This is a genomic window from Psychrobacillus soli (assembly GCF_006861775.1).
In the GTDB taxonomy this organism is placed as follows: Bacteria; Bacillota; Bacilli; order Bacillales_A; family Planococcaceae; genus Psychrobacillus; species Psychrobacillus soli.
The window spans coordinates 1-57,671 of sequence record NZ_VDGG01000014.1; the positions used below are offsets into that span (position 1 = coordinate 1).

The 57,671-nt window shown below is 36.5% G+C and carries 59 protein-coding genes and 2 pseudogenes (1 of these 61 running past the window's edge); 53 read left to right on the forward strand and 8 right to left on the reverse strand.

Annotation, left to right across the window (positions count from 1 at the left end):
* Nucleotides 1-307: 307 nt before the first annotated feature.
* The 6 genes from FG383_RS07890 (at nucleotide 308) to FG383_RS07915 (ending at nucleotide 4,725) form a co-directional block, all read left to right on the forward strand.
* Entirely contained in the window at nucleotides 308-1,102 is a 795-nt protein-coding gene (locus tag FG383_RS07890) for a hypothetical protein (RefSeq protein ID WP_142606657.1), read from the forward strand.
* A 1-nt stretch (nucleotide 1,103) separates the two neighbouring features.
* Nucleotides 1,104-1,475 (forward strand): GntR family transcriptional regulator, encoded by a 372-nt coding sequence (locus FG383_RS07895; RefSeq protein ID WP_142606659.1) that lies wholly within the window; start codon nucleotides 1,104-1,106, stop codon nucleotides 1,473-1,475.
* A complete protein-coding gene (locus FG383_RS07900; protein WP_142606661.1) occupies nucleotides 1,472-2,194 on the forward strand; it encodes an ABC transporter ATP-binding protein in 723 nt (240 codons plus the stop codon). The genes FG383_RS07895 and FG383_RS07900 overlap by 4 nt, the downstream gene beginning before the upstream one ends.
* Nucleotides 2,172-3,095, forward strand: coding sequence for an ABC transporter ATP-binding protein (locus tag FG383_RS07905; RefSeq protein ID WP_142606663.1), 924 nt, complete (start codon nucleotides 2,172-2,174; stop codon nucleotides 3,093-3,095). Before FG383_RS07900 ends, FG383_RS07905 begins: the two co-directional genes overlap by 23 nt.
* Entirely contained in the window at nucleotides 3,064-4,005 is a 942-nt protein-coding gene (locus tag FG383_RS07910; protein WP_246096905.1) for an ABC transporter permease, read from the forward strand. Before FG383_RS07905 ends, FG383_RS07910 begins: the two co-directional genes overlap by 32 nt.
* A 306-nt stretch (nucleotides 4,006-4,311) precedes the next feature.
* The gene (locus tag FG383_RS07915; protein ID WP_142606667.1) at nucleotides 4,312-4,725 is read left to right on the forward strand and encodes a DUF4183 domain-containing protein; all 414 of its coding nucleotides are present in this window, start codon (nucleotides 4,312-4,314) and stop codon (nucleotides 4,723-4,725) included.
* Between the two features lie 339 nt (nucleotides 4,726-5,064).
* On the opposite strand, the gene FG383_RS07920 is transcribed toward FG383_RS07915, so the two are convergent.
* Nucleotides 5,065-5,409 (reverse strand): ATPase, encoded by a 345-nt coding sequence (locus tag FG383_RS07920; RefSeq protein WP_142606669.1) that lies wholly within the window; start codon nucleotides 5,407-5,409, stop codon nucleotides 5,065-5,067.
* A gap of 207 nt (nucleotides 5,410-5,616) precedes the next feature.
* On the opposite strand from FG383_RS07920, the gene FG383_RS07925 reads away from it, so the two are divergent.
* From FG383_RS07925 to FG383_RS07940, 4 genes and pseudogenes are all read left to right on the forward strand, one after another.
* Entirely contained in the window at nucleotides 5,617-6,087 is a 471-nt protein-coding gene (locus tag FG383_RS07925) for a DinB family protein (protein ID WP_142606671.1), read from the forward strand.
* A 114-nt stretch (nucleotides 6,088-6,201) separates the two neighbouring features.
* Nucleotides 6,202-6,660: pseudogene (locus FG383_RS07930) on the forward strand (sigma-70 family RNA polymerase sigma factor); the annotation flags it as partial.
* Nucleotides 6,661-6,709: 49 nt separating this feature from the next.
* Complete coding sequence (locus FG383_RS21620; protein ID WP_425467637.1) at nucleotides 6,710-6,988, forward strand: FtsW/RodA/SpoVE family cell cycle protein; 279 nt, start codon at nucleotides 6,710-6,712, stop codon at nucleotides 6,986-6,988.
* Nucleotides 6,989-7,005: 17 nt separating this feature from the next.
* Entirely contained in the window at nucleotides 7,006-7,359 is a 354-nt protein-coding gene (locus FG383_RS07940; RefSeq protein WP_142606673.1) for a hypothetical protein, read from the forward strand.
* A gap of 67 nt (nucleotides 7,360-7,426) precedes the next feature.
* On the opposite strand, the gene FG383_RS07945 is transcribed toward FG383_RS07940, so the two are convergent.
* Entirely contained in the window at nucleotides 7,427-7,840 is a 414-nt protein-coding gene (locus FG383_RS07945; RefSeq protein WP_142606675.1) for a hypothetical protein, read from the reverse strand.
* 527 nt (nucleotides 7,841-8,367) lie between these two features.
* Entirely contained in the window at nucleotides 8,368-8,679 is a 312-nt protein-coding gene (locus FG383_RS07950) for a hypothetical protein (RefSeq protein WP_142606677.1), read from the reverse strand.
* 538 nt (nucleotides 8,680-9,217) lie between these two features.
* On the opposite strand from FG383_RS07950, the gene FG383_RS07955 reads away from it, so the two are divergent.
* From FG383_RS07955 to nagB, 35 genes are all read left to right on the forward strand, one after another.
* Nucleotides 9,218-9,592, forward strand: a complete 375-nt coding sequence (locus FG383_RS07955; protein ID WP_142606679.1) for a dimethylsulfonioproprionate lyase family protein — start codon at nucleotides 9,218-9,220, stop codon at nucleotides 9,590-9,592.
* 34 nt (nucleotides 9,593-9,626) lie between these two features.
* Nucleotides 9,627-10,826 (forward strand): CaiB/BaiF CoA transferase family protein, encoded by a 1,200-nt coding sequence (locus FG383_RS07960; RefSeq protein WP_142606681.1) that lies wholly within the window; start codon nucleotides 9,627-9,629, stop codon nucleotides 10,824-10,826.
* Between the two features lie 36 nt (nucleotides 10,827-10,862).
* A complete protein-coding gene (locus FG383_RS07965) occupies nucleotides 10,863-11,906 on the forward strand; it encodes a Gfo/Idh/MocA family protein (protein WP_142606683.1) in 1,044 nt (347 codons plus the stop codon).
* A complete protein-coding gene (locus tag FG383_RS07970; RefSeq protein WP_142606684.1) occupies nucleotides 11,891-13,078 on the forward strand; it encodes a dihydrodipicolinate synthase family protein in 1,188 nt (395 codons plus the stop codon). Before FG383_RS07965 ends, FG383_RS07970 begins: the two co-directional genes overlap by 16 nt.
* 218 nt (nucleotides 13,079-13,296) lie before the next feature.
* Nucleotides 13,297-14,451 carry an acyl-CoA dehydrogenase family protein gene (locus FG383_RS07975; protein WP_142606686.1) on the forward strand — a complete coding sequence of 385 codons (1,155 nt, stop codon included), beginning with the start codon at nucleotides 13,297-13,299 and terminating at the stop codon, nucleotides 14,449-14,451.
* Nucleotides 14,452-14,497: 46 nt separating this feature from the next.
* Nucleotides 14,498-15,502, forward strand: coding sequence for a TRAP transporter substrate-binding protein (locus tag FG383_RS07980; protein ID WP_142606688.1), 1,005 nt, complete (start codon nucleotides 14,498-14,500; stop codon nucleotides 15,500-15,502).
* Between the two features lie 62 nt (nucleotides 15,503-15,564).
* Nucleotides 15,565-16,851 carry a TRAP transporter large permease gene (locus tag FG383_RS07985; protein ID WP_142606690.1) on the forward strand — a complete coding sequence of 429 codons (1,287 nt, stop codon included), beginning with the start codon at nucleotides 15,565-15,567 and terminating at the stop codon, nucleotides 16,849-16,851.
* Between the two features lie 21 nt (nucleotides 16,852-16,872).
* Nucleotides 16,873-17,364, forward strand: coding sequence for a TRAP transporter small permease (locus tag FG383_RS07990; protein WP_142606692.1), 492 nt, complete (start codon nucleotides 16,873-16,875; stop codon nucleotides 17,362-17,364).
* Nucleotides 17,365-17,368: 4 nt separating this feature from the next.
* The gene (locus FG383_RS07995; protein ID WP_142606694.1) at nucleotides 17,369-18,415 is read left to right on the forward strand and encodes a zinc-dependent alcohol dehydrogenase; all 1,047 of its coding nucleotides are present in this window, start codon (nucleotides 17,369-17,371) and stop codon (nucleotides 18,413-18,415) included.
* 24 nt (nucleotides 18,416-18,439) lie between these two features.
* A complete protein-coding gene (locus FG383_RS08000; protein WP_185907879.1) occupies nucleotides 18,440-19,222 on the forward strand; it encodes an enoyl-CoA hydratase/isomerase family protein in 783 nt (260 codons plus the stop codon).
* A 140-nt stretch (nucleotides 19,223-19,362) separates the two neighbouring features.
* Entirely contained in the window at nucleotides 19,363-20,388 is a 1,026-nt protein-coding gene (locus FG383_RS08005) for a LacI family DNA-binding transcriptional regulator (protein ID WP_185907880.1), read from the forward strand.
* A gap of 323 nt (nucleotides 20,389-20,711) precedes the next feature.
* Nucleotides 20,712-20,903, forward strand: coding sequence for a Rossmann-fold NAD(P)-binding domain-containing protein (locus FG383_RS08010; protein ID WP_142606700.1), 192 nt, complete (start codon nucleotides 20,712-20,714; stop codon nucleotides 20,901-20,903).
* A 481-nt stretch (nucleotides 20,904-21,384) separates the two neighbouring features.
* The gene (locus FG383_RS08015) at nucleotides 21,385-21,858 is read left to right on the forward strand and encodes a hypothetical protein (RefSeq protein ID WP_142606702.1); all 474 of its coding nucleotides are present in this window, start codon (nucleotides 21,385-21,387) and stop codon (nucleotides 21,856-21,858) included.
* A gap of 167 nt (nucleotides 21,859-22,025) precedes the next feature.
* On the forward strand, nucleotides 22,026-22,400 hold the full coding sequence (locus FG383_RS08020; RefSeq protein ID WP_142606704.1) for a hypothetical protein: 375 nt from the start codon (nucleotides 22,026-22,028) through the stop codon (nucleotides 22,398-22,400).
* A 38-nt stretch (nucleotides 22,401-22,438) separates the two neighbouring features.
* A complete protein-coding gene (locus FG383_RS08025; protein WP_142606706.1) occupies nucleotides 22,439-22,876 on the forward strand; it encodes an SMI1/KNR4 family protein in 438 nt (145 codons plus the stop codon).
* Between the two features lie 99 nt (nucleotides 22,877-22,975).
* Complete coding sequence (locus tag FG383_RS08030) at nucleotides 22,976-23,605, forward strand: class I SAM-dependent methyltransferase (RefSeq protein WP_142606708.1); 630 nt, start codon at nucleotides 22,976-22,978, stop codon at nucleotides 23,603-23,605.
* Nucleotides 23,606-23,751: 146 nt separating this feature from the next.
* Entirely contained in the window at nucleotides 23,752-24,189 is a 438-nt protein-coding gene (locus tag FG383_RS08035; RefSeq protein WP_142606710.1) for an NUDIX hydrolase, read from the forward strand.
* A gap of 4 nt (nucleotides 24,190-24,193) precedes the next feature.
* Nucleotides 24,194-24,391, forward strand: coding sequence for a hypothetical protein (locus FG383_RS08040; RefSeq protein ID WP_142606712.1), 198 nt, complete (start codon nucleotides 24,194-24,196; stop codon nucleotides 24,389-24,391).
* Between the two features lie 132 nt (nucleotides 24,392-24,523).
* Nucleotides 24,524-25,327, forward strand: coding sequence for a hypothetical protein (locus tag FG383_RS08045; RefSeq protein WP_142606714.1), 804 nt, complete (start codon nucleotides 24,524-24,526; stop codon nucleotides 25,325-25,327).
* Complete coding sequence (locus FG383_RS08050; RefSeq protein WP_142606716.1) at nucleotides 25,287-25,826, forward strand: D-glycero-alpha-D-manno-heptose-1,7-bisphosphate 7-phosphatase; 540 nt, start codon at nucleotides 25,287-25,289, stop codon at nucleotides 25,824-25,826. The genes FG383_RS08045 and FG383_RS08050 overlap by 41 nt, the downstream gene beginning before the upstream one ends.
* A gap of 63 nt (nucleotides 25,827-25,889) precedes the next feature.
* Nucleotides 25,890-27,362, forward strand: coding sequence for a protein adenylyltransferase SelO (locus FG383_RS08055; RefSeq protein ID WP_142606718.1), 1,473 nt, complete (start codon nucleotides 25,890-25,892; stop codon nucleotides 27,360-27,362).
* Between the two features lie 353 nt (nucleotides 27,363-27,715).
* Complete coding sequence (locus FG383_RS08060; protein WP_142606720.1) at nucleotides 27,716-28,633, forward strand: dihydrodipicolinate synthase family protein; 918 nt, start codon at nucleotides 27,716-27,718, stop codon at nucleotides 28,631-28,633.
* Between the two features lie 22 nt (nucleotides 28,634-28,655).
* A complete protein-coding gene (locus FG383_RS08065) occupies nucleotides 28,656-30,302 on the forward strand; it encodes an ABC transporter substrate-binding protein (RefSeq protein WP_142606722.1) in 1,647 nt (548 codons plus the stop codon).
* A 77-nt stretch (nucleotides 30,303-30,379) separates the two neighbouring features.
* Nucleotides 30,380-31,333 (forward strand): ABC transporter permease, encoded by a 954-nt coding sequence (locus tag FG383_RS08070; RefSeq protein WP_142606724.1) that lies wholly within the window; start codon nucleotides 30,380-30,382, stop codon nucleotides 31,331-31,333.
* A 15-nt stretch (nucleotides 31,334-31,348) separates the two neighbouring features.
* Nucleotides 31,349-32,230 carry an ABC transporter permease gene (locus FG383_RS08075; protein WP_246096907.1) on the forward strand — a complete coding sequence of 294 codons (882 nt, stop codon included), beginning with the start codon at nucleotides 31,349-31,351 and terminating at the stop codon, nucleotides 32,228-32,230.
* Nucleotides 32,231-32,240: 10 nt separating this feature from the next.
* A complete protein-coding gene (locus FG383_RS08080; RefSeq protein ID WP_142606726.1) occupies nucleotides 32,241-33,257 on the forward strand; it encodes an ABC transporter ATP-binding protein in 1,017 nt (338 codons plus the stop codon).
* Nucleotides 33,254-34,264 carry an ABC transporter ATP-binding protein gene (locus tag FG383_RS08085; protein WP_142606728.1) on the forward strand — a complete coding sequence of 337 codons (1,011 nt, stop codon included), beginning with the start codon at nucleotides 33,254-33,256 and terminating at the stop codon, nucleotides 34,262-34,264. The genes FG383_RS08080 and FG383_RS08085 overlap by 4 nt, the downstream gene beginning before the upstream one ends.
* A 16-nt stretch (nucleotides 34,265-34,280) precedes the next feature.
* Nucleotides 34,281-35,723: a glycoside hydrolase family protein gene (locus FG383_RS08090; protein ID WP_142606730.1), complete on the forward strand. Its 1,443-nt coding sequence runs from the start codon at nucleotides 34,281-34,283 to the stop codon at nucleotides 35,721-35,723.
* 30 nt (nucleotides 35,724-35,753) lie between these two features.
* Complete coding sequence (locus tag FG383_RS08095) at nucleotides 35,754-37,094, forward strand: sialidase family protein (RefSeq protein ID WP_142606732.1); 1,341 nt, start codon at nucleotides 35,754-35,756, stop codon at nucleotides 37,092-37,094.
* Nucleotides 37,095-37,140: 46 nt separating this feature from the next.
* Nucleotides 37,141-38,127: an SGNH/GDSL hydrolase family protein gene (locus FG383_RS08100; protein WP_142606734.1), complete on the forward strand. Its 987-nt coding sequence runs from the start codon at nucleotides 37,141-37,143 to the stop codon at nucleotides 38,125-38,127.
* A gap of 53 nt (nucleotides 38,128-38,180) precedes the next feature.
* The gene (locus tag FG383_RS08105) at nucleotides 38,181-38,870 is read left to right on the forward strand and encodes an N-acetylmannosamine-6-phosphate 2-epimerase (protein ID WP_142606736.1); all 690 of its coding nucleotides are present in this window, start codon (nucleotides 38,181-38,183) and stop codon (nucleotides 38,868-38,870) included.
* Between the two features lie 19 nt (nucleotides 38,871-38,889).
* Nucleotides 38,890-39,780 (forward strand): ROK family protein, encoded by an 891-nt coding sequence (locus FG383_RS08110; RefSeq protein WP_142606738.1) that lies wholly within the window; start codon nucleotides 38,890-38,892, stop codon nucleotides 39,778-39,780.
* Nucleotides 39,781-39,793: 13 nt separating this feature from the next.
* Nucleotides 39,794-40,648 carry a MurR/RpiR family transcriptional regulator gene (locus FG383_RS08115; RefSeq protein WP_142606740.1) on the forward strand — a complete coding sequence of 285 codons (855 nt, stop codon included), beginning with the start codon at nucleotides 39,794-39,796 and terminating at the stop codon, nucleotides 40,646-40,648.
* 169 nt (nucleotides 40,649-40,817) lie between these two features.
* Nucleotides 40,818-41,993 carry an N-acetylglucosamine-6-phosphate deacetylase gene (gene nagA / locus FG383_RS08120; protein ID WP_142606742.1) on the forward strand — a complete coding sequence of 392 codons (1,176 nt, stop codon included), beginning with the start codon at nucleotides 40,818-40,820 and terminating at the stop codon, nucleotides 41,991-41,993.
* Entirely contained in the window at nucleotides 41,984-42,721 is a 738-nt protein-coding gene (gene nagB / locus FG383_RS08125; protein WP_142606744.1) for a glucosamine-6-phosphate deaminase, read from the forward strand. Before nagA ends, nagB begins: the two co-directional genes overlap by 10 nt.
* Nucleotides 42,722-43,219: 498 nt before the next feature.
* On the opposite strand, the gene FG383_RS08130 is transcribed toward nagB, so the two are convergent.
* A complete protein-coding gene (locus FG383_RS08130) occupies nucleotides 43,220-44,590 on the reverse strand; it encodes a glycosyl hydrolase family 18 protein (RefSeq protein ID WP_246096909.1) in 1,371 nt (456 codons plus the stop codon).
* 192 nt (nucleotides 44,591-44,782) lie between these two features.
* Here FG383_RS08130 and FG383_RS08135 point away from each other — a divergent pair, with 192 nt between their 5' ends.
* Nucleotides 44,783-45,274, forward strand: a complete 492-nt coding sequence (locus FG383_RS08135; protein ID WP_142606746.1) for a GNAT family N-acetyltransferase — start codon at nucleotides 44,783-44,785, stop codon at nucleotides 45,272-45,274.
* Nucleotides 45,275-45,325: 51 nt separating this feature from the next.
* On the opposite strand, the gene FG383_RS08140 is transcribed toward FG383_RS08135, so the two are convergent.
* Nucleotides 45,326-46,279, reverse strand: a complete 954-nt coding sequence (locus FG383_RS08140; protein WP_142606748.1) for a bile acid:sodium symporter family protein — start codon at nucleotides 46,277-46,279, stop codon at nucleotides 45,326-45,328.
* Between the two features lie 206 nt (nucleotides 46,280-46,485).
* Between FG383_RS08140 and FG383_RS08145 the strand changes: the two genes are divergently transcribed.
* The 3 genes from FG383_RS08145 (at nucleotide 46,486) to FG383_RS08155 (ending at nucleotide 50,849) form a co-directional block, all read left to right on the forward strand.
* The gene (locus FG383_RS08145) at nucleotides 46,486-46,965 is read left to right on the forward strand and encodes a GNAT family N-acetyltransferase (protein WP_142606750.1); all 480 of its coding nucleotides are present in this window, start codon (nucleotides 46,486-46,488) and stop codon (nucleotides 46,963-46,965) included.
* Between the two features lie 443 nt (nucleotides 46,966-47,408).
* Complete coding sequence (locus FG383_RS08150) at nucleotides 47,409-49,400, forward strand: ABC1 kinase family protein (RefSeq protein ID WP_142606752.1); 1,992 nt, start codon at nucleotides 47,409-47,411, stop codon at nucleotides 49,398-49,400.
* 213 nt (nucleotides 49,401-49,613) lie between these two features.
* Nucleotides 49,614-50,849 carry an ATP-binding protein gene (locus tag FG383_RS08155; protein ID WP_142606754.1) on the forward strand — a complete coding sequence of 412 codons (1,236 nt, stop codon included), beginning with the start codon at nucleotides 49,614-49,616 and terminating at the stop codon, nucleotides 50,847-50,849.
* A gap of 437 nt (nucleotides 50,850-51,286) precedes the next feature.
* On the opposite strand, the gene FG383_RS08160 is transcribed toward FG383_RS08155, so the two are convergent.
* Nucleotides 51,287-51,877 carry a hypothetical protein gene (locus FG383_RS08160; RefSeq protein WP_142606756.1) on the reverse strand — a complete coding sequence of 197 codons (591 nt, stop codon included), beginning with the start codon at nucleotides 51,875-51,877 and terminating at the stop codon, nucleotides 51,287-51,289.
* A gap of 161 nt (nucleotides 51,878-52,038) precedes the next feature.
* Here FG383_RS08160 and FG383_RS08165 point away from each other — a divergent pair, with 161 nt between their 5' ends.
* The 3 genes and pseudogenes from FG383_RS08165 (at nucleotide 52,039) to FG383_RS08175 (ending at nucleotide 54,407) form a co-directional block, all read left to right on the forward strand.
* Nucleotides 52,039-52,332 (forward strand): PadR family transcriptional regulator, encoded by a 294-nt coding sequence (locus tag FG383_RS08165; protein WP_142606958.1) that lies wholly within the window; start codon nucleotides 52,039-52,041, stop codon nucleotides 52,330-52,332.
* Nucleotides 52,329-53,450, forward strand: a complete 1,122-nt coding sequence (locus FG383_RS08170) for a DUF2812 domain-containing protein (protein ID WP_142606758.1) — start codon at nucleotides 52,329-52,331, stop codon at nucleotides 53,448-53,450. The genes FG383_RS08165 and FG383_RS08170 overlap by 4 nt, the downstream gene beginning before the upstream one ends.
* Nucleotides 53,451-53,537: 87 nt before the next feature.
* Nucleotides 53,538-54,407 (forward strand): annotated as a pseudogene (locus tag FG383_RS08175) (tetratricopeptide repeat protein).
* Between the two features lie 282 nt (nucleotides 54,408-54,689).
* Here FG383_RS08175 and FG383_RS08180 read toward each other — a convergent pair.
* Complete coding sequence (locus FG383_RS08180; protein ID WP_142606760.1) at nucleotides 54,690-55,310, reverse strand: hypothetical protein; 621 nt, start codon at nucleotides 55,308-55,310, stop codon at nucleotides 54,690-54,692.
* Between the two features lie 342 nt (nucleotides 55,311-55,652).
* Complete coding sequence (locus tag FG383_RS08185) at nucleotides 55,653-56,345, reverse strand: ZIP family metal transporter (protein WP_142606762.1); 693 nt, start codon at nucleotides 56,343-56,345, stop codon at nucleotides 55,653-55,655.
* 119 nt (nucleotides 56,346-56,464) lie between these two features.
* Between FG383_RS08185 and FG383_RS08190 the strand changes: the two genes are divergently transcribed.
* Nucleotides 56,465-57,671, forward strand: the 5' portion of a protein-coding gene (locus tag FG383_RS08190) for a spore germination protein (protein WP_142606764.1). 158 nt of this gene lie beyond the right edge of the window; the window shows 1,207 of its 1,365 coding nt (coding positions 1-1,207); its start codon is at nucleotides 56,465-56,467; its stop codon lies beyond the right edge, outside the window.

The window sequence follows — 57,671 nt, forward strand, 5'->3', positions numbered from 1 at the left end:
TACTGGATTTACACATTCGAAAAAACTGTATAAAATTTTGTTTTTTACGAGCCGAAGCTGATAAGTAAGCAATTTCCATTGATTTTCGCTGCAGGCGGGGAAGGCTCATCGCTCGCCCCACGGAAAGCGTCCGCCCTGCAGCGAAAATTCCCAGCGGACACTTCATTCAGCTCACTACGACGCAGTATCCCTATTTTGTGCGTCATTCCTTGTATCGTTCTTTTTATAAAATGCTATTAATACTTTACAAAACATTTTGATATAGTGTACTATGTAACTAATACACTAATACTTAAGGGGAGTGCATATGAAACAGTTGAAAGGACTAATAAAAAAAGAATGGGAGCTGATGAGGCTTTGGCTTGTCATTCTATTCATTTTGAATGCGTTAGGCATAGTAGGAATCCCATTATTGTTGCATACATGGATAGACGATGTGCCTATTTTTAAGACCGCTATAATATTAGCTGGGATTTGGCTACTTTTTAGTCATCTAATCGCATCCATTCTTTTCCTTACAAGTTTGCAACTAGATATGAAAAGGCCAGATATTTGGTTGCATACGGAAAGCACTATTTATAAATTAATCGGCACTAAGCTTGCTTCGGCTACCGTCATAACATCATTGTCTTTACTGTGGATCGAGTTATTATTAATTATCTTACAGTCGGTAATTGGCGATCCTGCGTTTATGACATTAGGTCAATTATTGGAATTGAAAGTATATGCTTTTGTTGGCGTCTTTTTCTCGCTTATTCTTAACTTAATTATCGTGTTTTTCTTTTGGGTCATTTATCATTTAATGCGACCATATGTAAAAGGGTTTTCTATTATCATTTCCATTTCCTTGTTTATGGTTAGTTCTGGTATTTGGAGTATGAGCAGCAATATCGAATTGTTCGAAAAGGTACCTCGTTTCGGAGGTATTCATATTCCGATTCCAAGTTTTATTGAGCAGTTGAGGAATTATGATAATATCGAAAATTTAACGTTTTTGGTAGAACCGACGATTTATGTTAGTGAAATTTTCCTCATTACTCTATTTGCTATTATTCTTTTTTGGGGGTCGGCATTATGGTTCGAAAAGAAAGTGAGGATTTAAGATGAGCATCGATTTTTTGCCAGACAAACCAATTTATCAACAATTAATAGATCGAATTACTGGAGAAATTATTCGAGGCAATGTGAAGCCGGGCGAAAAATTGCCTTCAGTTCGTGAATATGCAGTGGAAGTCGGTGTGAATGCAAATACAATGCAGCGTGTATACAAGGAGCTGGAAATGATGGGGATTTCAGAAACGAAACGTGGGCAAGGAACTTTTGTAACGGACAACGAAGCACGTTTACAGCAATTACGCGATGAAGTAAAAGAAGGGCTAGTACAGTCTTTTCTAACGAGTATTGAGGCATTAGGTTTTTCCAAAAAAGAAATGATTGAATATATCCAAACGAGGGAAAGGGGGGAAGAAGGATGATTGTATTAGAAAATGTAGATAAAAATTATGGAAAACATCAAGCATTATCAGGACTCAATTTGACAATTCCACTAGGAAAGATTATTGGGTTAGTTGGGGAAAATGGAAGTGGAAAATCCACACTATTAAAGATAATAGCGGGACTTACAACCCCATCAAGTGGGTCGGTTCAAATCGATGAACTTAAAGCTACGAGAAGAATTGCAAGTAAGATAGCCTATATGCCTGATGCCGATATGTTCTATCCCTTCTTTTCGGTCGAGCGGTTATTCCGTTTTTATGAAACACAGTTTGAAGACTTTAATTATTCGAAAGCTTGTATCGTCGCACAATATTTAAATGTACCGTTAGATGCAAAATTAAAAAATTTGTCTAAAGGGAACAGAGGACGTGCTAAAATGGCGGCAACATTAGGACGAGAGGCATCTTATTATTTGTTAGATGAACCGTTTTCCGGATTTGATCCACTTGTTCGTGAGGACATTATTAAAGGAATGATTCAATTTACTGATCCGGAAACACAAACGGTACTTATGTCCACGCATGAAATTAAGGAAGCAGAACCGTTACTCGACGCCATTATATTATTGAATCATGGAAAAATTTTAGCTTTTGAAGAAGTGGAAACAATTCGTGATCAGTATGGTGTGGATGCAGTCACATGGATGACTAAACTAATTAAGGAAGGTGATTTGAGTGGAAATAAAACCAATCGTTGAATTGAAAAATCTATCGAAAACTATTGGAAAGAAAAAAATTATCGATCAATTAGATCTGTCCCTATATCCTGGTCAAATTACAGGATTTTTAGGACCAAATGGAGCTGGTAAAACGACAACAATCCGTATGATGGCAGGACTGATGAAGCCGACTACGGGAGATGTGATAATTGATGGACTTTCACTACGTTCTAATTTTGAACTAGGTATTAGTAAAATGGGCGCAATCGTTGAAAACCCGGAATTATATAAGTTTATGTCCGGTTACAAAAATTTAGTTCATTTCGCCCGTATGCATCATAATGTGACAAAAAAACGGATCGATGAAGTCATTCGCCAAGTGGGAATGGAAAAACGAATTCATGAAAAAGTATCGACCTATTCACTTGGAATGCGTCAACGTTTAGGTTTAGCTCAGGCGTTGTTAAATAACCCGAAGTTTCTCATTTTAGATGAACCGACGAACGGTTTAGATCCTGCAGGAATTCGAGAATTTCGTACCTATTTACGGAAAATTGCAGAAGAGGATGGCGTTTCTGTTTTAGTATCGAGTCACTTATTATCTGAAATTGAGCTCATGTGTGATCGGATTGCAGTTATCCAAAACGGAAAACTTGTAGCTATTCGAGAAGTAAATGCAATCGAGGAATCTCAATACTACATCGAAGTTCAACCAGTAGATAAAGCTCGTAGCTTACTATCTGACAAAGGCATAATCGTAGAAAACTATCAAGATGGTTTATTAATAAATGTAGAACAGTCCGCAATACCAACGATTGTAGAACAATTAGTGAAGCAAAATATTGCGATTTATGCGGTTTCGCATCATCGCAAAACATTAGAAGAGCAGTTCTTAGAAATGACAGGAGGTGGGCAAGTTGTTGAATCTAATTCGAAATGAATGGATGAAATTATGGCATAAAAAAGCAACATGGGTAATGGTCATCCTACTTATTGCAATGATTATTGGACTTGTTGGGCTCACGAAATGGATGGATCGAAATACCGAAACCCCTCCTTGGGAGCAGTCGATCACGGAAGAACTTACGATGGTTAAACAGCAGCTAACTGCATCGGATTTAAGTAATGAAACGAAAAGTAACTTGGAAGAACAGCAAATGTTACTTCAATACCGACTAGATGAACGAGTAGCGCCTATATCTGGTCAAGGATTTGAAGGATTTATGATGGAATCATATGGTATGTCCTCTATTATTACATTATTAACGGTGATTGTAGCTGCAGGGATTGTTGCTTCAGAGTTTTCACAAGGAACGATTAAAATGTTGTTGGCGCGTCCGGTTCGTAGATGGAAAATTCTTACGTCGAAATTTTTGACGGTCGTTGCATTTGCACTTTTCTTAACAGTGATCTCTTATGTCGTATCACTCATTATGGGGATGATTTTTTATGATGCTTTAGGCGGAAGTTTACTAGAAGTTGTGAATGGTCAAGTGATTGAAGAGTCGTATTGGCTAAAATCGATTTGGTTGAATGTATTAGCACTAGGTGATGTTATTATTACTGCAAGCTTTGCTTTTGCAATTGGTACCGTCTTCCGTTCTAGTTCCTTAGCAATTGGAATCGCTATTTTCCTTATGTTCACCGGCACACAATTTTCGTTTCTCTTACGAAATTATGAAGTCGCTAAATATATATTGTTCTCGCATACATTTACTCAAATAGAAACAGGAGGTTCCTTTATCGAAGGAATATCGACGCCATTTTCAGTTGCTGTATTAGTTGTTTACTTCGCTTTCTTCTTAGCAATCAGTTATTGGACGTTTACAAGACGTGACGTTACAGCATGATTAATGTCCTGTGTAAGAAGCAGATAGGGATTTAAAGCTTCTAGCATTTGGATTCAGTAGTTAAGGGATACTTTTTTTCTGCTGGAAACAGCGATGGAGGAAAAGTATTAGATGAAGGTGCTTAGTATTAAACTATAGATAAGGATAAAGGTTAAGGGAGGCTACTATTTCCCTTAATCTATTTTTTGTTAAGATTCCGCCTCAAATTATTAAAGACATTTAAAGCGTGCATTGGTCAAATGGGGGATTAAGCTAAACAAAAAACTAACGATGAACATATAGTATAGTTAAGGAGGTGTCAATATTATGGAAGACCACAAAAAACACAAAAAAATAATGCGAGTATACGATTGTCATACCAAAAGAAGAAAGTTTGTCTGTAAGAGTAATGAAATGAAGATAATAGATGCCCCTGTGGTTAGTATTATACCGACTGTTAAAAGGTATTTTTATATTCCAGAAGCTACTATGGACTTGACAAGGGGGGCTACGATATCTTCTACTCTCTTTACTAACGATGATGGAAACCAAACAACTGAGTTTATGAGCTTTACCCCAAATGGATACGCCAATTTGCATATCAATGGAGTAATCCAAGAGGGTGGAATATACACTGTAAATACAAATTCTTTAATTATTAACCCAGTTAATTCTAGAATTAGTGCGATGACGCCTATAATAGTTGAGGTGTTGACATTCTCGTCTAAACTTAGTTACTAATACAAAGTGAAATTGTCCTTGTGTAATATACAATTCTGATTCCTCCTATAATTGTATGTTACACAGGGAATCAATACAGATGTCTATCTAGCCAAATAGATAGACACCATATATCAGCTTAATAGTTCACTCCAAAGACTGCTTGATTATCAGATTGACGCTGTCTTTTTAAGTACTTCAAAATAGATTTTTTACAGACACGCTAATTTAGTAGTATCTCATTGAACAAACAAAATATGACATTAAATAAAAAAGTGCTGCCCCATAAGTCGATAACTTAATTGACTATGGGGCAGCACTTTTTAAACAGGTTTTAACTGTTAAGATTTCTTTTTAAAACTATAGAATTTGTACTAATTCTGAGTTCAAAATTCGTTGAGCAGGAATAATTAAACCAGAAGCTGTTCTTCCGTAGACAGAATATAGTCCACCGGTTTGTTTTGGAACAATTTCAACTTCATATTGAAATGCTCCCCCAACTAAATTAAGGGTCACAAAAGTAGAAGCATTGCAATTTGCGGTAAAGTTAGCTGATGAAAGTATTTCTCTTGTCCCGTTAAGTCTATAAACTCGAGCTACTCCGGTAAGCGTACCTCCAGTACGATTTAGTATTTTAACTCGAACGTTCGATGCATTCCCAGGTTGATTTCCCACATTTTCGATCGGTCCAGTTGTTAATGGCATCTAGAATTCACCTCCTTACATAAAAAAATTATAATCTGCAGATTATGTAATTATTGTATTCAGTAGTCTATTTATTCTCTAAACAGAGTAACTAATTTTCCAAAAGTAATATTATGAATGTCCCTGTGTAAAAGCATTTCAAAAGAAGGATTTCTACAAACGTATGTGGAATGTATCTTAGAAGCGAACATTAGAGGAGGATTTTATATGAAACAAACAATTTTACTTCATATGGATACTTTGCGAAGTATAACGTTGAAATCTATCGATAAAATACCAGAAGAGCTTGCGGATGTTGTTCCTGAAGGTTTCAACAATAATATTCGCTGGAATTTCGGACATATTGCTTTTGTACAAGAAAGACTTGTATATAGTGTTCTAGGTGAAAAGATGGGCCTCCCAATAGAGTACGAGGAATTTTTTAGCCCAGGAACTAAACCGGCAGATTGGAACGGAAATCCTCCAACACTTGCAGAGATTTCTTCTGTCTTAACTGAACAAACAGCAAGAATAAAAGCATTTGTCCCAGATCGCTATTCGGAAAGCTTGCCAACCCCATTTACGAATCGTATGGGTATCTCATTTTATACCCTTGGTGAAACCCTATTGTTTAGTTTTTATCATGAGGGAATGCATATGGAAACGATTAAAAGATTATACAAAACTATTTCAAAATAAATATTGCTAATTTAGCTTCTTTAAGTATTTTCCTCTTTAGGTAGCCAGTATATAAAGACCATGAATTTATGGGATTTAACACGGCTACTTGAAGGGGATTTTATTATGTTAGTGGGTCTGGATATTTTAAGGCTTGTCTACTCGTACGTTAATAATAAAGAGGTTGCAGAGGATTTAACCCAAGATATATTTGTGAAATTTTATCAATCCATACATACATTTAAAGGTAAATCTAAGCTGAAAACATGGTAGTGTCGAATTGCTATTAATCATTGCAAAGATTTTCTGAAGAGCTGGTATACCAAACATGTTTTCATTGCAGAAGATACAGAAAGTAGTTCAACACAAAAAGAATTCGTAGAAGAAGTAATTATACAAAAAGAAGCGAATGATCAATTAATTTCTGCGTTAATGACATTGCCTATTAAATACCGTGAAGTGATTTATCTCTATTACTATGAAGAACGACTCATTAAAGAAATCGCGGTACTCACCGAAGTTAGTGAGAACACAGTTAAAACGAGACTCAGACGTGCCAAACAACTTCTAGAAGAGCGGTTGGAGGAGAAGTAATGGAAGAGCGTTTAAAAAACCTGATAAAATCAATGGAAGAATTATAGTAATCGCGTGTAAAGTACATTATCCATATGGTAAGTTTCTACTCATTGGGGCGGTTGCTCTTTATAGCATTCAGCTAGTTACGAATATTGCAATGATGCTAGGTTTTCTCCCAATGATTTTTATGTCACTGCCATTTATTGGTTATTGCTTGATACCTACTATATTTAATGCATTTTTAATCGGTGTCGTGCTAAGTGTATATCGACGTAAGGACCTAGTTGCTAGTGGTTTTATAACAAAGGATAATCTTCTGAAACCTAATCCCTCCCTATACGACTAACTGGTTGGAGGTGTGCAATGAATAAAATGATCGTAAGTCTAATGATAGTTGTATGTTCCATCTATTTAACTGGCTGTATGGGGCCGGAAACGGAAGTGAAGGTATCTAAAAATCCAAATGCAGATATTTTTCAATGGGAAGGTTTAATTTATCAATCTAATATCGACTGGGTGGATGAGATTAAACTCACAAAACATGAGTTGGTTGGAGAAGTAGGGGGAATTTCCGATAATAAAAAACAATTTAGCAATGGAGTGGCGAACAAATTGCCAATAGGAGCGAAGATTTTCTCCGCAAAAGAGCGGCAAGATATATTAATTGTAGAATATGATGAGAACAGTAAAAAATACTTAGCGCTTAGTGAAGGATAAAGGGAGCGACAGTCTCCCTTCCTGCCGTCATTATGTAATAGTGGTAAAAGTAAAATTGATAATTCAATTAGGGACTATTAGTAGAGCTGACCTGTATTGTAAAAGCCTGTTGTTCGATATGATTTTTTATCATCATATCGTTGAAAATCTGAAGTATTTCTTGTTGTTGATGTTCAGTAACTTCCTTTATATTTTCTAGAATGATATTAAGCTTAATATCATTTGAAGAATATATCATGGCCGCAATGGAATAGTCGTATCCCGCTTTCTCCATTTCAATGCCCACTTGCTCAAAGAAACCTCCATCTGTATAAAGATACTCTTGAAAATCATATAAAGCTTGCTCTTCCTCAGCGGAAATTTGTAAAGGATGCTTACTTGTTTCTTTTTCCGATCCAGATTGCTGAGGATACATAAATAAAGCAACGAGCATCAATAGAAAGAAACCAACACTGCCTATAAGGCGATTCCATTTCCTCACACTGCTCCTCCTATAGTGTTTATTCAAGCATATGTTTACATGGTTGAAATAATAACCATAAGTAGTTCTTCAAGGCTTTTCACAAATTACTTACTTTTGAAGGGAAAGTAGTGAGGAAAAATTCCTCTAGTGCTCACTTCCCAATCTTACCTGGAGGAGATTGTCCTATAAAAAATGTGTCACAATCATCGTCGTCTCACTTGAAGTAAACTTGTTATTTTAATATTTGGTTGCTTTCACTAGCTGGTTTGTTGCTCTATGCCATTTTTTAGTTTGATTTATTCCGTAATTACATAATATTGGTATTTGTTGAACTTAGATGCTGATTAGTAGGCACATCCCACTTATTTTCGCTGCAAACGGCGACTCCTTAAGCATCCGATTACTTCCGAAGCGTAGGTTTTCAGCTAAGAGAGCGATCATTTTGTGATGCACCGTGGTAGCGCTGATTTCGTGCTACTTGGATGGCTAATAGGTGTTGTAGACTTTTAAGTAAAATCAACGCTTTCCTGAAAATTGTTTATGCATTAGATATTTTTGAAGAAAACAATTCTTTTCCTAGCATAATCGATTATTACTCCTATAAACATACAACTTACAAAATGTATAAAATAGGCTATCTCGTTATAATGAATGGTAAAACTTCCCGTCTCTTGCAATTGTAAATTTTGATTCACGATACGATCTCCTAATCCATTATGAAATAACATATTCAATAAGGGGTTGATGTTTAATAATAGGTTACCATAATCAATAGCTGCAATATTTAATAGAATCGCTGCTATTGCGAAAGTATCGAAAATAAAGGTGAACATATACTTTTTGACTCTACTTAACATGGGCAACATCTCCTTTTTTATAATAGTATTCATTATCATATTCCATAAAGTTACCTAAACTTCCTTTACTCTGTTTAATTTTCAAATCAAACGTCATTGTAAAACATTGATTATATAAATATATTAGCGTGAACCGATTAGTATTTCTTTGTATTAAAGAAATAATAACGTTTCAACTGATATGTTTTAAAACGAGAACTTGCAGGGACTAAGAGGAGACAATTTGTTGCAAAGTAAATATAATCGATGGTCATTCTTAGTGCTGTTCTTACACTCTTTCTATGGGGTGATGAAATTGTTTGAAATCTGATGCTTAAAAGCGAATGAAAAGCGTTTTTTACTGAAGGTACTTTATAAGTCCATTCACATAGAGGAATGTTTTAGCCTACCACTAAAAAGAAGGATAGACTGTCCCTCCTCTGATAATTATCTAATAAAAAAAAGTGTGTTGACAAATCGTCTGAATATTGTAAAATGTTAATTAGTAAATTGGTTTACTATTTGAAAGCCGATTGAATAGGATAAAGGAGATGTTCAAATGAAAATCATGCAATTAGAAGATGCGGAAAGAACATACTTTCCGACAGGCAGAAATACAAGAGTTTTAATTGGGGCACACAGTCCCGTGCAAGCAGAAAACTTTGTGATGGGGTACGTAGAGTTAGATCCAGGTGGGTCAGTGCCAATGCATGAACATATACAAGAAGAAGTTTATTATATAGTCGAAGGTGCCGGGGCAATTGAAGTAGGAGATGAAACAAGAGAAGTTCGTACAGGTGACGCTATCTATATTCCAACAAATAAACCTCATTGCTTAACGAATACGTCAGAGAAGTCGATGACGATGATGTTCGTATATTCTCCGGGTGGTACAGTGAAACATTGGGCAGAAGAACAACAAAATTTACGATAATAGGAAACCGGTTTATTAAAAAGGAGGAATTCAATTGCTTAAATCAGTGAAAGTACTAAGCTTTACACATTTCTTACAAGGGCCAGCTGCGGTTCAGTTTTTAGGAGACCTCGGAGCTGATGTGATAAAAATCGAACATCCGAGGGGTGCTTATGAAAGGCATTGGTCGGGACTCAATGCATTTTTAAACGAAGAAAGTATTTTCTATCTTCTTGCTGGAAGAAATCAGAGAAGTTTAAGTATCAACCTTCAGACAGAGGAAGGAAAAGAAATAATTTACAAAATGGTTAAAGAGGCCGATGTGTTAGTAGAAAACTTTAGACCGGGTGTTATGGATCGCCTTGGATTCGGTTACGAAGAATTGAAAAAAATAAATCCATCACTAGTTTACTGCTCATGTTCGGGATTTGGCTCCACAGGACCTTATAAAGATCGTCCCGGTCAAGATTTACTTCTTCAGGCGATGAGCGGTTTAGCTAGCTTGAACGGAAAAAAGAAGGATGCACCGGTACTTGTTGGAAGTGCAATTATAGACCAACACGCAGCAACTCTTGCAGCTATGGGCATCCTCGCAGCTTTATACGAGAGAAAAGAAACGGGCAAAGGGAAGAAAGTAGAAAGTAATCTACTAAGTGCTGCGCTAGATTTACAGATTGAACCGTTTAACTATTATCTCAATGGTTTTCCACTTTACGAAAGAAGTGAATCAGGTATTTCATCAAGATTTCATCAAGCCCCTTATGGAGTATTTGAAACATCGGATGATTATCTCTGCTTATCCTTGACGAATACGGCTAAATTAGCTGCTGTATTTGAGAATGATGAATTCTTGCAATGGAGCTATGAAGACCAGTTTGACGAAAGAGAGGCAATTAATACAAAAGTTGCAGAGCATATTAAAAGGAATACAAAACAGTTTTGGTTCGACAAATTTGATGCGCACCAAATCTGGTATTCACCCGTCAATAACTATGAGGACATAGAGAAGGACCCTCAAGTGGAATGGAACAAAAACATTCTGGAATTTGATCATCCAACAGCAGGTAAAGTTCGCTTATTATCTCACCCGGTTAGATATGACGGTCAAGCACCCAAAGTAAGGAAAGTTCCGCCGAAGCTTGGCGAACAAACAGAAGAAGTATTAAAAGAAGCTGGATTTAACGATAAAGAGATTGCTAATCTCATTGATAAAGGCGTTGTTACAAAAAGTCAAGAAGTTGTGAGCAAAAGTTAATATCATTCAAACTACAAGTTGAAATTGGAGGTTTATATGAAAACGTTAGGTGTAGGAGTTATTGGACTTGGTGCAATTGCACAAATTCATTTTGAAGCCATAAAGAAATGTGAACAATTGAAACTTACAGGAATCTATGCACGAAAACAAGATCAGGCACGCAGTGAAGCGGAAAAATGGGGATGCGTTGCATTCCAATCACCCGATGAGTTAATGGCAAATCCCAATGTAGATATCGTTGTATTGCTAACACCACCAGGTATTCATAAAGAACTAATTAACAAAGCAATTCACTATAATAAACATATTTTGCTAGAAAAGCCGATTGGAACATATTTGAAGGATATTGAGGAATACATTCAAGCAGCTTCAGAAAAAAACTTGTCGTTTTCCGTTGTCTCCCAACATAGATTCGACAATGCTTCCCAGCTTGTCAAAGAAAAAATTGAAAGGGGTTACATTGGAGAAATTGTTGGTGCAAACTGTTCAGTGAACTGGTATAGAGACACAGACTATTACCAAGGTTGGAGAACAAAACAGGAATTGGCTGGTGGCGGTGTGCTAGCGATACAGGGGATTCATACAATCGACTTAATGCTTTGGTTTTTAGGTGAAGTTGAGAGTGTGAAAGGCTATGTAACGAATCGATTGCACAAAGATATCGGTGTTGAAGATACTGCAATGGCGACAGTTAAGTTTGCAAATGGCAGTTTGGGTAGCATTAGCGCTTCGACTAGTTCGTACCCAGGCTTCCCTGCAAGATTAGAATTGTTGGGAACAAACGGAAGTATTACGATTGAAGGCGATCGACTCGTTTTCTACCAATCTAACTTGGATGAAAATCCGCCGATTGTTCAAGTGAAAAGTGCTAAAACAACAGATAGCCCATCAGATGTTTCAATTGAACCATTTGTCACTCAGTATGAAGACGTTATCCGATCAATCGAGCAAAGTAAAGAACCGCTTGTTTCAGGCGAAGAGGCATTTAAAGCATACAGATTAGTAGCTGCGATTTATAAATCTTCTGAAACAGGACTAGAAATTAATTTAAAAGAGGTGTCAGCATGTCTTACGAAATAAACTTGCCAAACCAAGAAGGGAAAGTCACTACCTACAAGTTAAATGAGCAAAAGGACTTCCAATTACCAGAAAAGCCCTTTCAAAGCAGAATCGCATATGCCGCAGCCCATGTCGTATTTAATCCGTACTCGGATATAGCAAACAAAGATAGTTCCTCTGTGGATTGGGAAAAAACGATAGAGTTTAGGAAGTATCTTTGGTCACTAGGATATAAAATTGCCGAAGCCATGGATACTGCCCAAAGAGGTATGGGCCTAGACTGGGAACTTTCAAAAGAACTTATTAAAAGATCCTTACAAGAATCAAAAATCACCGGCGGCGGAGTCGCTTGCGGAGCGGGAACTGATCATCTAATCGAAGATAAGGTCTATAGTTTAGATGAAATTATCGAAGCTTATCTTGAGCAGACTACCTATATTGAAAAATATGATGGCGAGATTATTTTAATGGCTAGCCGAGCATTAGCGAAAGCTGCCAAGTCTCCAGAAGATTACATTTATGTGTACAGGAAAGTTTTGGAGCAAGTGGAAAAACCGGTGATACTTCATTGGCTCGGAGACATGTTTGATCCCAAACTTGCAAACTATTGGGGGTATGAAGATCTAGATAGCGCCATGGACACTTGCCTAATGGTAATTCAGAATAATACAAATAAAGTGAATGGCATTAAACTATCACTTTTAGATAAAGACAAAGAAATAAGTATGCGGAACATACTTCCAAGCACTGTGAAAATGTATACAGGAGACGATTTTAACTATCCTGAACTCATACAAGGTGATAAAGACAACTTCAGTCATGCATTGCTAGGAATTTTTGATCCAATTGCTCCAATTGCCGCTTATGCTTTAGCTAAATTAGACGAAAATGATATGGAAGGATACAAAGCAATCCTTGAACCAACCGTTCCTTTAGCCAGACATATCTTCCAGACGCCAACCTTTCATTATAAAACGGGAGTTGTTTTTCTAGCATATTTAAACGGGCACCAAAATCACTTTAGAATGGTCAATGGAGCCGAAAATAATCGTTCAATAGTCCATCTATCAGAACTATTTAAACTTGCTGATCAAGCAGGTGTGTTGATTAATCAAAAACTAGCAATTCAAAGAATGAATCAGGTACTTCTTCTTTCAGGTGTTTATGAAGAGGAAACTGTTACTGCATTTTAATAGGAAGAGTTTATCTAATGATGCTTGTGATTTCCGCTACAGACGGATGCTTTCCGCGGGAGTACCGTGAGCCACAGGCTACTAGGAGGCCAGTCAGCTAGTCGTTGCGACAGAACGTCGCGAACTTAGACTGTCGCCTTCCGCTCCAATGAACGGTGCTTGGCTAAAATGAACAGTGAAGTATAACAAAATCAATAAGAAAAGGAGCATTGAGTCAAATGGATATTTTTTTAAACGATGAGGATGTAATGTTAAAAGAGACAGCTAGAAACTTTGCTATCAAGGAGATTCAACCTGTTATTAACGAATTGCACGAAAAAGAGCAATTCTCGGCAGAAATTCATCAGAAGATGGGAAATTTAGGATTCGTAGGGGTACCTTATCCTGTAGAATACGGTGGCTCAGGCGGGACATGGCTTCAGTTTGCATTAATTCATGAGGAAATCTCAAGAGTGGATTCAGGTGTTGCCAATGCGATTATGGGAAATTGTTCCGTTAGTACACTATTGAACACGTTTGGTACTACAGAACAAAAGCAGAAATGGCTACCTAATTTATTAAGCGGTAAAGGACTTGGTGCAATTGCCTTAACCGAACCAAATGCTGGTTCAGATGCAAATAATTTAAGAACAACCGCAAAATTAGAAAATGGAAAGTGGATACTGAACGGAGCTAAAACATTTATTACAAATGCCGGTACTGAAATAACAGAACTAATTATTGTGGCAGCGGTTACAGGTATCGATGATCGAGGAAGAAAAAATATTAGTACGTTTATTGTTCCGAAAGAAACAGAAGGGTTAATTATTAGTCCGGCACTTAAAAAGATTGGCTGGCATACAAGTGACACAAGAGAACTAACATTTGAAAACTGTGTCATTCCGGAAGAGTATCTATTAGGAGAATTGCACAAAGGTTATCGTCAAGCACTTCAGGCAATTACAGCAGGCAGATTTCTCATTGGATCAATGGCAGTAGGACTAGCTCAAGGAAGCTTGGATTATAGCATGACTTATATCAACGAAAGAGAGACGTTTGGCAAGAAATTAAGAGATTACCAGGATGTACAGTTTAAAATTGCCGACATGGCTACAAAAATTCATTCAGCAAGATTAATGGTGTATTATGCAGCTGCCTTATGCGACAAAAATAAAGAATTTTCTAAAGCAGCTTCAATGGCTAAAATGCAAGCTTCCCAAGTAGCGGTGGAAGTGGCTAAAGAGGCCGTTCAACTACACGGTGGTTATGGTGTCATGCGAGAATACGATGTGTCCAGGCATTATCAAGCATCCAAAATATTTGAAATTGTAGAGGGAACCTCTGAAATTCAAAAAATTATTATTTCCCGGGGATTAATGAAGGAGTATTATTAAATACTTCTGACAAATTTAACACAAAATTGAATTGGGGGGTTTTTAAATGAAAAAACTATTTCTTTTGGCTCTTACACTCATTATGATGATGGTTATAGCTGGATGTGGAAGTGAAGCATCAGGATCAGGCGATAAAGATTCGAAAACGTATACAATCAAAATTGGAAATGGAAACCCAGTGGGTGAACCATCTGCAGATATATTGGATGGCTTTGTTAAAGAAGAGCTAGAAAAAAGATCAGATGGTCAATTTAAAGTACAAGTATACTTGAATAGTCAATTGGGTTCAGAGACTGAACTGTTAGAGCAGGTGAAAAGTGGAACGCTACAAATTGCAACTCCGTCTGCCCCTTCCTACCTTGTACCAGATTTAAGTGTTTATTTTCTACCCTACTTGTTTGAAACACAAGACGATTTATGGAAAGTAACAGATGGTCCAATTGGGCAAAGTCTTACGAAGCAATTAGAAGAACAAACAAACTCTAAGGTTCTCGGTTGGTGGAGTACTGGAATCAGACATATTTTCTCTAAAGAGAGAGAAATTAGACAAGTAGATGATCTTAAAGGAATGAAGATTAGAGTAATGGAAATCCCAGTGCTAATGGATGTGTTCAAAGGTCTAGGGGCGTTACCGACACCACTGCCTTACTCAGATGTTTATGGATCACTTACTACAAATGTTGTTGACGGCGCGGATAATGACCCATCAGGTTATAAAAATATGAAGTTTTACGAAGTTGCAAATAATTTCTCGATAAGTAATACGTTGAATTACCCGAAAGCGGTTATTATCAATGAAGAATTTTATAACTCACTTCCGAGTGATTTACAAAAAATTATAGATGAAGTTTTTGCTGAAGCTCAAGAAAAACAACGTGATCTATTTATGGAAGTTATGGACAGTGATATAGCTGAGTTAAAAGATAAAGGGGTCAATGTAATAGAAGATGTAGATATAGAAAGCTTTAAAGAATTGGCAGAGCCAATCTGGAGAGGAAGTAAAGATATAAACCAAGACTTACTAAATGAAATATTAGAAAGTAGAAATTAAATGATAAAAAAGGAAAAGGCGATAAGCCTTTCCCTTTATAAACTAGTTAGCAGGAGGTCACCATGGAAATAGTTCTCATGCTCTTAATTCTTATGGTCATATTAATTATGATAAATGTGCCAATTTCATATTCGATTGGGATTGTGTCTATTAGTTACTTTTTTATTAAAGACATTAGCTTACTTACGATTCCCCAAAGAATGTTTTCAACAATTAACACGTCGACATTGTTTGCTATCCCATTGTTCCTATTAGCAGGTATGCTTATGAATAAAGCGGAAGTAACCGATAAGCTTTATCACTTAGCATTTACATTAATAGGTCATATTAGAGGTGGTCTAGCCCATGTTAACGTTTTAAGTTCGATGATGTTTGCATCCATGACTGGTTCAGCTATGGCGGACATTGTAGGGTTAGGAACTGTGTCAGCAACCGCTATGGAAAAGAAAGGATTTAAGAAAACATTTGCTGCTGCTGTGTCACTTTCAGCTAGTACAATTACTCCAATCATCCCACCAAGTATTATTCTAATCGTTTATGGTGTTGTAGCGGAAGTTTCTATTGGACGATTATTTTTGGCAGGAATTTTGCCAGGTTTAGCGATAGGGCTAATTTTGATGCTGTATATCTATTTGGCTAGTTTCAAAAAGGACTTTCCAAGGGAAAAGTCACGTGCATCTTTTGGAGCTGTAGTAACTGCTTTCAGACATGCAATTTTACCTCTATTTATGCCTGTAATCATTTTAGGGGGAATACTGCTAGGAATATTTACGCCAACAGAGGCAGGCGCAGTTGCGGTATTGTATGTTTTGATTATTGGGTTCTTAGTGTATAAAAAGCTAACTGTGAAAATTGTCATTGAAACATTGAAAGAGGTAGCTGCAACTTCGTCAGTGATCCTTCTTTTAATTTCAATTAGTGGCATACTTGGTTGGATTATTACGATTGAACAAGTCCCTGTATTATTGACTGATTCATTATTATCACTGACCTCTAATCCGATTATTATTTTACTTCTTATCAACGTAATTATATTAATCGCAGGAATGTTTTTGGATGCTACTCCAATTGTTCTTATGTTAGTACCCGTGTTCATGCCCATACTTTTGAATATTGGCGTAGATCCAGTCCATTTCGGTATTATTATAGGAGTAAACACGATGATAGGGGTTACTACACCTCCAGTAGGTGCAGGTCTATACGCCATTAGCGGAGCATTAAAGATAAATGTTATGGATGTCATCAAAGAAATGCTTCCGATGTGGGGTGCCCTTTTTGTTGTTCTGCTTATCATAACATTCTGGCCGGGATTATCTTTGACTATACCGAATCTGATATTTGGGAAATAAGTAGAATTGAGAGGTGTAAACATGATTGAAAAAATCAGAAAGTTGGAACAGAGGATTCTAAAACTTGAAGAGTGGTTTATACTAATTGCCTTAGCATGTATCGTTTTTTTTCAAATCATGCAAGTCGTGTTTAGGTATATCTTGTCTTCACCAATAGGTTGGGTGGATGAATACTCTCGATTTTTATTTATTTGGATGATCATGATTGGTTCGGCAGTGGCCGTTCAAAAAATTGCTCATTTTAATGTTGAGTTTCTTGTGGAAAAATTCAATTTACGCATACAGTGGTTAACGAATGTAGTAGTAACAATCTTATCATCTTCTTTCGTTATAATCTTGATTGTTGCCGGGTTTCGATATTTAGTTGATATGAAAGGGAAAGTTTCATCAGCGACAGGAGTTCCGATAGAGATACTGAATTTTGCTATTCCAGTAGGTTTTACATTAATGGCTATGCACCTACTATTCAATATTATTCTAAAAAATAAAAAAGAAGAATTGCCAGTGGAGTGATCATATGACTAAATCTAAAAAAATGAAGATTGTAAGTCCACTTGAAATAAAAATAACAGATCAAAAAATACCAAAACTTCAAAATGGTGAAGTTTTAATTAGGATTACTCATACAGGTATTTGCGGAACTGACCTGAAAATATTCGATGGTACTATCCCTTATGTAAAAGAAGGAACGTTGAAGTATCCGCACACACCTGGCCATGAATGGGTAGGCATTATTGAAAATGTAGGTCCCGAAGTTGATCCGACTATTCAAATTGGAGATAGGGTTACGGGGGAATGTCATATTGGATGCGGGCATTGTGAGGATTGTGCGAACGGTAGGTCTAACGTCTGTCAAAAAAGAGCTCGAATAGGAATTTTAGGCGTGGATGGTTCATTTGGAAATTTTATGGTATTTCCAAATAAAGCAGTGCATAAAATTCCTGATACGATAAGTGATAAGCAAGCTGTATTAATCGAACCTTTAACGGTAGCCACTTTTGCGCTTGATAAATTAGAAAAAGTTCCAGGTTCTACTCTTGTTATATTTGGTTTAGGTCCTATTGGATTATTAGTTTCCGAAGTTGCTAGGGTAATGGGGGCAGCTAAAGTTATTGGCATTGATATGAATAGCCAACGCATGGAGACAGCCTTACGCATGGGCTGTGACATTGTTCTTAATGCAGGGGATCCGGACCTAAGTGTAAAAGTGAAAGAGGCTACTTATCAAAAGGGGCCAGATATAATTGTAGAAGCTTCAGGAGTCGGTAGTGTCTTGTCGTTGTCATTAAATCTCATCCGAGCCGGGGGCCAATTATCCCTTATAGGCCTTTACAGAGACGATGTAACATTAGATGCAAATCTTATCCTTACAAAGGATCTTAAAATACATGGGAATATGGCAAGTGCACGGGTTTGGGAAAGGGCTATTAGACTACTAGAATCAGGTAAACTAAATATAGATAGTTTAATTACACATCGCTTCCCTTTTGAAAATAGCGATGAGGCATTCGCAACTGCTTATTATAAAAAAGAAGAGTCGATTAAAGTGATTGTAGAAATGTAAGAACTGGAAAGGGGATTAAAAGGATTGAGTAAAATTCAAGTAGATATTCAAGGCGATGGAATAGCCATCCTAACCTTAAACTATCCGGAAAAAAGAAATGTATTATCCTCATTTATCATGAAGGAACTTAATGATCAAATAAAGAGGCTATATACAATGAAGGAAAAAGTAAAAGTGCTAATCATTCGTTCTGAGTATCCGGCATTTTTTAGCAGTGGTGGAGATATCAAAGAGTGGCATAGCTATTCAAAATCAGAAGCCTATGATGAAGGGACTAGTGGAAGCAAGATTTTTTCCCAAATCGAAAATAGTCCATTTATAACGATTGCCTCGATTAGCGGCACTTGCCTAGGTGGCGGTAGTGAATTAGCTTTATCTTGTGACCTTCGAATTTGCACGGAGGATGCAGTATTTGGTCAACCGGAAGTTATTCTTGGAAATGGCCCAAGTTGGGGAGGCTATTACCGACTTGCAAGAACAATCGGTGTTTCCAAAGCAAAAGAATGGATTCTTCTAGGGGAAAACTATTCAGCTAAGCAAGCAGAGCAGTGTGGTTACGTTCATAAAGTTACAAGGGACACAAAGGAACTGCAAAAAACGACCCATCGAATTGCTAGACAGCTTGCGAGTAATTTTCAAGCTGCGAAGGTTTCAAAACTTATTTTAAATCAGATTGAAGAAGAAATGGTACCAACCAATGTAATGGTTGATGCATTGAGTGCATCTATATTTGCGGAAACAGAACTCTCCATTACTCGGAAAAAAGCATTTTTAGACAAGAGATTAAATGAAGTAATTGTAACTTAAGCCAATTTTATTACCTACTTCGCTATTGGAATGGCCTAGAGGAGTCCCGTTTTTTCACAAAAAAATTAATTATGACAATTCAAAGTATAATGGTAAACTTGCCATTAACTATGGAGGAAAATTCTATCAGGAGATGCGAAATGACAAAAGAAAATGCAACAATTCAAGATGTGGCGAATCTTGCAGGTGTTTCAAAAGCGACTGTATCAAAATATATAAATGATATCCCCTATGTGGCAACTAAAACGCGAAAGAAAATTGCAGAGGCGATAGAAGAACTTCAATTTCGTCCAAATACGTTTGCACGTGGCTTAGCGAATAAATCGCTTAGTTTAATTGGTTTAGTTATTTCGGACTTTCAAGTATCAATCAATATGGAACTCATTAAAGCCATTGAAGTAGAGTCTAGACGACTTGGGTATAATTTAGTGCTTGTCAGTACGGATGATGATGATAAGAAAGAGGAAGAAGTTTGCGAGATTTTGATTAACCAGTATCGGCATTTAGATGGAATTATCCTTGCGAATATGAGAATAAATGGCACGAGTTTATCAAAGCTGGAAGGTGTTTTTAAAAATATTGTTATGGTCCATCGTCATGTTGAATCTATGGCAGTTGACTATGTCGTAATTGACGGCTATTTGGGTGGGAAGTTAGCTGCTGAGTATTTAATTAGGCAAGGTCATAAAAATTTAGCAATGATTTCTGGTCCTACAAACATTTTTCAATTTAAAGAAAGAATCGAAGGATTTAAAAGTGTTATAAAAGAGTATGGGATTGAAGAGCAAGCATTGATTATTGAAACCGACCAATCTTTAGAGGAAGGATACAGGGCAGCAGAAAGAATCGTTTTAGAACACAAACTGGCTACGGCTATTTTTGCAAGCAGTGATATGTTGGCACTAGGGGTTATAGAGGCGGCAACCCACTATGGTTGGGATATTCCTAATGAAATATCGTTAATTGGTTACGATAATATTTTCTTTTCTAAGTTGGCTAGAGTGCCCCTTACTACAATTGATAGCCGGATGAAAGAACTAGGGACAACTGCTGTCCAACTACTCAATGAACGTATAAAGGGAAGAGCTACTTTAGAACAAATTAAGTTACGGCCTTCTTTAGTAGTTAGAGATTCATGCATTAAATTAAGTGTCCCAAATAAGTAATACACCTCAAGTAATTCATGAAGACACTTTTTCCTGTGTATGGTCATTCTTACTGCTCATGTACAGGACGGTGTCTTTTTGTTTGCCATTCAGGAATAAAGAAAGGAACCAAATGTTGAAATTAGTAAAAATTTTTATTGGAGATGGGGGAGAAGGCACAGTCCAATCATTCATTGGGACTGCACAAGAACTTCAGAAGATTAGTAATTATTAATTGTCTTATATATGTTATTTCGAATAATAAGAGTATTTTCGTAAAAGATAAATATTTTTCTATGGAATCCATTATTTTTAGCATAGTGGGTAAAAAAGGGGGATTGCTAGTGGGCAGATTAAAAGATAAGGGAAAAATTATCACTGACGTTACAAATGGACAAGGTACAGCAAAGCCGCGTTTGTTTACTAATGAAGGGACTAATCTTGTCGTAACAGATATACAAGAGGAACTATTGGCTAAAAAAACGGAAGTAATCGATAAGATGCACACGTTTCTACTTTGTTTAACAGTAAGGTAGAAGACTTCCAAGTCAGTATGGAAATTAAAAAGCCTGAGTCCATCTGAAAAACGGAACCAGGCTTTAATAAGAGATTCTCTAAGTTTTCTTCTTAAACTATTTACCGAAATGGTAGACATCCTAAATATTAGGTGGTTCAGAACGAATTTAATACGATGCTGCACCGCCTATATTTTCAAACTCCTGTGATTTCACAAAAGGATTAATATCTTCTATATTATTATAATAAGCACCTGTAAATCATCCTTCATCTATATGATTTATTTCATTAATATCCCAGTTAATAATTTTAAACACTGAAAATACCTCTGTCCAAAATGGATGGAGGTATTTTCTAGTAAAATTATAATTAAGCCAAGAACACCCGTGACTTCAGTCATGAGATGAATTGGCTTTCTTTTTTTCGAAATACAAATGTCATCATATTGAGAACTTGTGTTCTTTTTAGTGGAATATACTTAGGAAAGGTAGGTGAAAAACTGTGGAAAAGTTGAATAAAGAATATCGAACTTACCAAATCAACATTAAAAACGGTCATAGAATGTATTCCTATTTCGATGAACTTTGTTTAAACAGTAATAACTTAAACAACACCACGAATTTCTTTATCAGACAAGTATATACTGCTCTATACAATGAGGGAATCCTACAGCCTTTACAACAAGAGGTTCTAAAAGTTATTCTTGATAACATCGATATAATGAATGCCAATCAACGAAAAGCATTTCTTAAAAAATTAGAAAAAGAACAGTTGAAACCAAAAGACGAACAAAAAGAAATAAAGGAAAATCTATTTGATTTCCCTTCAAAAGAGAAGTCCTTTTTAGGCTATAACTTTTTGGATTGTCTGTTTAAGACAATGAAGCAAAAAGATTATTATTCGCTGCCTGGTCAAATAAATCAACAGGTTGTTCAGAATGTTGTACAAACTGGAAGAGTTTTTTTGCAAGCTTAAAAGAGTTCAAAAAGAATCCAGGAAAATATACAGCAAGACCTTCTATTCCTGGTTATTTACCGAAAGGAAGCAGAAAAGAAACTGTTCTTTCGAATCAAATTTGCAAAATAAATGCCGGTAAACTTCTGAGCTTTCCAAAAACCAAAAGAAAAATAAATATAGGTAAGTTGGCCAATGTAGACGAAAATAGATTTTTCGATTTTGAAAAGGACCTACAGCAGCTTAGGGGGAAACATATTCGGTGTAACTACAATATAAGAGGACATTTCGAAGTACAGTTAAATGGCAAAATGTTTTCTACACTTGTTTATAAAACATTGGATTATTTAGCTATTTATCGTGAGAAAATGGAAGGTCGATACTTATTTTTCATCGATTCCGAATCGGAAGATAATGAAGAAATTAGGCATAAAATGCATTTATTACCCCAAAATTTACAATCACTCAATTTACCAGTCCATTTCTCAGAAATACAAAAGGAAGTGTATGTAAAAAACTGGATTCGTAGCATTCAGGATTATGGAACAGAAATTCTAGATTAATTGGCGGTGCTCTTAACTTATACACAGGGAATGAAATAATGAAATGGAAAAATTACATAGAGTCAATTTCGAAAGATTATCATTTTAAAACACCTGCAACGAATGCGGAAATAACGCTTCTTAAAGATGAGTTAAATATTGAATTACCTGGAAAGTTACTAGAATTATACTATGAAACAAATGGGATATTTGATGAACATGCATGTCCTCTTATTTGGTCTATAGAACAGATAATAGAAGACAATTTATTTTTTAGAAATTTTGGTGACTATAAAGATTTCTATATGCATTTCGATCATTTACTATTTTTCTCAGATGCCGGCAATGGGGACTTATTTGGGTACCGAATATTAAATGGGAGCATTCAAGATGATGAAATTTTTGCATGGAATCATGAAGACGATAGTAGAACATGGGTCTCCTCTTCGTTAGAAAACTTTGTGAAAGGCTGGATTACGGGAGAAGTTACTGTTTAATAGCAATGTGTCCTAAAAGTTTGAAATATCCGAGTTGAAAGAGTAAAGTGGAGTTGTTTTTGAATTTCTTTACTTAATTAGAAAAGGGAGACCTGAAGTATGACCGAATTTTGGGAAGCAAGTTTTATAGGAAATCAAATGATGTGGGGATTTGAACCTGCAGACTCTGCAATATTGACAAAGGACTTTTTCCTTGAGAAGCAAGTGAAAGATATATTGATTCCAGGTATTGGATATGGTAGAAATGCAAAGATTTTTTTGGACTACGAAATAAATGTAACAGGCATTGAGATTTCCAAAACAGCGATTGAATTGGCAAGTCAAAATGGGCTTTATTTGAATATTTTTCATGGTTCAGTTAACGATATGCCTTTTGAGGACAAACTATATGAAGGCATATTTTGTTATGCACTTATTCACTTGTTGAATAAAGATGAGAGGGAAAAATTTATAAAGGATTGCTATAATCAATTAAAGCCAGGGGGATATATGATTTTTACTACGATTTCAAAAGAAGCCCCAATGTTTGGAAAGGGCAAACAACTTGGAAAAGATTATTTCGAGATAATGGAAGGGGTAAAAATGTTTTTTTATGATTCCGAATCGATAAAACAAGAGTTTGGAAACTATGGGCTGATAGAATTGACGGAAATTGTGGAGCCACATAAGAACATGGACAATAAACCTCCATTTAAATTTTCCATGATAAAGTGTCAAAAAGAATTATAACTCTTTTTTAGTACGCACGAAATGGATAGGCGAACTAAGGGAAGTTAAAGGGCTTCCCTAAAAAACGGAACAAATTAATTCTGGTTCTTACGACAATTTTAAGCAGTTAAGTTGGATTTTTTGTTATTGAAGAGGAGGAATAATAAATGAAAAGAGTAGATGTTGCATATGTCCTGCTATTTGATGAGCTTAAACAGAAAGTATTAATGGTAAAAAACAAAGGTACAGGTGCTTCCTATTATACGCTCCCAGGTGGAGCAGTGGAAAAAGGCGAAACGCTTAAGGAAGCTGCTGTACGTGAAGTGAAAGAAGAAACGGGATTAGATGCAGAAGTGGATGGTATTTTCTCTGTTGGGGAAGCATTTTTTGAAGAAAGGGGACACCACGCTATCTTCTTTACTTTTGTCGGAAAAATTATCGGTGGAGAAATAAACATATCCTATCCAGAAGAAATTGAGGAAGTGACCTGGATGGATCTAAAGCAAGCGGAAAAATACATACATATTACAAATGAGCATGAGGGGTTGATAACGGACAGAAATACTGTTCCATATATGCTAAGAGAAGTTTTACAAAAGGGGTGATTTCTTGAAAAGCATTTTAAATTTAATTATTGGTCTTGCATTCTGTTTTATTGGGTATTTAGCATTTGGGGGAATCATTGCTTATATTGGCTACGAGGGAGCAGGAATTTTATTCGGAATTATTTTCATTATTTTATTAACGATCATCATTAATTTACTAATGAAAATAAACAGTAACATAGAAAAATTAAAGAACAAATAGTCTCAAAAAAAGTGATGCTTTTGTCTATTCTGTCGGTCGATAAAAGATCGAATGAGCTTATATAGATAAGAATTTTTAAAGTTGTATTTTATAGTTCTTCCTGGGAACCCTAAGTACAAAAGGGTTGCTAAGATGATTAAAAAGATTTACGCAAGTTTTCTTATAACATTCCTGTTATTATGCCAATTAGAAAATGCTTATGCGAGTGAGCGAGTGGTGCTATTAAGCGTACCATCTGATATATGGTATAAAAGGGTCTACTTATTGGCCGATAAAAAAAGTTGGATGGATTTTGAGAATTTTACCGTGCAAATTGGTGATCGAGGAGTATTAGTTTATCATTTTCCTGATTGGTACCATGGCAAGTATGATCCTGCACTATATTATCAAGATATAAATGAGGACATGCTGGAGGATGTCATCATCGTATTAAATAATGATAAAGCTGATCATAAGGAGATTCATATCCTCAATCAAATACAAGACCCTTACCTAAGATTTGAAGAGGCGCCAGTTGAACCTATTGACTTGACCATTAATCGCCTTGTGAAAATAAGGAAGCATAATCATATCCTGAGTATTCTTGCGAGCAAAATAAAATATGAAATCGATCTATCCCCATATAATTTTACAAATCCTCGTAAACCATACTTCAGTACAGAGACAGTTGAATATTCTATCGAAAATGGCGCATTAATAGGAACTATGAGTGTCAACGTAGTGCGAGATGATAGTGTTTATGGAGGTTTGCTTGGTTATTTAACTATTGTGTACTTTTGGGACGGTAAAATGTACAAAGCAAAATACGTAACATTTCAACAAGAGGAACCTGAAAAAAGCGGAACGTTATCGCAGTGGAATACGCAAGGAACTATACTGGAAAGGCGTGTAGTAAATGAACAAGGCGGTATTTTTGGATCGAGACGGAGTAATTAATGAAGTACTATCGGACCGGGTTAAATTTGTGAACAAGCCGGAAGAGTTTTATTTTTTACCGGGAGTGCCAGAAGCAATTAAGAAATTGAATGCTTTTTTTGATTACATATTTGTTGTAACGAATCAAGGCGGTGTGGGACTTGGATTTATGAAGGAATCGCAACTCATTAAAATTCATGACCATATGATTGCGCAACTTAAGATAGAAGGGGCAATTATTCATGAAGCGGTTTATTGTCCACATAAACCGAAAGCGGGTTGTGCTTGCCGCAAGCCAAACAGCAAATTAATCGTGGATCTAGGTAAAAAATATAACATTGATTTAGCCCAATCTTACATGGTTGGTGATACCGATACAGATATTATTGCAGGGAAAAAGGCGGGTACAAAGGGGGTTTTTTTAGGAAAGAGTGACCCACTTGCGGATGCCGTCTATCCTGACCTGTTAAGTGCTGTCGACTGGATCATAGAGGATGCAACATCAAAGCAAGAAGGGTGATTAGTTTCGCTAAAAGGGTATAATAATTGGATAATAAAAAATAAAGGAAGACAAGGAGACAAGATGACAGAAAAAAAAGAAATGATAGAAACTGGATGGAATTTCGATAATAGTTATGCTCGTTTGCCAAATATATTTTTCACAAAACAAAACTTACACGCTGTGCGCGCCCCTAAGTTGACGATACTGAATGAGCCATTAGCCCAATCATTGGGATTGGACGCCCGATCGTTACAAAGTGATGAAAGTGTAGCAGAGCTTGCGGGTAACCGAGTTCCAGTAGGTGCATTGCCGCTTGCTCAAGCTTATGCAGGGCATCAGTTTGGACATTTTAATATGTTAGGGGATGGGCGTGCTATTCTTCTTGGCGAGCAAATCACGCCTACGAATGAGCGATTTGATATTCAGCTGAAAGGAGCAGGAAGAACACCCTATTCACGTGGAGGAGACGGTAGAGCTGCCCTCGGTCCAATGCTAAGAGAGTATATTATAAGCGAAGCAATGCATGGACTTGGTATTCCTACTACCCGAAGTTTAGCAGTAGTGTCTACGGGTGAACCAGTAATCCGTGAAACGGGCTTACCAGGTTCAATTCTCACTAGAGTAGCTGCAAGTCATATACGCGTTGGTACTTTTCAATACGCTGCGAGATGGGGCACGAAAGAGGATCTTTGTGCATTAGCAGATTATACTTTGGAGCGACATTTCCCAGAAGTTGCCGCTGATTCGAATCGCCATCTGTCCCTGCTTCAGAAAGTAATTAAGAGGCAAGCGGAGCTGATTGCTAAATGGCAACTTGTTGGGTTTATTCACGGAGTGATGAATACGGATAATATGAGCATTAGTGGAGAAACGATCGATTATGGTCCTTGTGCCTTTATGGACGTGTATGATCTGGAAACGGTATTTAGCTCTATTGATACACAAGGGCGCTATGCATATGGTAATCAGCCAAATATTGGAGGATGGAATTTAGCGAGGCTTGCTGAATCTTTATTGCCATTGCTTCATGAAAACCTGGAGGAAGCATATAAACTGGCAGAGAAAGAACTTCAAGCGTTTCCTAAATTGTATTACGCTAATTGGCTCTCCGGAATGCGAAAGAAACTAGGATTATTTAATGAAGAGGTAGAGGATGAAGCACTTATTGAGGAGCTCCTCGGTATGATGCAAAAGTATCGCGTGGACTACACAAATACTTTCTTGTCATTAACTTTTGATAAGCGTGGAGATACTGCACTGTTCGATTCTAAGGAATTTGGCGATTGGTTTGAAGAGTGGCAAGCAAGATTAAGCAGACAAGAAGAGTCAAAATCCTCCGTCCTGCAACTGATGAGAAACAACAATCCAGCGGTAATACCTCGCAATCATCGGGTAGAAGAAGCGCTAGATGCTGCGGAACAAGGTGACCTAAGTGTGATGGAGCAACTTCTTGGTGTACTTTCAAATCCATACGCTCATACTCCTAAACAAGAGGAGTACTCCACGCTGCCTGTGCAATCAAACTGTTCGTACAAAACCTTTTGCGGCACGTAATGTAAACAATGTTGAATCTATGCTTGATCGAATTGTGCGTGGCATCGGATCTTGCGATTATGGGCAACATTCCCAAATTGTTAATTTAACTAAAAATTCTAACAAAAGACTGATTGAGTAAGATATCAACTCAGTCTTTTTTTATTACTTCAAATAACAGGACTTTCAAGATTCAAAGATGCTTCTACCATATCATTAACGTACTCAATTAATGATATAGAGTAGATACTTCAATAGTGGAAATTTTTTTCAAAAAATAATAAAATGGCGAAAAATATTTACAATTATCAGAATTGATGATATAGTCTGTTTGTAAGCGATTTCAAATATTGGTTTAAGGCGGGGAAAAGAATATGTTACTAGATAAGTATAAGGGGATTATTCCTGCATTCTATGCTTGTTATGATGAATCAGGAGAAATATCACCCGAGAGAATTAAATTATTAGCTAATCATCTCTATGAAAAAGGAGTTCAAGGTCTTTATGTTGGGGGAAGTTCGGGAGAGTGTATTTATCAAAACCTTGAGGAAAGGAAAGCGACTTTAAAATATGTTTCTGAAAGCCTGAAGGGAAAACTTACACTAATCGCTCATGTCGGAGCTCCATCAACTAAGGAAAGCGTGGAATTAGCGAAGTATGCGGAAGAGTTGGGATATGATGCACTTTCCGCTATACCGCCCATTTATTTTAAGCTTCCGGAGAGTTCCATTGAAAAATATTGGACGGAGATAATGGATTCGACGGAACTGCCATTTATTATTTATAACATACCGCAAACGACTGGCTATAATCTTTCTATTAATCTGCTTACAAAGTTATTGAAAAATGACAAGCTCATTGGGGTAAAAAATTCTTCCATGCCTGTAATGGATATTGAAAGATTTAAAGCTGCGGCACCTGAAGAGTTTATAGTATTTAATGGACCTGATGAACAATATGTCTCTGGAAGATTAATCGGCGCGGATAGCGGGATAGGCGGCACATACGGTGTGATGCCGGAGCTATTCTTAAAAGCAGAAGAGTTTGTGGTGGCTGGTAACTTTTCCGAAGCGAGAAAAATCCAACGTGATATCAATGACATTATTATTGCATTATGTTCATTGAACGGTTCGATGTATTCCACGATTAAAGAGATCTATAAATTACGCGGGATTAATATCGGAAGTGTGAGAGGGCCATTGGAACCTGTATCTGGGGAAGATCTAGGGAAGATTGAAATCATTAAAAATATGATTGATGTAGCCAAACAGAAATTTGGAATAGAAAACTAATATCAAAAAGGGGTGTAAGTGGATGAAAAAAGTAGGATTCTATTTATTTGTTGTCTTGAGTGTATTGTTTATTATTGGATGCTCACCTGAGAAAGATTCAACTAATGAAGATAGTACAAAGCCGTCCAATGATTCGGTAGTGCCAGCTGCAGAAAATGGTGGCACATTAAATCTTGTTACAATTGATCCTAATGGGTTTGGCGAGAGGATTGAACCATTGTGGTTAAATAGGGGAGGAATGCACCAAAGGTTAATGTTTAGAAGCCTATTTCTACCAGATGTAGATTTGCAAAATCTAAATCCAGATTTAGCTGCAAGTTACGAGGGTTCAGACGATGGGCTTACGTACACAATTACGATGAAAGATGGACTTAAATGGCATGACGGGGAAGACCTAACTGCTGAAGATGTAGTTTGGAGTATAGAAACTGTGCTAAAAGCGACGCAAGTCAATGCGATTTATACAAATGCATTCTCTTCGATTGAAGGGGCAGCGGATTGGATAGCAGGGCAAAGTGATAAACTTGCAGGTATTACGGCTGAAGGAAATACAATCACAGTTAAACTAGACAACCCAGTAGGAAACTTCCTACCTGTATTAGGGCAATTCGCAATATATCCAAAGCACTTATTGAAAGATGAAAATCCATTAGAAATTCATAATGCCGCTTTTTGGGAAAATCCAGTTGGGAATGGAATGTATAAGTTAGAAAAACTGGAACCTGGAAACTTTGCTACATTTGTTCCAGCTGAATCTTATGAAGGTACAAAGCCTAAAATTCAGAAGATTGTGTTGACGGCTGTTGCAGAACCAACTTCGGCAGCAAAAACTGGCCAAGTAGATTTCTTTAACACGAATGTTGCAGAGTTCATTGATAGCATGAAAGCTGTTGACAATTTCGTTGCACATCCTATCGATATTCTTTTTTACCGTTATTTCTTAGTGAATATGGAAGATACAGAAGGAAATGTTAATGAGAAAATGGCTGATAAGAGAGTTCGAGAGGCTCTTATGTATGGAATTGACAGAAAGTCGTTAACAGAACAACTATATCCCGGCTTAGCTGCAGTCTTGAACACTGGTGTTCCACCAACTTTTGACGAAAGTTATACGGATGCTCCTGAATATGAATATAATCCAGAGAAGGCAAAAGAGCTTTTAAAGGAAGCAAACTTTGATTTTAATGAAACGATTAAGCTACGTTTTTACTATGGCGACCAAACATCCATTAACTTTATGACAGCTGTAGCGCAGTACCTGACTGAACTTGGAATGAAAGTGGATGTATTGCAGTTCCAGGCAGACCCTACAACAGAACTTTACAAAGTAAGAGATTACGATATTGCACTTAAAGGGTTATCTTCATTTGGTTATGAGGAATGGTACGGTGAATACGAATCAACAAACTCAAATATGATCAACATCTTTGGTCTTGATGGTATTTTTGACGATGGAGTCGCAAAGTTAAAAGAGACGGTTGATGCTGTGGAACGAAAAGAAATTCTTCAAGAACTTCAAAAACAAGAAGTGGAAAATCTTTATAAACTTCCATTGTATACAGTGAATAGTTATTACTATGTAAATGAGGAAAAGCTTAAGACCGCAGGAATCTACGGAAACCCTTGGTATAACTACGACATGAAATTCGAAGAGTGGGAAATAAAATAATGGACTGAAAACAAATCGCAAATCAATACTTCTCTCGATTTGCGATTTGTTTATATAGAATTCAGGTGGTGAAGTAAGTGTTAAAGTATATCATTCGAAAATCGCTAGTCACAATACCGATGTTATTTGTAATCAGTATTATTGTATTTTTCGCTATACAATTATCACCAATTGACCCCATAAGTTATTCAGCTTCCCCGGATGTAGCGGTAGATTCGGAAAACTTAGAAGCGCTTCGAGAACATTTGGGATTAAATGATCCGTTATACATACAGTATTACCACTGGATCATTGCTGTTTTTAAAGGTGACTTTGGCTATAGTATTATAACTGGTCAACCTATAGCAAAAATATTAGCCTTAAAGTTGCCTGCAACCATTGAACTTTCATTGTTAGCTTTAGTAATCTCCACGATTATAGGTGTGGCGATGGGATTAGTTTCTGCAATCAAACCCAATAGTATGAGTGACTATTTTTCTCGAAATGTTGCTGTCCTAGGTATTTCAATTCCCGAATTCTTTTTTGGGATTATCATCATTCAAATATTTGCCATTCAATTAGGCTGGTTACCCATTAGTGGTCGTATCGGAGTAAACGATGTTACATTTTGGGATAGGCTCCCAAATTTGATACTTCCCTCTTTTACGTTGGCAATCGGAATGTTGGCCGTACTCCTAAGGTATACAAGAAACTCCATGTTGGATGTTCTCAGTAAAGATTATATTAAGACAGCAAGAAGCAAGGGGATTCCAGAGTGGAAAGTATTTATATTTCATGCATTTCGAAACTCATTGGGATCAATATTAGTCATTCTCGCTTTCCGCCTTCCGATGCTAATTGGCGGATCAGTCATTATCGAAATGGTATTTATGTGGCCGGGTATTGGGAACGCGATCATTAGCGCGGTTTCATCGAGTGATTATCCTGTAATTATGATTACGACAATGATGCTTGCATCGGCGATATTAGTAGCAAGCTTTTTAGTGGATGTGCTTTCCGCATTTTTAGACCCAAGAATCCGACTTGAATAGTGAGGTGGCTATGATATGACTATGACTACTTCAGCGATAGAAGTAAAAGCAAAAAAAACTAGTCTCTTGAAAATTCGAATGAAAAAAATGCGGTCAAATAAATTAGCGACTATAGGTCTACTAGTTTGTATTGGAATGACCTTATTATCGGTATTTGCCCCATTCATAACAAGTTACGATCCAGCACAAATGAATCTTTCCAATATTACACAAGCTCCAAGTGCTGAGCACATTTTTGGAACCGATAAGTTAGGTAGAGATGTATTTGCCCAAGTTCTATATGGTGGACGTGTTTCCATATATGTTGGTGTTTTAAGTGCTTTAGGTGGAACGATTATTGGTGTACTAGCAGGGGCTATCGCTGGTTACTTTGGTGGGAAGATTGATAGCATACTCCTAAGATTTTCAGAGATTTTCATGACATTCCCACAACTAATATTAGTGCTAGTGTTAGTATCCCTTCTTGGTCAAGGGGTAAACAATCTAATTATTGTGTTTGTCATTACAGGGTGGATGACGACATTCCGTCTAGTAAGAAATGAATTCTTAACTGTAAGGGAAGAAACGTATGTAAGTGTATGTCGTTCTTTTGGAATCCCCACTTCATCCATAATATTTAAACATATGCTACCGAATACAATGAGTCCAATTATTGTAGCATTTACAGTAAACGTTGCGGGTTTTATCTTGGCAGAAGCGGGATTGAGCTTCTTAGGTCTTGGTGTTCCTGTTACAACACCAACATGGGGGAATATTATGAATGCTGCACAATCAATTGATGTTGTCACAAACTATTGGTGGTTATGGTTAGCGCCAGGGATAGCAATTTCATTGTTTGTTTTGGCGATAAACTTCTTAGGAGATGGATTACGAGATATTTTAGATCCTAAACAGTGAGGGATTAATTATGAGAAAACTAAATTCAATATTAAAGGTAGAAAATTTAACTGTCTCATTTAGTGATGGAAAAGAATCCACAAAGATTTTAAAAGATGTTTCATTTTCAGTATTCAGTGGTAAGATGTTGGCGATTGTCGGGGAATCTGGATGTGGAAAAAGTGTCACTGTTCACTCTATCATGCAGTTATTACCTAAAAATGGTAAAATAGATAGTGGAAAAGTACTTTTTAATGACGGAGGAAATGAAGTAGATTTAGTCAGTATGAAAAAGTATGGAAAACAGATGAGAGCGATGCGTGGACAGAAGATTGGTATGGTTTTTCAGGACCCAATGGCTTCCTTGAATCCAACTCATCAAGTGGGAAAGCAAGTAATGGAGAATTTAATGCAGCATTATAAAATACCTAAAAAAGAGGCAAGGGATAAGGTAATTGAGTTATTTAAATTGTTAGGAATTCCTGATCCAGAACAGCGTATAAAAGATTATCCTCACCAATTTAGCGGAGGTATGCGGCAAAGGGTAATGATTGCAATCTCCATGATTTGTAATCCGAATTTGTTAATTGCCGATGAGCCAACTACAGCTCTCGATGTAACGATTCAGGCTCAGATTATGGATTTAATGAAAGAACTCCAAGAAAAACACGATAAATCAATCATATTAATTACACATAATATGGGTTTGGTGGCGGAAGTAGCTGATTTTGTAGCTGTTATGTATATGGGGAGAATTGTTGAGTACGGTACGGTGAGAGATATATTAAACAATCCAAGCCATCCGTATACGCAATCACTATTGAAATCTGTACCAGTTATGGGGTTAGACAAAAATCAAAAGCTAGCAACAATTAGAGGAACTACTCCAAATCCGAAAGATTATGTGAAAGGATGCGAATTTGCAGGTAGATGTGATTTTGCAATGGAAAGTTGTCTAACAAGAGATATTCCCGACATTAACTTAACTAATAGCCATCAAGTAAGGTGTCTATTAGTGGAAGAAAGTAAGGAAGTGATTGCAAAATGACTACATCTAAACGTGAAGAGATGATTTTCAGTATTAAAAACTTGAAAACACATTATCCAGTACTTGGAGGTTTTTTCAGAAAACAAATTGGAACGGTGAAGGCAGTAGATGACGTTACGATAGATGTTCGAAGAGGTGAAACGTTGGGTATTGTCGGAGAGTCTGGCTGCGGAAAGTCAACTCTGGCTAAAACCATGATGTTATTGGAAAAACCAACTGAGGGAAAAATGCTATACGATTTTAACGGGGAACAAAAAGATGTAACCAAACTAAACGCCGGAGATGTGTTTGATTTTAGAAGTCGTGTACAAATGGTTTTCCAAGATCCATATTCTTCCCTCAACCCATCCAAAAGAATTATAGAATCATTTGATGAGCCACTTAGAGTACATGGTTATAAAAATCCAGCAGAAAGAAAACAACGCATTATTGAGTCACTTAGAATGGTAAATCTTAGTGAGGACTATTTATATCGATTTCCCCATGAATTTTCGGGTGGCCAGAGACAGAGGATTAGTATCGCAAGAGCATTATGTATTAATCCTGAACTTATTATTTGCGATGAACCTGTATCGGCACTTGACGTATCAATCCAGGCACAAGTTTTAAATTTAATGAAAGAAATTCAAAAAGAACTGAATCTGACATACGTTTTTATCGCACATGATTTAAGTGTTGTCCAGTATATGAGTGACCGTGTTGTTGTCATGTATTTAGGGAAAATCGTGGAAATTTCTGAAGCATCCAATCTACATGTTAATCCACTTCATCCTTATACGGAAGCATTACTTTCTGCGGTACCTGTTCCAGTTGTTAATGAAGGCAAAAGTAAACGAATACCTTTAACAGGCGATGTTCCAAGTCCAATCAATAGACCATCGGGATGTCCATTTAGTAACAGATGTCCGAAAAGAATGGATATTTGTACGCAAGTTGAGCCTCCATTGCAATCATATGGTGAGGAAGACCATCAAGTCGCCTGTCATTTATATACGAAACCAATTTGACACAGGAGTGATTAAGATGCAGAAGACGACAAAGTATTTGTTCTTAGACTCTGGAATTGTAAATTCCCATTATGGTGATAATGTTGAAATGCATTTGAATACTATTCAAAAAGATGAAGTGAATAACCCGCTCTTTACTGAGGAATTCTTTTCTAATCCATCAAAGAGCTGGGAAGTTCGGTACGATAATTCTTATCCAAATGTATTTTATGATCGGCAAGAAAAAATTTATCGGTGCTATTATACTTTATTTTTAAAAGATGATCATTCAGCAACAACACCTTTAGAAAAAAGACCAGGACAGCAATACCAACCTAGTTCAAAAAGAATTACTGGATTTTGTTATGCATTTTCAAAAGATGGAGTCAATTGGGAGAAACCGAATCTAGGATTAGTCGAATTTAATGAAAGTAAAGATAATAATATTATTTTTAGGAATGCACATGGTTCTTGTGTATTTTTGGACGAGGAGGAGACAGACCCTAAGAAAAAATACAAACTATTGACAAAGATAGAGTATTCTCACGATAACCACTTTATGGCTGTTGCCTATTCTAATGATGGGATTCATTTTGGAGAACCTATTCCGTGGCCAAACTTCAATCCACAAGCAGATACATATAATTATTTTTTTAGAGACCCTGTGACACGGAAATTCATTTTGATTACACGTATTTGGAAAAACGGATTGAGGATTGCTGCCAAATGTGAAAGTGTAGACTTTATTCATTGGTCGGAACCAGTTGAAATAACGAGAGGTCAAGGAGCTGAATCCCAGGTTTATTCTATGCCTATTTTCCGTTATGAAAATATCTATCTAGGATTGCCTTCTATGTATAAAGAAGGTGACCGTTCAGATGATGATTTTGACACGGTTGATTTGAAACTAAATTTTTCAGTCGATATGAACAACTGGGAGTTCGTTGCACCTAAGGAGAACTTCATTGTGCGTGGAATAGGGAAGTATCCAACTGGTGAATTTGATTGTGGATGTATTTTTTCTAGTACACCTGTTGAAATCGATCATAAAATCTATTTTTATTATATGGGTGGTAATGGCCAGCATACGAACTTCCGTGAGACTTCATTTGCAAGAGGTTATATAGAAAAAGATAAATTTGCTTATTACGCACCTAAAAATGAAGGCAGCAAATCAATTGTGCTAACATCTGCTTTCAACTTCTTTGGGGACCAATTAAGCATATTGGCTGACTTAGAAGAAGGTGGGTCCATTCAATACGAAATTGTAAAGCGCAACTCGTTAGAATCTATGGAAGGTTTTGGTGTAGCTGATTGTGAGCCAATTATCGGATCGGGTTGGAGTTCAATGAAGTTTAAAAACAAAAAAATAACAGACTTAGGTAATGAGCCATTCTGTATTCGATTTACTTTTGAAAAAGCAAAATTATTTGCACTTGACGGTTTCTTAAATGTCTTGAAGAAAAAGTATAATCAATAATAAAGAGAAAAATTCAAGGAGTTTTCTACTATGACCAAACTTGAAACACAAGCAATTTTCTATCCGAATTATGCTGGTTCGAAAGCATATCGAATTCCGTCCATGATAACATCAAGTAAAGGAACAATTATTGTTGGAATTGATGCAAGGATAGTAGATCAGAGGGACAATCCTAACAAAATTGAAACGGCGATTAGGCGAAGTAATGACAATGGAAAAACATGGGATCTGATTCGGAGAATTGTAGCTTTTGCTGGAGAGGGTTTAGATGGTGCGGCTGCTATTGATACGGCTCTATTAGAAGATGAAGTGACTGGTACGATATTTATGATTTTATGTCATACACCAGGTGGAATTGGTCTCCGGACTAGCGAAACTGGGATTGGTTTTGATTCAAAAGGACGTAGGAAACTATTTGACAAAGACGGAACGCTTTATTTACTGTCCGAGGACGGCAAGGTTTTTGATTCAACGGAGAAAATAACTAATTATACAGTTGATGCCCAAGGGTATGTTTATGAGGACAGTAAACCAAGCGGCAATATATATTATAAAAAAGGAATTGATCCAAATGAAACCTTGCTTGAAGGAAGAACATCTTTTTTACAAATGATTCAAAGTAAAGATGATGGATTTACCTGGTCGGAACCAAGCGAGCTAAATCCATTCGTGAAAGAAGAGTGGATGCGCTTTATCGGATCTGGTCCTGGGCGTGGACTACAATTGAAACATGGCGAAAAAGCTGGACGTTTGGTGTTTCCAATCTACTTTTCCAATGAAGAGGGTCACTTATCATGTGCTTGTATATATAGTGACGACCATGGTGTTACTTGGAAGAGAGGGGAGTCGCCAAATGATGAAAGGGAGCTGGATGGAAAAGTTCTTTCTGCAAAAGAAATCTCTGATGTAAAGCAGTACTTAACTGAATCTCAAGTGATTGAATTACCAAATGGAGATCTCCAATATTATATGAGAAATCACTATGGACTTCAAAGAACTGCCGTGACTAAGAGTACGGATGGGGGCGAAACTTGGGATGATGTGACATTTGACATGACTTTGTTGGACCCAATTTGTCAATCTAGTGTCGTCCTTTATCCTGATCAAGGTGATGGTAAGGTACGAGTGTTATTCTCTAATCCAGCCAATGAAAATAAACGAACAAAAGGTACGGTTCGCTTGAGTGAGGATGGAGGGGTAACCTGGCCGTATAAGAAAGTGATTGAAGACGGCTATTTTGATTATTCTTGCTTAACGATCCTTCAAAACGGCGAAATTGGTGTCGTTTATGAACATATCTATGATGATAGTGATTTAAATAATATGGATATTCGGTTTGGGACATTTACGTTGGACTGGTTGAAATCATAATAATTCGGTTACTTCTGCATTGAAAATAAGTAATAGGGGTGTACTAATGAAACCTATTTTGTTGAATTCACAAACAATACGAGGTGCCTTGTCACTCGAAAAAGACGGTGAATTTATTATTCCTTGGCGAATTTTTCATGAAGAAAAAGAATTCTATACGCCAAATCTACTTAATGGAACTGCAGAAATACCTGCCGGTGTTCGAATAACATTTGAAACAAACGCATCAAACATAACAGTGGAAATTGCGGTATCTGAAGCTGAAGTTGAATTCGATCTTGTGATAGATAAAGCGTTCGTGAAAACAATCATTGTGAATCCTGGGGACACATCTTTTACTGTGGATGGTCTTTCGGTAAGCACTAAACTTGTGGAAATTTACTTGTCGCAACAACGAAAAGTAGCGGTAAGAAATGTTTATATTCCCGATGAAGCAAATTGGAATGTTTATTCGACTCAAAGGAAGAAGTGGATTACATATGGGAGTTCTATCACTCAATGCACTGCAGCAGAAAGTCCTTCGAAAACTTGGCCAGCTATTACCTCGAGTGAATTGGATCTTGATTTGATTTGTCTGGGATTTAGTGGGCAATGCCATTACGAGCCAATGATAGCCCGAACAATTAGGGATACGCCTGTTGACTTCATTTCCCTGTGTGCGGGAATAAATATTTTCGGTGCAAATAGTTACAATCACCGAACATTCCAAGCCATCATCATTGGATTTATTAAAATAATTCGGGAAAGGCATATCGCTGTTCCAATTGTTTTAAGTTCTCCTATTTTCGGGACATTTAGAGAAGAAACTCCTAATTTAGTTGAATTTACTCTAATTGAAATGCGAGAACAGGTAAAGGAAATTGTAGATATTTTCAGGAGAAATGGTGATAAGTATATTCACTATGTGGATGGACTAGATATTCTGAATGCAGAAAATGAAAGTTTACTCCCAGACGGCCTTCATCCTGATGCAGAAGGGTATAAGATGATGGGACGCAAGTACGCAACTAAGTTTAATACTTATTTTACTTGATAAAAAATAGTGGAAAAGCCATTGGCAATTCATGAGCATGGAGTTGTATTTATATGAAAACTAAAGAGGCAATTTTTGCATCAATAAAAGGGGAACTTATTGTTTCATGTCAGGCACTTCCTGAAGAACCCATGCACAGCTCGTTTATTATGGGGAGAATGGCTTATTCAGCGATGAAAGGTGGAGCTAAGGGAATTAGAGCTAATAGTGTCGAGGATATTAGAGAGATTAAACAAACGGTAGATTTGCCGATTATCGGGATTATCAAAAATGTATATGAGAACTCTGATGTGTTTATCACCCCAACATTTAAGGAAATAGATCTTTTATATCGTGAAGGTGTAGATATCATTGCGATAGATGCTACGAAGAGAATAAGACCTGATGGCAAAACAATAAGCGAGGTTTATCCTGTTATTAAAGAGAAATATAAGGATCAATTATTCATGGCAGATTGCTCTACGTATGAAGAAGCAAAAACAGCCTATGAATTAGGATTTGATTTCATTGGTACAACGCTCAGTGGTTATACGAACTACACCCAGGAGGTTAACTTGCCAAACATGGAATTGATGGAAAGATTAGTGAAAGACTTTCCTGTGCCAATCATTGCAGAGGGTGGTATTTGGACGCCAGAAGAACTTAAGCACGTATTCGACCTTGGAGTTTACTCAGCAGTTGTTGGAACAGCCATTACACGACCTATGGATATTACCAAAAGGTTTATTGAAGCAATAAAATAAGGTATGTAGGATGAAGCAAATGAAAATAGTAGCAGTAGATATTGGGGGAACTTCGATTAAAATATGCCTATCTGATGAACATGGGAATATTTCTTCGTTTAAAGAGATTGATGCTGAGGCTAAAAAGGGTGGGCCATATTTAATCGAAAATTTGATTCAAGTAATAGCAGAGTCTTATAAAGGGTTTGATGGCATTGCTATTAGTACAGCTGGTCAAGTAGACAGTGAAGAAGGTTCAATCATTTATGCGAATGATAACATTCCAAATTATTCGGGTATGAATATAAAAGGTATTTTTGAAGCGAAGTTCGATGTACCCGTGAAAGTAGAAAACGATGTAAATGCGGCTGCTATCGGGGAAAAGCATTTCGGCGCAGGTAAGGAATTTAATGATTTTCTCTGTTTAACTTATGGAACAGGAATTGGGGGAGCAATTGTCATTAATTCTACAATTTATAAAGGTCTTAATGGAGTTGCGGCCGAGTTTGGTCATTTAATATTACATCCTGAAGGAGAAAAATGTAATTGTGGACATCAAGGATGTTATGAAATGTATGGATCTACTAGAGCATTGGTGAAGAATGCGATGGAGCTAGACAGTAAGTATGCCAATGGGCGAAAGATTTTTGAAGGTCTTGAACAAGGAGATACTAAATTAGAAAAAGTGCTGAATGACTGGGTGGATGAAGTTGCCTACGGTTTAGTTTCATTAATTCATATTTTTAATCCACCAGCAATTATTATTGGTGGCGGGGTGATGGAGCAGGAAAGGCTATTGGTATTGATAACAAATAAAGTAAAGAAATTAATGATTAGTAGTTTTTCCAATGTGAAAATAGTGAGAGCTACTCTTGGAAATAAAGCTGGATTACTAGGTGCAGTATCGCTTCATTTTTCGAGGAATGACTAGGGGGAAGGGCTTAATGACCAAAATAGATATACTTTCACTTATCCAATCAAGATACCATACCTTTACGAATACGGAGAAAAAAGTGGCCGACTATATCCTAGAAAACATAAAAGATGTGATATATATGTCGATTACCGACTTGGCTGATGCTTGTAATGTAGGGGAATCAAGTGTATTTAGATTTTGCAAAACACTAAAGCTTAGAGGTTATCAAGAATTTAAAATTGCTTTAGCACATAACACTTCCTTAGAAGATGAAATGCCACAACTTTCGAGTAAAATTACAATGCAAGATACCATTGAAGAATTATCTTCCAAAATATTAACTGCTAACGTTAATGCACTGACCGAAACACATAACCAAATTAATATAAATGATGTGTCTAATGCTGTTGAGATGATAATTAAGGCAAATAGAATCCACTTCTTTGGTGTTGGAGCATCATTAATGACTGCGTTGGAAGCGAAGAATAAATTTATGAGAATAACAAATAAAACAGAATGTACGATAGATTCTCATCTCCAAATCATGTCAGCCTCATTAATGACAAAAGATGAAATTGCTGTTCTTATTTCTTATTCTGGTTCGACTAAAGATATCATCCAAGTGGCAAAGGTTGTGAAGGAAAGAGGAGCAAAGATTATCTCCATAACTAGATTTGCCAAATCACCTCTAACAAGTTATTCAGATATTACGCTCCTATGTGGGTCCAATGAAGGACCACTGCAAGGGGGTAGTTTATCAGCTAAAATATCACAGCTATACTTATTGGACCTTCTTTATGCGGAGTACTTTAAGCGAACTAAAAAAGAATCGAGCATTAACAAAGAGAGTACTGCAAATGCGGTTATAGAAAAGATGTTGTAATAGATTCCTTGCTGGAAAAGTATCTTGCAAAGGAAAACATTACAATATTGCCATTCTACTAGCATAGGTTGGAAAGTCTTCAACCTATGCTAGTAGAGTAGCAAGTATTATCTCAACGATTAAGGGAAGAAAAATGTCATTATGGTTTTTTCATAAGGAGAGACTATTTGTGGGAAAAACTTTACTAATATCAAATATTACAATCGCAGATCCGACGAAAGAGAGTATTTTTGGAGACGTTTTTTTGGAAAGTGGGAAAATTATAGAAGTTGCTACTTCTATAAAAACAAAGGCGGATAAAAACATTGATGCCGCTGGTAAAGGCTGGATCCTAGTCCCAGGGTTTATTGATATTCATATCCACGGAGCGTCAGGCTTTGATGTAATGGATGCAACAAAAGAAGCATTAAGTGGTTTGGCAAGTGCACTTCCTAGAGAAGGAACGACTAGTTTTTTAGCAACGACAATGACGCAAACAGATAGAAGTATCGGAAAAGCGTTACAGAATGCAAGTTTGTTTACCGCTGATGATACGCAGGCTGAAATGCTAGGTATTCACTTGGAAGGTCCTTTCATCTCATCCAAAAGGGCTGGCGCACAACCGATTGAACATATTCTACCGGCCTCTTTTTCATTATTTAAGAAATGGCAAGAACAGAGTAGAAATCGTATTAAAATTGTAACATTAGCTCCTGAAATAGATAATGGGCTTACTTTTATTAAGGAACTGACTACAAATAACATTATTGCATCGCTCGGACATACAGATGCAACAATAGAAATAGTTGGCGAAGCGGTTACAGCGGGAGCTAGACATGTGACTCATTTATATAACCAGATGAGCCCTTTTCATCATCGAGAACCTGGGGTAGTAGGAGCTGCTTTTTTGGAAAGAAATCTGACGGTTGAAATGATTGTTGACCTGATTCATAGTTCGCCCAAATCCGTTGAACTTGCTTTTCTTCAAAAGGGCGCAAGTCGAATTATTTTAATTACGGATGCGATGCGGGCAAAAGGACTTGCACCTGGTACATATGATTTAGGTGGACAGGATGTCGTGGTTACTTATAGGGATGCACGGCTTGCTGATGGGACGCTAGCTGGGAGCATATTAACAATGGAGAATGCAGCGAAAAATATGAAGTTGGTAACGGATTGTACATTATCTGAACTTGTGGCGATGACATCTACAAATGCTGCAATACAGTTAGGACTTTCGAATAAGGGTAAGATAGAATCGGGAAAAGACGCAGATTTAACAATTATAGATGAAGAATGGAATGTTCAAATGACCATTTGTCGCGGGAATATTGCCTATACAAAGGGGGGACAATTATGCAGGTGATTGTGCTCGATAATTACGATGCAATTAGTGAGCAAGCAGCCCGATTGGTAGAAAAGAATATTCAAGAAAATGATCAATTAGTCCTCGGACTTGCAACAGGAGCAACGCCACTTGGTTTGTATAAAAATCTGATTAGTGGTTACAACGCGCGAGGCATTTCCTATAAGAATGTGAAGACAATAAACCTAGATGAATATCTAGGGCTAGAAAAAAATCACCCGGAAAGCTATCATACATTCATGTCTGAGAAGCTATTCCAGCATATAGATATTGCAATGAAAAATACATTTATTCCTGACGGCAACCCAAGTTCTGCTGAAGAGGAATGTATACGTTATGAAGAGATAATTGACAGTATAGGTCCAGTCAATCTACAAATATTAGGAATTGGAACAAATGGTCACATTGGTTTTAATGAACCGGGGACTGATCCAAACATGTCAACTCATGTAGTGGAACTAAAAACATCTACCAGGGAAGACAATGCACAATTCTTTCAGTCGTTAGACGAAGTTCCGAGGCACGCAATTACGATTGGAATCCAAACGATATTAAAAAGTGAGCAAATTATTATATTGGCTTCTGGAAAAAGTAAAGCAAAAGCCGTGAAAAGGCTGCTAGAACAAAATGTTAATAGGAATTTTCCTGCATCATTTTTGTGGAAGCATGATCATGTTACGCTAATTGTGGATCGAGAAGCATACCAGTTTGTCCAATCAATAAAGTAGTGAAATAGCAGTTTACTATACCGTCTAAGCTTCTAGATGTCAAAATCGAAAATACCGTGTGTCATCGCCCACCCTGAATGTTAAAACAAGTAATCACGATGTTTCAATCCCTTCCTGTTTGATCGGTAGGGATTATTTGTGTTTATTTTTAATGGTACAGGAGTGGTGGATGGGGTAACTTCTTTGCTTAAAATGCAATGCTGATATTCGGAGAAAATGCTCGGTCCCTTTTATCGTAGGAAAAGATCCAGTAATCTTCTACTTCACATTCATCGTTTGATATCCCAATCTGGCAAACTTTTTGTTGTACATGAAAAAGACTTCCAGTGCCAGTACAATTCCAAATTGTGCTGGCATTGGAAGCTGATTTTCCCTTATCTAGCGGTTTCTTTAAATTCAATGTGGACCAATTCGTCTGTTTTTCTAAATATTCGATATGCCCCAATTTGAGGTTATACTAAGGGACATTAGGTTATAAGAATTTATTCTATTAAACAATTATTTGTTGAAATGATATACATCCCAAATGTCTGGTGTTTCGGAACCGATATACCAAGCGGCTGCACCGCCTAGATGATATTGGTTAGCAAGATCGATTCGTAGTTGAATCGATTGTTTGTCCTCCAACCATATTTGGTGCTTCTCTCCATTTGCAGTAAATTCAACATAATTTTGCTGCGTATTTTGATCCCAAACTTTTTTAAGATTTTTAGATGAAATTATTTGCTCAACCTCAACCATTGTGCGGTCTATACCTTTCACTTTTTTGGTCGTTAAATTAGTCACCCATTCCCTCGTGTAAAATGGTACTCCTAGAACGATTTTATGAGATGGTACGTCATTCATTAATAGCTCCACACCTTGTTTAGTCCAAGGAATAGAAGCTACAGAACCTGCTATTGGACTAGTTCCCCAATGTTCTTCGTAGCCCATCATCACGATATAGTCAGCAACTTCACCTAGTTTTTTTCGGTCTAAGCTGCCTGACCAAAATGGATCGGTGTTTTCTCGTGTAACGTCCACAGAGACTTTAATATTATGCGGCTGAAGAGCCTTTTTAAGTTCGGTTATGAAAAGGACAAAATCTTGTTTGGTTTTCGGATCGATGTTTTCAAAGTCGACATTAATCCCATCGCTTTTTGTTTGAACTAATGAGTTCTTAAGAGCTGCAACTAATTTCTGACGGTTTTTAGCATTATTTAATACTAAATCAGTCAAAACCGGATCGAATTTGTTCCCAAATAATGGCCATACTTTTTTTCCTTTACTATGTGCATCCTTCAGATACTTTGTATCCGCTGTAATGGAAACAAAATTGCCCGAATTATTTAAAGTATACCAACGGGGCGACACGACATTTAAATTGGAATGGCTTAATTGCTGAGCATAACTTTTGGTTCCTCCGTTATACTTCCAACCCATAACGATTCGTTCTTGATTCTTTTGTTGTAAAACTGACTTCTTAACCCATCCTTTTTTGCCACCTAGCAATTGAATTTGCATGTAGTAATCAGGAATGTATAATATTTGCCCCACAAGAATAGTTGATGAATTCAAATGGTTCAATTTGATTAAGTCATGAATGGACACTCCATACTTTTTGGAAATTTTCCATAAAGTATCTCCAGAAATGACAGTATGCATTTTAGTGGGGGATAGATCTCCCGATACAGTGGAGAGGATAGAAAATTCTTCCCCTTTTCTTAAAGTTGTAATTACAGTAGAACCTTGTTTAGGTAAACTTAATACTTTAACATTATCTATTTGAACAGTCCCAACTGAAAGCGAATTGCCAGATGCTTCTCCTTTAATCGGTCCGAAACTTAATAATAAAATTAATATCATGATACTATGAAGTGTTTTTTTCATTTAATCTCATTCACCTTTAATTTGATAGTAGTATAGAACTGTCTAAGGTTACTATAGATTAAATGTAATAGATACAGGTACATTGTGGTAGGGGAACCAGTGTTGAATACGGGTGCTATCTCTATGTAAATATCAGAATTTTTTATTATATGATAAAATAAGCATACTTGCAGTCTATTGAAGGAGGAATATATGATAATTAGAGAGATGCAGTTTTCAGACATAGAAAGCGTGAGTTCTATTGCAGCTCGTACTTGGAAAGATACATATAGTGCGTTTATACCAGAAGAGATTCAAGGGAAGGTTCTAACAGATGCTTATTCCTCGGAGACGATGGAAAAAAGATTTAAGTCCTCGATAACATTGGTTGCTGAAAATAAGGAAGAAATTATGGGGTATGCTTTTTTCTCGAGCGATACCCTAGGTAAAGACGTTTTCTTGGAATCCTTATACGTTCATCCCGATCATCAAGGAAAAAAAGTCGGAAAACAACTCTTACACGCTGGACTTTCAAAGTTCGAAGACCCGACAACTATATCGTTAACTGTATATAATGGGAATCCAAATATCACTATTTATGAAAGAATTGGATTCAAAGTAATAGAAGAAAATAAGGGCAATTTTTATGGACATCCTATGGTTTTTATATTAATGAAAAGGAATTTAATCGATCATTTTAAGTAAATCTGGATGTTGCGTGACACAAGTGGCCAATCGTTTCATATATCCTGTGTCTCACAGGGATTGGTCGGCATTTTTAAAGTTGTTTTTTTGAATCACTTTACTAAATATAGAAGCAAGCACTTGTTGGAACAACATACCAAAGACTACAGGCATTGCAACTTTCGGTGGGAAATACGTGGTAGCCACAATAACACCAACCGCAATATTTCTCATACCACCAATGAAAACAAATGTTGTTAGAACACTTGTATCTTTCCAGATCAATCTGCCAAGTAGTATCGCAAAGATATAACCGGAGATAGATAGAAAGAGTACAACGAATATGACACCGACTAATTCCCAACTAATATCTTTTAGATAAGGTGCTACCGCACTACTATTGATCATAACCACCCCAAAAAGACTTAATTTTGAAAGCGGGGCTAAGTATTTCCCAAAAGATCGTTGAATAGAGCCTTTAGAAAATTCATTAAGTACAATTCCTACAATGGAAGGCAGAACAATCATCCATAATAAGTCGATGATAGTGGAAGATGTATCAATTGCTATACTTTCACCTGCAATTAAATCCAATAAAAAAGGCATAATTATGGGAGATAATAAAGTATCGATCAATATGATCGATAAACTGAGTGGTAAATGGCCTTTACACATATTGACCCAAATGACACTTGTAACTCCAGTTGGAACAGCAACAGAAATTACATATCCAATGGTTAACAGTTGATCATCAAAAATAATAATGGATAAAAAATAAGCCCAGATAGGCATCAAAATATGTAGAAATGCGATGCTAAATAAAATTGTTTTCGGATATGTAGTAAAAACCTTGATATCGTAAAGTTTCATACTCAGACTACTGGAAAAAGTCATAAACGCAAATAGCCATGGCACTAAGAATAATAGATGCCCACCAACATCTTCAAGTAATACACCTAGTACTAAACTTAATGGAGTTAAAACAGCCATCCATCTTTGGATAAAGAAATTGAACTTTTGTAACAAAGGGACTTCCTTCCTTCTAAAATACTCTGTGTTCATTATACACCTGGAAAATAAAAAATAGGGAAATTAGCATTACATATCTCTGTGTAAGAAGAAATAGCAGGTAATTCTGAATCGCACTAAAGAGGTTTTTTAGTAAGGAGTAAAGAATATTCTATTAAGCAAACATAGTTTGTCAGTTTTTATGTAGAAATGAGGAAAATGATATGTTAGAACAAGATGGATTTTTTATCAGCACGGATAAAATTTATTTAGATGTTGAAGTAATCTATGAATTTTTAAGTAAGGAATCCTATTGGATGACGGGTACCACGAAGGAAATAGTAAAAGCATCGATCGAAAATTCCACTATTTGCTATGGCGTTTATGAAGGGGATCCAGCTGATGGTTCAGCTAAGCAAATTGGATTTGCGCGTGTTGTGTCTGATCTTGTGCGTTATTCTTGGCTTGGGGACGTTTTTGTACTTCCTGAATATCGTGGAAGAGGAGTAAGCAAATGGTTAATGAGTGTTATCATCGAACATCCAAAGTTAAAAGGAACGAGTTTTCAACTGTCTACTAAGGATGCTCACACACTCTATGCACAGTTTGGTTTTAAGCCATTAGATCAAATTGAAAATAGAATGGCTAGACCGCTTGATTGGGATGCTATTAATGAAGCATATAGCTTAAAAATAAACAATTAAAGTAGAATCACCTTTTTGATTTTGTTCAGCCATTCTCTCTTACACAAGACTGCTCAACAGAAATTTCCATAGAGGAAGAGATAAGAATGCCATTTTATCAGAGAGAATTTTAATGAAATTATATAAGAAGCTTAGATATATGGAAAAATACATGAAATCATTAACCATCAGCCAAGAACGAATTCGAGAAGATATGATGGATTATAGTGATAAATATATGAAAAAGGACTCTGCTCACACACTTTGAACGGAGTCCTTTTTATTCAATAAAGGGTTTTAAAAAAGAGTTGGAGAATATTTTTATGAAGTAATCATTTTTTGAAAAATACCTATTAGCTCATCATAAAGCAGAAGGTAATTTTAAAATTTTGGCTATAATATGTTAATAGTATGATTCAATAACATGGAAAATGGGTACGAGAAATGTGAAGGGTGTGGGATCGATGGTATATGTTAAAATTATCGTTCAAGTACTAGTCATCTCGCTGTTTATTTATTACGTAAGTGGGCGACTGATGGGTTCACAGATAAATTTTATGAAACGGATTATGTCAGTTCTCGGGAGTGTAGCTTTTACTTCTTTTGTTTATTGGTATTCGTATTTGCGTTACACGGCGTATTTAGACGATGTATATGTGTTGATGGACATTCGGACAATTATTTGGATCGGCAGTATGCTGCTTATATCCATGCTACTGTATCTTTTTTTCGAGCTGTTTGACCCGCTTGCCATTGGGGAAAAAGGGGAGCGTTTAACGAGGCATAAGTCTCCTTTTTTGTATTTGAGGAATCAGTGGAGAAGCCAAAAAAGATTGGCGCAAGTGATGCAAATTGCGATGAAAAACGGTATCTCGCGTACTCTAAAATACGCTCGCCACAGGGAAAATGACCATGAATTAGCGATTGCGTTTCGTGATACTCTGGAGGAGTCAGGTGGTATTTTCATTAAGTTTGGTCAAGTGTTATCTACTCGTAATGATCTATTTCCTAAAGCTTTCGTAGAAGAACTAGGTACACTTCAACAAAATGTAAAACCACTTTCGGAAGAACAAGTAAAACGTATATTGGAAAAATCGTTACCATATAAAATGGAAGACGTGTTTTCGGATTTTAATATGACACCAATTGCAGCTGCATCTATTGGCCAAGTACATAAAGCAGTTTTGCGGATAAGTAATGAGGAAGTAGCCGTAAAATTACTGCGACCAGAAGTAAAAGAAATGATGCGAGACGATTTAATGATATTGGTGCAGTTTGCCCAATGGGTTTCGGATAAATCGAAATGGGCAGAGAGTTTAGGTTTTCGGGAACTAGCGACTGGTTTTGCGGAAAACATGCGAGAAGAAGTTAATTTTGATATTGAAATGCGGAACACGATGCAAGTAGCAGCTGCGCTAAAAAAAAGTTCGTATCAAATGAAAATCCCCTATATTTATACAGAATATAGCAATAGTCAATTGATTGTTTCTCAATTTGCGCGCGGGCAAAGTATTGCTAGCAGACAGAATTTGTTTGAATCTTTACATGTAAATAGAGAAGAATTCGCTCGCACCGTGTTGTTTTCTTTTTTCGAGCAAATGTTATATTCAGGCATTTTCCATGCGGATCCACATCCGGGGAATATATTTATCGACGAGCGAGACGGAAATCCAATTTTGTTGGACTTTGGCGCTGTAGGGCGTTTAGCAGTACCGCAGCAAGAAGGGATTAAATTATTCCTCATGGGAATTCAGCAAAATGATGCGAATATTTTATACGATGCAATTACCTTACTTGTAGAAGAACATGAACATATAGATCGTTTGAAAATGGAGCAAGCAATGGCGCAAATTTTGCTTCGGATTTCGTATGTTCCTCGTATTCCGACAGAAGAACTTATTCATTCTCTTTTTGCTGTCGTTCGTGATTTTGGTTTATCGTTTTATCCATCCGTCGGAATTGCGTTGCGCTCGCTTATTACACTAGACGGGACATTGCATTTGATCAAAGCTGATTTTGATCTATTCACGGAGGCAAAAGATTTCTCCAAGCAATATATAACATCGATGTTAAAAAGACCGTTTAAAGAACCAATCGAGACAAAAGAAAGATTGGAAGAAGAGTTTGCATTAATGTTACCGGCACTAAGGAAAATTCCAAGACGTGTAGATAAACTTATACAACGGGTAGAAAGTGGAAAAATCATTTTGCATCATGATGTATTTTCCGATAAGCATAATGCAATGTTTGTTACTCAATTATTCTCTCGTTTCGTGTTATTGCTCGTAGGGATAACGTTTGGATTTATATCGGTTGCACTTTTAGCGATAGGGCAATTCATCGAAGCACCATATGGCGTGTATTTAAACACTGCCGCATATGTAGGGTTGTTTTTGTGTGCGGTATTACTCGTTCGTTTATCGATTCAAGCAATACGATTGATGAAGCGGGGGTAGCATACTAATCGGTAGTGAATAAAGTGATAAATAGGGTTAAAACACTCATTTTTTAAAATTCTAAATATGGTATAATTTTTTCATTATTAAGGGAACAAAGCATGTGGATCACTTATATTTGTTTACTTCGACCGTAATTATCATCGAGGTAACAAGCAAAAGTATCTTCCAGTTCCGGCATTGCTTTATGTGTGGGGGATAGGAGGATAATTAATGTTAGAAAGTTTTTTTGTCAATATTTTATTTATTGTTTTACCTATGTTACTTATTAATGTCTTTTTTGATATGAATGAAAGACGATATGAGAAATTGTTTTTCTTGTTCTTTTTCGCTCTCTCGATGATTCTATGTATGAATTTTCCGTTTGTTTTGGAAGCTGGCGTAATTTATGATTTACGATATATCCCATTTACTATAGTTGCGTTATACGGTGGATATAAAGGTGTATTTCCACTTTTTGTACTATTAAATATACAGCGATTTATAATAGGTGGGGAAGGTGCGTTTCAGTCATTCGTATTAGCAACGGTTGTTTTTATTGTGCTGCCGCTCATGTCTAAGCGTTTTAAAGCGTATCATTCAAAAAAGCGGGTTATCATTGGTGTTTACAGCGCGGTAATTGTAGTTTTAGTTTATTTATTAGCATTGGCTCTATTTTTAGGGGAACTAACGTCTGAATTTTGGACACTTGCTTTTTATGCATTGACTATCCAAGCAAGTGTAATGGCGATAAATCTAATTTTGATAGAAAAAATGATATCCAATAAAAAAAAGCGAGAATATATTCTTTGGGCGGAGCAGCTCCATGTCATGGGAGAGCTTTCAGCAAGTGTTTCACACGAATTACGAAACCCTTTAACGGCGACGAAAGGCTTTCTACAATTATTAGCTACATCTGAAACGAACACGAGTAAAGACCAATTGTATATCGATTACTCTTTAAAAGAAGTGAAGCAAGCGGAAAAAATTTTGAATGATTATTTGGCATTTTCAAAGCCACAGTCAGAACATATGATTTATTCGGATTTAAAGGAAGAAATCCAGTATGTAAAGGATATGTTGCTGCCATTTGCGACCATCCATAATGTCAAAATCCGCTTCCATTTTTCTAATTCGTTGAAAAAAAAATATGACCAAAATCAGATGAAGCAGTGTTTGCTTAATTTGCTGAATAATGGAATCTTGTCTATGAAAGAAAAGGGAGGTATTCTTTCTATTACCGTAAAAGAGGAAGGAAAGAATATCATCATCCGAATAGCAGATGATGGGATCGGTATGACAAAGGATGAGCTCCGTCACCTTGGGAAACCCTATTATTCCTTTAGAAAAGATGGAACTGGTCTTGGTATGTTAATGGTTTACGGAACGATCGTGAAACTAAATGGGAATATTGATGTCCAAAGTAAAGTTGGAGAGGGAACAATCTTTACAATCGCTATTCCTACATAAAGAGGAAGAAAAAGGATGTGCTAAGCTGCACATCCTTTTTATTGTACATAATATAGGAATAATGCGTCGTAAAAAGTGTTCACTATCCTTCGCACTGCATTCCTCTTCAAACTCGCAACTTTTATAAATAATGCGTCCAATTCCTGGTCGTTTCACTCCAAGTAAACTTGCTATTTTAATAAATTGGTTGCTTTCACCAGCAATTTGGTTGCTCTCATGTTGATTTGATTGCTTTCGGAATAGAAATGGTNCTAAACCATTTACTGGATTCTCATAGTAGAAAAACTTGTATAAAATTTTGTTTTTAACGAGTCGATACTGAGTAAGTATGCAAATTCCATTACTTTTCGCTGCAGGCGTCGACTGGACCCGAGGCGAACAGGATGTTGGTCACGAAGGTGTTGCTACACGATGTGGCGACCTTAGCTTTTTTTCTTTTATATCCCTGTTAAAGTAGGGTGCTCCCAGTAACTATCGGCAACTGTGCTAAGATTGCTCGTTTTGAAATGTTGAAAGTTGATCTTGTCCAATGTTTCTCTACTCATTAGTACAACCATCACATCCTCCATTTCTACATTCCCAAATGGGTCTGTGAGGGGGGCTTTAACTATGAAGGTTGCCTGGTTTACATTAAGGTGATCTTTCATCGATTTCATATAATCAAAAGCTGTATTTAATGAAGTACGTTTAAGTGTTTTAGCTGTTGAGACTTTTGTTGCCTCTATAATAACTTCTACTACACCACTTTCATATTCCGCGGATACTACCGTATTTTCTCTTTCTTCTTTAGTGGAACCGAATCTCTTTTTGATTAAATGAGCTGCAATTTCATCAGGAGAAGGTTTGTTTTCTACTGTTTCTTCGCTTACTGTTTCTTCCTGAAAAGCAGATGTAATCGCATCTGCTCTTTCCACTCTAGTTTGGTCGCTATCATCAAATGTATTTTCAATAATCCCAACCGCTAAAATAATGATTAAAATGATAAACCACCATTGTTGATAAAATGGGTCCTTTGAATTTTCTGCCAAAGTAAATCTCCTTTCTTACTGGGACAAGTCTTTTATTGTATGCAAGGTGGTATGAAAATATTTTAGTTTCCCTTGTAGGTTTATGTCACGATGTGATATAGTCGAGGCATGACATATTAGAGGGTGACATAGTGGAGAAAGTGATTAAGAAATATGTGCCAATGACAGAAACGGCTTTTTATATTTTGCTTTCCTTAACCGAGCCAAGGCATGGGTACGGCATTATTAAGCGAGTAGAAGAGATGACAAATGACCGCCTGACACTAGGGTCCGGTACAATTTACGGTACATTAACAAAAATGCAACGGGATGAAATTATTACGATTTATTCGGACGAAAAACGGAAAACGATTTATGAAATAACAGATCTAGGTAAACAACTGATGCGTGTAGAGATGAAACGATTGAAAGAATTACATGGCAATGTATTACGTTTCGAGGGGGACTTTCAATGATTGAAAAGAAAGTGAAGTGGCTATGGAGCTACAATATCGGGAAAACGGAGCAATGGCTTTCCAAAATGGCAAAAGAAGGTTGGCACTTAATAAGCGTCAATCGGTGGACACGAACATTTAGTTTCGAAAAAGGCGAGCCAAGAGACATTACTTATCGCATTCAATACAATTCAAAGGGTAATACTTTACCAAAGACTTTGCAAAAAGAAGGATGGTCACTCGCGTACTCAGCTGGAAAATGGATATTTTTAGTGAATGAAGAACAGACAATTCGGCTGTATCCATCAAGAGATGCACTTGTGAAAAGAAATCGCACACATGCATATGTATTGAGTGTAATTTCAATTTTTTATATTTCCACATCCATGCTGCCAATTATTTTAGTATCAATTCTTTCATCAGTAATGAAAGGTGAGGAAGTTCTAATTGAAAACTTATGGATAATAATACTGTCTGTCGCTGGAATTATCGCCGTAGCAAGCTTTGCTATATATGTGTTTAGGACATATCGCCGATTTGAAATTAGCGAGATGGATGCAGCGATAGATTCAATCCCCACGGGTAAAAGAATACGTAAATTTAGAGCGGCTTGGATGTATCAACTAGAGGATACGAGAGAATGGTTGGAAGGATTTGCGGAACAAGGATATGAACTGGAAAGAGTAAGAGCTGCAGTTTTTACATTTAGAAAAACAGAACCTAATCATATAAAATATGAATGCATGTTTGAATATAAAGTGCAGCCGTCCTATTTTGCAACACATAAAGAAATGGGCTGGAAGCTTAAGTATTCTTCCAATATGACGCTATTAAACTATTCAATTTGGGCGAAGCATTATAAAGAGGAAGAAGAGGTACCTCGTTTTTCGTATGATAAACAAGAGCAACGACAATCGATTAAACGCGCTTTTAGGATGAATCTTGGTATGAGTATATACCTCGTCTTCCTTTTATCTTTTTCTTTCTACACTAATACGCTAGTGAAAGATGAGCCTTTTATTGCTTGGAGTTTTGGTGGAGTGATGAGGCCGTTACTATTTCTCGGATTATTATATTGGTTTTATAAATTCGTCCAAATTTTGATCAGTTATTGGAAAACGATGAAGGCGTTAGATTAAAATGTAAACTGAATAGAGGTAAAATAATTGAATATTAATCAGAAGGCTATAAAATTATGAGAAAAAAATAAATATGAAGATGCTTTAATATTATTTCAGGAAGCAGTAGATGAATCAAGAAATGTCCAATCTTTGACTAATCTCGCTTGGATGTATTGTTATGAAGAAGATGAATATATAAAAGCGATGGTTTTATTAGAAGAAGTTTTAACTATGAATCCATTATCTTATTTTCCATATAATCTTTTAGGTGAGATTTATGTTAGGAAAGAAAACTGGCAATCTGCAAAAGATGTACTGATAGATTCAATTGGCATCTACTCAACTAAAACTGCTTATAATAATTTAGCAGTAGCATACTACCATCTAGGAAACTTGGAATTGGCTTCGCAACATTTTCTAATGGCCTCAGAGAAATCTGATCATGCAATGTATAGCCATGTAAAGTGTTTGATTGAGTTAGGAAATTTACATGAGGCAATAATCAAAATTGGAGATTTTTCCGAAGACGAGGATGACTTTATTGGAGCAATAGATGTAGCTGATTTATATGTAGAGGTGGGAAGATATCAAGAAGCCGTCAATTGGTTTGAAAAGGGGTGGAATATTTATTGGAAGCAACCTAATTGGGTTAGCCGATATGTATATTCATTGCTCCAACTAAATGACTCAACTTCTGCACATTAAATAATAAATGAAGTGATCATTCAAAAAATAGATGAAATAAAAAAAGCTTCTGAAGAAGAATGTGATGATGATGATTGGCTAGAAAGTGACAAACAAGCGTACATAAATGAATTACTAAATGAAAAAGTAGATTATGAACAAATGATTAATCGAATATTGTCTGGTCACATTCCTACAATGGAATTTGATACATCCATTATGACAGGATGTTACTTATTTGGTTGTACTCGGCATAACCATGCGGAGTACAATGTTAAACAAAAAGAGTGATCCAAAAGGATCACTCTTTTTGTGCTGTCATAGCTGCTCGGAGGGAAAGAAAGGAAGTTTCAAATCCTATGGCACCTAATGATCCGAGATTTGAAAGATTGTTTAAATTTGAAGATTGAATGTTAACGTTTAAGAGCTTTAAATGTTCATCTTTTAAGTTTTAGGGTTAAGCTTTAAGCTTTTTACCATACGTTAAGATTAGTTGGATGCAGGGTTTGACCCGGACCCTGCGCGGGGAAACTTTATTCTTTTTCGCTAAAACAGCAGCTGTAAATACAAGGCTTAGCTAATAGTAATAAACGTTCGTGCATTGATTTCGCTTAAAGCTACATCAACATCGTCTTCAAAAGTTTCGATGTCTTGCGTCATTTTCGTCGCAATTTCGTTTACATTGACAGGGTCGATTAACTTCGTTTCCTCCGATTCCCAAAACAGTTTTTTGTAACCTTCTACTGCAGTTAAGTCTGTTTTGCCATCTTTGGAAATCATATTATTTAGTTGTGTATCTAGTCTATCTTGGGCTAGTTCGTTTTGTTGTTCTACTCTTATTTGAGCTTGGCCATAGTCACTGTTCATTTTTCGGAGAAGTGTCTTTTCGACTTCTATAAAATTTTTGCGCTCGATTGCATCAGCGACCGTCATCTTTACTCCGGCAACCTCTACCATTGTTTTCGCATTTGATTCAACGATTGCTGTTTTAATTTGTTTTCTACGATTCATCAAATCTTGTATAGATTGAATGTTTTCTTTCGCTTTATTTTCGAAATCATTGACTGTTTTAAAGCCAGTTATATTTTCTTTCGGCTTTTTAGATGTGGCGAAAGTCGTTTCATTAATCTTTTTTATAATGCGTCCGTCGAGTGTTTTTAATTCGCGTAGGGCTCTTGTAATCGTGATATCCATTCATTTGTCACTCCCGTTGTCGGTCATTTTACTATAAATACCAGTATATAGTAATCTACAAATCTTTTCAAAATATATAAAACAACACGTTTAAAAGGTTGTGCAACATGATAAACACTTAAACGTCCAAAAAGCTCTATGATGTGCGTTTCTTGAATAACAAAACGGCAGAAGAAATTTCATCCCTTTCTTCTGTTGTTTTTTGGTTTGGTTGCTTTCATCGATCATTTAGTTGCTTTAGGCATGAAACTGGTTGCTCTCGAGGTCGTTTTGATTGCTTGCATGTACGATTCGGTCTCTCTTAGCCATTTATTGGTAATTAACGAGGGGTTTCTCACTCAATTAGAGCAAAAAATGAAATACAATACTGAAAAGATAACCTATTAGGACAAAAGTTACCGAGGTCCTCATCGACACTTTCCGGACATTATGTAGAATGAATTCTTTTATACTCGTAAGAGCGATTAGCCCAATGGAGACTCCTAATAGGATGCTTTGTGCCATAATGCTGAGGTAAAGGTGATGACCAATCCAAATAAATAAACTAAAGCATATTGATAAACCAATAAAAGAAAGGAATAAACCTATTATTTTCTGTCCTTGCGCTAGAAATATAGAAGTAAGCGCAAATCCTTCGGGAATATGGTGCAAAATGGTAGAAGTAGAAATGGCGAGAGCGAAAGAAGAATCCCCTAGTAAGTTTCCGATAGTTAAGCTTAATGGAATGGTATGTATGAAAAGGGCGATGGTAAGCAAGTAGACAGAGGAGTTATGTTGGCTGGATGAATATAGTAATTTGTTCACAACAAGTAAAAACATAAACCCAATAAGTATACCTAGAACAATGCCAGGTGATTCATAAACATGGAATGCTGAGGGAATAATATCTGACGCAAGTAGTCCTACTAAGAATCCTCCACATAATAAAGCTAAACCTTCGTTGGAACGACGAAATAGTCTAGCAACTAACCAAGCGATTCCTCCCCCTAAATTTATACTTAAAAATAGAAGTCCTCCAAGAACTAGTGTGCTCAACTGTTATCATTCCCCTACATAAAAAATAATTTCCATTAAAACTTTCTATCAGTAGGATTGAATCATATTCATTCGGTTAACCTAAGCTTGCGAAGATTCTCTTTATTGGAGGTTTGTATATGACGAATTCAAAAGAGAACCCAACGACTCCTAAGTTGATGGTTGACCTGAAGGAACAGATGAATCCTTCTTTTGATGTTATGCTAATACCTTTACAACTAGAAGATGAAGTGGCATTTCTTCTCTATTTAAAAACGGCTGTAGATGGAGATAAATTACAAAGCATTATTATTAAGCCATTTTTCGAGATGAAGTCGGCACAGCATTACGGGGCATATATTCAATCATCACCTGATCTTCTAGCTATTAAATCAGAAGATAACATTCCACTCGAACTTACAAAGGGAAGCGTGTTAATAGCAGTTCAACAAAACTTTTTTCTAATAGATGTGAAGAAAGTAAACACTAGTACCGTACAGCAGACGCTTATGGAACCGACTGTATATGGACCTCAGCAAGCATTAAGTGAGGATATTCTTACCAACTTAAATATCATTCGACATCGGTATAAGGAGCCTACTCTAAAGATTGAAATCTTAGAGTTAAAAGATAAAACGCATAATGATATCGCTATTATTTATGATGAGCAAACTGTAAAGCCAGCCATTTTAAAAACGATTCAGAAAAGAATAAAAGAATTAGATACAACACTTATTCAGTCGGCAGGGGAACTCCAACTTTACTTAAATGGTAAGAGGTTTACTTTATTTCCTACCTTGATGTTGACAGAACGGCCTGATCGTATTTGCTATAACTTAGATGCTGGTAAAGTGATTTTGATGATTGACGGAAGTCCTCATGCATTAATTGCGCCGGTCGTCTTTTTTGATTTTATGGTATCCATGGAAGACAATTATCATTTATTTTGGGTCACCTCTTTCACGCTTGTACTTCGATATTTTGGTCTGATAACCTGTTTAACATTGCCTGCATTATATGTGGCCATTACTTCCTATAATCCGGATATTTTCCGAACGGAATTGGCTTTAACTGTCGCCGGGAGTAGGATTGGTGTGCCATATCCATCCTTTATAGAGGTACTATTTATGCTCGTATTTATGGAGCTTTTAACGGAAGCAAGTATTAGGCTACCGAAAGCGATAAGTGCCACGGCCACAACTGTTGGTGGGTTAATATTGGGAACTGCAGCTACAGAGGCCGCTTTGACTTCCAATATAATGATTATAATCGTATCAGCAGTAGCCATTTCTAGTTTTGTGATACCTATCAACGAGATGAGCTTTTCCATTAGGTTCTGTAGATATA

Coding starts and splice junctions, on each gene's coding strand:
- FG383_RS07890 (WP_142606657.1), top strand. CDS start 308: ATGAAACAGTTGAAAGGACTAATAAAAAAAGAATGGGAGCTGATGAGG.
- FG383_RS07895 (WP_142606659.1), top strand. CDS start 1,104: ATGAGCATCGATTTTTTGCCAGACAAACCAATTTATCAACAATTAATA.
- FG383_RS07900 (WP_142606661.1), top strand. CDS start 1,472: ATGATTGTATTAGAAAATGTAGATAAAAATTATGGAAAACATCAAGCA.
- FG383_RS07915 (WP_142606667.1), top strand. CDS start 4,312: ATGGAAGACCACAAAAAACACAAAAAAATAATGCGAGTATACGATTGT.
- FG383_RS07920 (WP_142606669.1), bottom strand. CDS start 5,409: ATGCCATTAACAACTGGACCGATCGAAAATGTGGGAAATCAACCTGGG.
- FG383_RS07925 (WP_142606671.1), top strand. CDS start 5,617: ATGAAACAAACAATTTTACTTCATATGGATACTTTGCGAAGTATAACG.
- FG383_RS07940 (WP_142606673.1), top strand. CDS start 7,006: ATGAATAAAATGATCGTAAGTCTAATGATAGTTGTATGTTCCATCTAT.
- FG383_RS07950 (WP_142606677.1), bottom strand. CDS start 8,679: ATGTTAAGTAGAGTCAAAAAGTATATGTTCACCTTTATTTTCGATACT.
- FG383_RS07955 (WP_142606679.1), top strand. CDS start 9,218: ATGAAAATCATGCAATTAGAAGATGCGGAAAGAACATACTTTCCGACA.
- FG383_RS07965 (WP_142606683.1), top strand. CDS start 10,863: ATGAAAACGTTAGGTGTAGGAGTTATTGGACTTGGTGCAATTGCACAA.
- FG383_RS07970 (WP_142606684.1), top strand. CDS start 11,891: ATGTCTTACGAAATAAACTTGCCAAACCAAGAAGGGAAAGTCACTACC.
- FG383_RS07975 (WP_142606686.1), top strand. CDS start 13,297: ATGGATATTTTTTTAAACGATGAGGATGTAATGTTAAAAGAGACAGCT.
- FG383_RS07980 (WP_142606688.1), top strand. CDS start 14,498: ATGAAAAAACTATTTCTTTTGGCTCTTACACTCATTATGATGATGGTT.
- FG383_RS07985 (WP_142606690.1), top strand. CDS start 15,565: ATGGAAATAGTTCTCATGCTCTTAATTCTTATGGTCATATTAATTATG.
- FG383_RS07990 (WP_142606692.1), top strand. CDS start 16,873: ATGATTGAAAAAATCAGAAAGTTGGAACAGAGGATTCTAAAACTTGAA.
- FG383_RS07995 (WP_142606694.1), top strand. CDS start 17,369: ATGACTAAATCTAAAAAAATGAAGATTGTAAGTCCACTTGAAATAAAA.
- FG383_RS08005 (WP_185907880.1), top strand. CDS start 19,363: ATGACAAAAGAAAATGCAACAATTCAAGATGTGGCGAATCTTGCAGGT.
- FG383_RS08025 (WP_142606706.1), top strand. CDS start 22,439: ATGAAATGGAAAAATTACATAGAGTCAATTTCGAAAGATTATCATTTT.
- FG383_RS08030 (WP_142606708.1), top strand. CDS start 22,976: ATGACCGAATTTTGGGAAGCAAGTTTTATAGGAAATCAAATGATGTGG.
- FG383_RS08035 (WP_142606710.1), top strand. CDS start 23,752: ATGAAAAGAGTAGATGTTGCATATGTCCTGCTATTTGATGAGCTTAAA.
- FG383_RS08045 (WP_142606714.1), top strand. CDS start 24,524: ATGATTAAAAAGATTTACGCAAGTTTTCTTATAACATTCCTGTTATTA.
- FG383_RS08050 (WP_142606716.1), top strand. CDS start 25,287: ATGAACAAGGCGGTATTTTTGGATCGAGACGGAGTAATTAATGAAGTA.
- FG383_RS08055 (WP_142606718.1), top strand. CDS start 25,890: ATGACAGAAAAAAAAGAAATGATAGAAACTGGATGGAATTTCGATAAT.
- FG383_RS08060 (WP_142606720.1), top strand. CDS start 27,716: ATGTTACTAGATAAGTATAAGGGGATTATTCCTGCATTCTATGCTTGT.
- FG383_RS08065 (WP_142606722.1), top strand. CDS start 28,656: ATGAAAAAAGTAGGATTCTATTTATTTGTTGTCTTGAGTGTATTGTTT.
- FG383_RS08075 (WP_246096907.1), top strand. CDS start 31,349: ATGACTATGACTACTTCAGCGATAGAAGTAAAAGCAAAAAAAACTAGT.
- FG383_RS08080 (WP_142606726.1), top strand. CDS start 32,241: ATGAGAAAACTAAATTCAATATTAAAGGTAGAAAATTTAACTGTCTCA.
- FG383_RS08085 (WP_142606728.1), top strand. CDS start 33,254: ATGACTACATCTAAACGTGAAGAGATGATTTTCAGTATTAAAAACTTG.
- FG383_RS08090 (WP_142606730.1), top strand. CDS start 34,281: ATGCAGAAGACGACAAAGTATTTGTTCTTAGACTCTGGAATTGTAAAT.
- FG383_RS08095 (WP_142606732.1), top strand. CDS start 35,754: ATGACCAAACTTGAAACACAAGCAATTTTCTATCCGAATTATGCTGGT.
- FG383_RS08100 (WP_142606734.1), top strand. CDS start 37,141: ATGAAACCTATTTTGTTGAATTCACAAACAATACGAGGTGCCTTGTCA.
- FG383_RS08105 (WP_142606736.1), top strand. CDS start 38,181: ATGAAAACTAAAGAGGCAATTTTTGCATCAATAAAAGGGGAACTTATT.
- FG383_RS08110 (WP_142606738.1), top strand. CDS start 38,890: ATGAAAATAGTAGCAGTAGATATTGGGGGAACTTCGATTAAAATATGC.
- FG383_RS08115 (WP_142606740.1), top strand. CDS start 39,794: ATGACCAAAATAGATATACTTTCACTTATCCAATCAAGATACCATACC.
- nagB (WP_142606744.1), top strand. CDS start 41,984: ATGCAGGTGATTGTGCTCGATAATTACGATGCAATTAGTGAGCAAGCA.
- FG383_RS08130 (WP_246096909.1), bottom strand. CDS start 44,590: ATGAAAAAAACACTTCATAGTATCATGATATTAATTTTATTATTAAGT.
- FG383_RS08135 (WP_142606746.1), top strand. CDS start 44,783: ATGATAATTAGAGAGATGCAGTTTTCAGACATAGAAAGCGTGAGTTCT.
- FG383_RS08145 (WP_142606750.1), top strand. CDS start 46,486: ATGTTAGAACAAGATGGATTTTTTATCAGCACGGATAAAATTTATTTA.
- FG383_RS08150 (WP_142606752.1), top strand. CDS start 47,409: ATGGTATATGTTAAAATTATCGTTCAAGTACTAGTCATCTCGCTGTTT.
- FG383_RS08155 (WP_142606754.1), top strand. CDS start 49,614: ATGTTAGAAAGTTTTTTTGTCAATATTTTATTTATTGTTTTACCTATG.
- FG383_RS08165 (WP_142606958.1), top strand. CDS start 52,039: ATGACAGAAACGGCTTTTTATATTTTGCTTTCCTTAACCGAGCCAAGG.
- FG383_RS08170 (WP_142606758.1), top strand. CDS start 52,329: ATGATTGAAAAGAAAGTGAAGTGGCTATGGAGCTACAATATCGGGAAA.
- FG383_RS08180 (WP_142606760.1), bottom strand. CDS start 55,310: ATGGATATCACGATTACAAGAGCCCTACGCGAATTAAAAACACTCGAC.